The organism is Georgenia deserti, from assembly GCF_042680605.1.
GTDB classification, from domain to species: Bacteria; Actinomycetota; Actinomycetes; order Actinomycetales; family Actinomycetaceae; genus Allobogoriella; species Allobogoriella deserti.
In genome coordinates this window covers 112,663-169,860 of the sequence record NZ_JBHUEE010000008.1, presented here as the reverse complement: position 1 = coordinate 169,860, position 57,198 = coordinate 112,663, and the positions used below count along the sequence as shown (strand labels likewise).

At 71.2% G+C, this 57,198-nt stretch carries 51 protein-coding genes and 4 tRNA genes (2 of these 55 cut by a window edge); 15 read left to right on the top strand and 40 right to left on the bottom strand.

The window, feature by feature from the left end:
* The 4 genes in view from ACFSE6_RS15090 to ACFSE6_RS15075 are tightly spaced (at most 58 nt apart) and all read right to left on the bottom strand, a layout consistent with a single transcriptional unit that may run on beyond the window.
* Positions 1-635: the 5' end (the start) of a GTPase gene (locus ACFSE6_RS15090; protein ID WP_388008893.1), read on the bottom strand. The gene continues 1,039 nt to the left of window position 1, outside the view; 635 of the gene's 1,674 nt are visible here — the first part of the coding sequence; it begins with the start codon at positions 633-635; the stop codon falls past the left edge of the window.
* Positions 632-2,392, bottom strand: coding sequence for a dynamin family protein (locus ACFSE6_RS15085; protein ID WP_388008890.1), 1,761 nt, complete (start codon positions 2,390-2,392; stop codon positions 632-634). The genes ACFSE6_RS15090 and ACFSE6_RS15085 overlap by 4 nt, the downstream gene beginning before the upstream one ends.
* Positions 2,389-3,738, bottom strand: a complete 1,350-nt coding sequence (gene hisS, locus ACFSE6_RS15080; RefSeq protein WP_388008887.1) for a histidine--tRNA ligase — start codon at positions 3,736-3,738, stop codon at positions 2,389-2,391. The genes ACFSE6_RS15085 and hisS overlap by 4 nt, the downstream gene beginning before the upstream one ends.
* 58 nt (positions 3,739-3,796) lie before the next feature.
* Entirely contained in the window at positions 3,797-4,537 is a 741-nt protein-coding gene (locus ACFSE6_RS15075; protein WP_388008884.1) for an MBL fold metallo-hydrolase, read from the bottom strand.
* A gap of 218 nt (positions 4,538-4,755) precedes the next feature.
* Between ACFSE6_RS15075 and ACFSE6_RS15070 the strand changes: the two genes are divergently transcribed.
* The gene (locus ACFSE6_RS15070) at positions 4,756-6,279 is read left to right on the top strand and encodes a DUF349 domain-containing protein (RefSeq protein ID WP_388008881.1); all 1,524 of its coding nucleotides are present in this window, start codon (positions 4,756-4,758) and stop codon (positions 6,277-6,279) included.
* Positions 6,280-6,307: 28 nt separating this feature from the next.
* Here the strand turns inward: ACFSE6_RS15070 and ACFSE6_RS15065 are convergent, their stop codons facing one another.
* From ACFSE6_RS15065 to ACFSE6_RS15005, 13 genes are all read right to left on the bottom strand, one after another.
* Positions 6,308-8,635, bottom strand: coding sequence for a RelA/SpoT family protein (locus ACFSE6_RS15065; protein WP_388008878.1), 2,328 nt, complete (start codon positions 8,633-8,635; stop codon positions 6,308-6,310).
* 24 nt (positions 8,636-8,659) lie between these two features.
* Complete coding sequence (locus ACFSE6_RS15060) at positions 8,660-9,214, bottom strand: adenine phosphoribosyltransferase (RefSeq protein ID WP_388008875.1); 555 nt, start codon at positions 9,212-9,214, stop codon at positions 8,660-8,662.
* On the bottom strand, positions 9,211-10,317 hold the full coding sequence (secF, locus tag ACFSE6_RS15055) for a protein translocase subunit SecF (protein ID WP_388008872.1): 1,107 nt from the start codon (positions 10,315-10,317) through the stop codon (positions 9,211-9,213). Before secF ends, ACFSE6_RS15060 begins: the two co-directional genes overlap by 4 nt.
* Positions 10,317-12,425 (bottom strand): protein translocase subunit SecD, encoded by a 2,109-nt coding sequence (gene secD, locus ACFSE6_RS15050; protein WP_465254167.1) that lies wholly within the window; start codon positions 12,423-12,425, stop codon positions 10,317-10,319. Before secD ends, secF begins: the two co-directional genes overlap by 1 nt.
* Before the next feature lie 86 nt (positions 12,426-12,511).
* Positions 12,512-12,973: a preprotein translocase subunit YajC gene (gene yajC / locus ACFSE6_RS15045; protein WP_388008866.1), complete on the bottom strand. Its 462-nt coding sequence runs from the start codon at positions 12,971-12,973 to the stop codon at positions 12,512-12,514.
* Between the two features lie 79 nt (positions 12,974-13,052).
* On the bottom strand, positions 13,053-14,054 hold the full coding sequence (ruvB, locus tag ACFSE6_RS15040) for a Holliday junction branch migration DNA helicase RuvB (RefSeq protein ID WP_388009133.1): 1,002 nt from the start codon (positions 14,052-14,054) through the stop codon (positions 13,053-13,055).
* 13 nt (positions 14,055-14,067) lie between these two features.
* Complete coding sequence (gene ruvA, locus ACFSE6_RS15035) at positions 14,068-14,679, bottom strand: Holliday junction branch migration protein RuvA (RefSeq protein WP_388008863.1); 612 nt, start codon at positions 14,677-14,679, stop codon at positions 14,068-14,070.
* A gap of 56 nt (positions 14,680-14,735) precedes the next feature.
* Positions 14,736-15,353 carry a crossover junction endodeoxyribonuclease RuvC gene (ruvC, locus tag ACFSE6_RS15030; RefSeq protein WP_388008860.1) on the bottom strand — a complete coding sequence of 206 codons (618 nt, stop codon included), beginning with the start codon at positions 15,351-15,353 and terminating at the stop codon, positions 14,736-14,738.
* Positions 15,354-15,540: 187 nt separating this feature from the next.
* A complete protein-coding gene (locus ACFSE6_RS15025; protein WP_388008857.1) occupies positions 15,541-16,299 on the bottom strand; it encodes a YebC/PmpR family DNA-binding transcriptional regulator in 759 nt (252 codons plus the stop codon).
* Positions 16,300-16,320: 21 nt separating this feature from the next.
* The gene (pdxT, locus tag ACFSE6_RS15020; protein WP_388008854.1) at positions 16,321-16,974 is read right to left on the bottom strand and encodes a pyridoxal 5'-phosphate synthase glutaminase subunit PdxT; all 654 of its coding nucleotides are present in this window, start codon (positions 16,972-16,974) and stop codon (positions 16,321-16,323) included.
* Entirely contained in the window at positions 16,971-17,513 is a 543-nt protein-coding gene (locus ACFSE6_RS15015; protein ID WP_388008851.1) for an NUDIX hydrolase, read from the bottom strand. Before ACFSE6_RS15015 ends, pdxT begins: the two co-directional genes overlap by 4 nt.
* Positions 17,514-17,639: 126 nt before the next feature.
* The gene (locus tag ACFSE6_RS15010) at positions 17,640-18,014 is read right to left on the bottom strand and encodes a hypothetical protein (RefSeq protein ID WP_388008848.1); all 375 of its coding nucleotides are present in this window, start codon (positions 18,012-18,014) and stop codon (positions 17,640-17,642) included.
* A 61-nt stretch (positions 18,015-18,075) separates the two neighbouring features.
* Complete coding sequence (locus ACFSE6_RS15005) at positions 18,076-18,285, bottom strand: hypothetical protein (protein ID WP_388008845.1); 210 nt, start codon at positions 18,283-18,285, stop codon at positions 18,076-18,078.
* Positions 18,286-18,641: 356 nt separating this feature from the next.
* Here ACFSE6_RS15005 and ACFSE6_RS15000 point away from each other — a divergent pair, with 356 nt between their 5' ends.
* On the top strand, positions 18,642-19,226 hold the full coding sequence (locus tag ACFSE6_RS15000) for a hypothetical protein (RefSeq protein WP_388008842.1): 585 nt from the start codon (positions 18,642-18,644) through the stop codon (positions 19,224-19,226).
* A 17-nt stretch (positions 19,227-19,243) separates the two neighbouring features.
* Here ACFSE6_RS15000 and ACFSE6_RS14995 read toward each other — a convergent pair whose 3' ends face one another.
* The 11 genes from ACFSE6_RS14995 to ACFSE6_RS14945 form a co-directional block, all read right to left on the bottom strand.
* Positions 19,244-19,879, bottom strand: a complete 636-nt coding sequence (locus tag ACFSE6_RS14995) for a hypothetical protein (protein WP_388008839.1) — start codon at positions 19,877-19,879, stop codon at positions 19,244-19,246.
* Positions 19,880-19,935: 56 nt separating this feature from the next.
* Positions 19,936-20,853, bottom strand: coding sequence for a pyridoxal 5'-phosphate synthase lyase subunit PdxS (gene pdxS, locus ACFSE6_RS14990; protein WP_388008836.1), 918 nt, complete (start codon positions 20,851-20,853; stop codon positions 19,936-19,938).
* Between the two features lie 66 nt (positions 20,854-20,919).
* Positions 20,920-22,056 (bottom strand): PrsW family intramembrane metalloprotease, encoded by a 1,137-nt coding sequence (locus ACFSE6_RS14985; RefSeq protein ID WP_388008833.1) that lies wholly within the window; start codon positions 22,054-22,056, stop codon positions 20,920-20,922.
* A 50-nt stretch (positions 22,057-22,106) separates the two neighbouring features.
* A complete protein-coding gene (locus ACFSE6_RS14980) occupies positions 22,107-22,730 on the bottom strand; it encodes a hypothetical protein (RefSeq protein WP_388008830.1) in 624 nt (207 codons plus the stop codon).
* Positions 22,721-23,911 (bottom strand): glycosyltransferase family 4 protein, encoded by a 1,191-nt coding sequence (locus ACFSE6_RS14975; protein ID WP_388008827.1) that lies wholly within the window; start codon positions 23,909-23,911, stop codon positions 22,721-22,723. The genes ACFSE6_RS14980 and ACFSE6_RS14975 overlap by 10 nt, the downstream gene beginning before the upstream one ends.
* Positions 23,911-24,870, bottom strand: coding sequence for a phosphatidylinositol mannoside acyltransferase (locus ACFSE6_RS14970; RefSeq protein WP_388008824.1), 960 nt, complete (start codon positions 24,868-24,870; stop codon positions 23,911-23,913). Before ACFSE6_RS14970 ends, ACFSE6_RS14975 begins: the two co-directional genes overlap by 1 nt.
* Positions 24,867-25,493: a phosphatidylinositol phosphate synthase gene (gene pgsA / locus ACFSE6_RS14965; RefSeq protein WP_388008821.1), complete on the bottom strand. Its 627-nt coding sequence runs from the start codon at positions 25,491-25,493 to the stop codon at positions 24,867-24,869. The genes ACFSE6_RS14970 and pgsA overlap by 4 nt, the downstream gene beginning before the upstream one ends.
* Complete coding sequence (locus tag ACFSE6_RS14960; protein ID WP_388008818.1) at positions 25,493-26,086, bottom strand: HIT family protein; 594 nt, start codon at positions 26,084-26,086, stop codon at positions 25,493-25,495. The genes pgsA and ACFSE6_RS14960 overlap by 1 nt, the downstream gene beginning before the upstream one ends.
* 16 nt (positions 26,087-26,102) lie before the next feature.
* Entirely contained in the window at positions 26,103-28,130 is a 2,028-nt protein-coding gene (gene thrS, locus ACFSE6_RS14955; protein WP_388008815.1) for a threonine--tRNA ligase, read from the bottom strand.
* A gap of 98 nt (positions 28,131-28,228) precedes the next feature.
* Positions 28,229-28,300 (bottom strand) — tRNA-Val (locus tag ACFSE6_RS14950).
* 99 nt (positions 28,301-28,399) lie between these two features.
* Complete coding sequence (locus ACFSE6_RS14945) at positions 28,400-29,245, bottom strand: aminotransferase class IV (RefSeq protein WP_388008812.1); 846 nt, start codon at positions 29,243-29,245, stop codon at positions 28,400-28,402.
* A gap of 113 nt (positions 29,246-29,358) precedes the next feature.
* Here ACFSE6_RS14945 and ACFSE6_RS14940 point away from each other — a divergent pair.
* From ACFSE6_RS14940 to ACFSE6_RS14915, 6 genes are all read left to right on the top strand, one after another.
* Positions 29,359-29,431 (top strand) — tRNA-Gly (locus tag ACFSE6_RS14940).
* Positions 29,432-29,464: 33 nt separating this feature from the next.
* A tRNA-Cys gene (locus ACFSE6_RS14935) sits at positions 29,465-29,535 on the top strand.
* A gap of 16 nt (positions 29,536-29,551) precedes the next feature.
* A tRNA-Val gene (locus ACFSE6_RS14930) sits at positions 29,552-29,626 on the top strand.
* Positions 29,627-29,720: 94 nt separating this feature from the next.
* A complete protein-coding gene (glgX, locus tag ACFSE6_RS14925) occupies positions 29,721-31,856 on the top strand; it encodes a glycogen debranching protein GlgX (protein WP_388008809.1) in 2,136 nt (711 codons plus the stop codon).
* A 29-nt stretch (positions 31,857-31,885) separates the two neighbouring features.
* On the top strand, positions 31,886-34,399 hold the full coding sequence (gene treY, locus ACFSE6_RS14920; RefSeq protein WP_388008806.1) for a malto-oligosyltrehalose synthase: 2,514 nt from the start codon (positions 31,886-31,888) through the stop codon (positions 34,397-34,399).
* On the top strand, positions 34,396-36,246 hold the full coding sequence (locus tag ACFSE6_RS14915) for a malto-oligosyltrehalose trehalohydrolase (RefSeq protein ID WP_388008803.1): 1,851 nt from the start codon (positions 34,396-34,398) through the stop codon (positions 36,244-36,246). The genes treY and ACFSE6_RS14915 overlap by 4 nt, the downstream gene beginning before the upstream one ends.
* Positions 36,247-36,273: 27 nt before the next feature.
* On the opposite strand, the gene ACFSE6_RS14910 is transcribed toward ACFSE6_RS14915, so the two are convergent.
* The gene (locus ACFSE6_RS14910; protein WP_388008800.1) at positions 36,274-37,536 is read right to left on the bottom strand and encodes a carboxylate--amine ligase; all 1,263 of its coding nucleotides are present in this window, start codon (positions 37,534-37,536) and stop codon (positions 36,274-36,276) included.
* Between the two features lie 120 nt (positions 37,537-37,656).
* Between ACFSE6_RS14910 and ACFSE6_RS14905 the strand changes: the two genes are divergently transcribed.
* The 3 genes from ACFSE6_RS14905 to ACFSE6_RS14895 are packed head-to-tail and all read left to right on the top strand — an operon-like array spanning position 37,657 to position 41,665.
* Positions 37,657-38,241 carry a DUF3000 domain-containing protein gene (locus ACFSE6_RS14905; protein ID WP_388008797.1) on the top strand — a complete coding sequence of 195 codons (585 nt, stop codon included), beginning with the start codon at positions 37,657-37,659 and terminating at the stop codon, positions 38,239-38,241.
* Positions 38,242-38,279: 38 nt separating this feature from the next.
* A complete protein-coding gene (locus ACFSE6_RS14900) occupies positions 38,280-39,521 on the top strand; it encodes an HRDC domain-containing protein (protein WP_465254163.1) in 1,242 nt (413 codons plus the stop codon).
* Positions 39,522-39,553: 32 nt separating this feature from the next.
* Positions 39,554-41,665, top strand: coding sequence for a 3-hydroxyacyl-CoA dehydrogenase NAD-binding domain-containing protein (locus ACFSE6_RS14895; RefSeq protein ID WP_388008791.1), 2,112 nt, complete (start codon positions 39,554-39,556; stop codon positions 41,663-41,665).
* Positions 41,666-41,695: 30 nt separating this feature from the next.
* On the opposite strand, the gene dxs is transcribed toward ACFSE6_RS14895, so the two are convergent.
* From dxs to ACFSE6_RS14865, 6 genes are all read right to left on the bottom strand, one after another.
* Positions 41,696-43,603, bottom strand: a complete 1,908-nt coding sequence (gene dxs / locus ACFSE6_RS14890; RefSeq protein WP_388008788.1) for a 1-deoxy-D-xylulose-5-phosphate synthase — start codon at positions 43,601-43,603, stop codon at positions 41,696-41,698.
* 110 nt (positions 43,604-43,713) lie between these two features.
* A complete protein-coding gene (locus ACFSE6_RS14885) occupies positions 43,714-44,493 on the bottom strand; it encodes an NAD(P)H-dependent oxidoreductase (RefSeq protein ID WP_388008785.1) in 780 nt (259 codons plus the stop codon).
* 36 nt (positions 44,494-44,529) lie between these two features.
* Positions 44,530-45,054 (bottom strand): TetR/AcrR family transcriptional regulator, encoded by a 525-nt coding sequence (locus ACFSE6_RS14880; protein WP_388008782.1) that lies wholly within the window; start codon positions 45,052-45,054, stop codon positions 44,530-44,532.
* Positions 45,055-45,229: 175 nt separating this feature from the next.
* Positions 45,230-48,064, bottom strand: a complete 2,835-nt coding sequence (locus ACFSE6_RS14875) for an aconitate hydratase (protein ID WP_388008779.1) — start codon at positions 48,062-48,064, stop codon at positions 45,230-45,232.
* Positions 48,065-48,183: 119 nt separating this feature from the next.
* Complete coding sequence (locus tag ACFSE6_RS14870; protein WP_388008776.1) at positions 48,184-49,533, bottom strand: class I SAM-dependent RNA methyltransferase; 1,350 nt, start codon at positions 49,531-49,533, stop codon at positions 48,184-48,186.
* A complete protein-coding gene (locus ACFSE6_RS14865) occupies positions 49,530-51,530 on the bottom strand; it encodes an APC family permease (protein ID WP_388008773.1) in 2,001 nt (666 codons plus the stop codon). The genes ACFSE6_RS14870 and ACFSE6_RS14865 overlap by 4 nt, the downstream gene beginning before the upstream one ends.
* 64 nt (positions 51,531-51,594) lie before the next feature.
* On the opposite strand from ACFSE6_RS14865, the gene ACFSE6_RS14860 reads away from it, so the two are divergent.
* Together ACFSE6_RS14860 and ACFSE6_RS14855 are read left to right on the top strand one after the other, a co-directional pair.
* A complete protein-coding gene (locus tag ACFSE6_RS14860) occupies positions 51,595-52,269 on the top strand; it encodes a potassium channel family protein (RefSeq protein WP_465254162.1) in 675 nt (224 codons plus the stop codon).
* A complete protein-coding gene (locus ACFSE6_RS14855; RefSeq protein ID WP_388008770.1) occupies positions 52,269-52,985 on the top strand; it encodes a potassium channel family protein in 717 nt (238 codons plus the stop codon). Before ACFSE6_RS14860 ends, ACFSE6_RS14855 begins: the two co-directional genes overlap by 1 nt.
* On the opposite strand, the gene ACFSE6_RS14850 is transcribed toward ACFSE6_RS14855, so the two are convergent.
* From ACFSE6_RS14850 to ACFSE6_RS14840, 3 genes are read right to left on the bottom strand one after another with little or no spacing between them, the layout of a single operon-like run.
* Positions 52,903-53,625, bottom strand: coding sequence for a DUF3159 domain-containing protein (locus ACFSE6_RS14850; protein WP_388008767.1), 723 nt, complete (start codon positions 53,623-53,625; stop codon positions 52,903-52,905). The genes ACFSE6_RS14855 and ACFSE6_RS14850 overlap by 83 nt on opposite strands.
* Positions 53,626-54,000 carry an OB-fold nucleic acid binding domain-containing protein gene (locus ACFSE6_RS14845; protein WP_388008764.1) on the bottom strand — a complete coding sequence of 125 codons (375 nt, stop codon included), beginning with the start codon at positions 53,998-54,000 and terminating at the stop codon, positions 53,626-53,628.
* Positions 53,997-54,698, bottom strand: coding sequence for a DUF3710 domain-containing protein (locus ACFSE6_RS14840; protein ID WP_388008761.1), 702 nt, complete (start codon positions 54,696-54,698; stop codon positions 53,997-53,999). The genes ACFSE6_RS14845 and ACFSE6_RS14840 overlap by 4 nt, the downstream gene beginning before the upstream one ends.
* Positions 54,699-54,776: 78 nt before the next feature.
* On the opposite strand from ACFSE6_RS14840, the gene ACFSE6_RS14835 reads away from it, so the two are divergent.
* On the top strand, positions 54,777-55,289 hold the full coding sequence (locus ACFSE6_RS14835; protein WP_388008758.1) for a DUF3093 domain-containing protein: 513 nt from the start codon (positions 54,777-54,779) through the stop codon (positions 55,287-55,289).
* 10 nt (positions 55,290-55,299) lie between these two features.
* Here the strand turns inward: ACFSE6_RS14835 and ACFSE6_RS14830 are convergent, their stop codons facing one another.
* Together ACFSE6_RS14830 and ACFSE6_RS14825 are read right to left on the bottom strand one after the other, a co-directional pair.
* Positions 55,300-55,599, bottom strand: a complete 300-nt coding sequence (locus ACFSE6_RS14830; protein ID WP_388008755.1) for a DUF4193 domain-containing protein — start codon at positions 55,597-55,599, stop codon at positions 55,300-55,302.
* Positions 55,600-55,785: 186 nt separating this feature from the next.
* Positions 55,786-56,625: an inositol monophosphatase family protein gene (locus ACFSE6_RS14825; RefSeq protein WP_388008752.1), complete on the bottom strand. Its 840-nt coding sequence runs from the start codon at positions 56,623-56,625 to the stop codon at positions 55,786-55,788.
* A 185-nt stretch (positions 56,626-56,810) separates the two neighbouring features.
* On the opposite strand from ACFSE6_RS14825, the gene sepH reads away from it, so the two are divergent.
* Positions 56,811-57,198, top strand: partial view of a septation protein SepH gene (gene sepH, locus ACFSE6_RS14820; protein WP_388008749.1) — the 5' end (the start) only. Its footprint extends 776 nt past the window's final position; the window shows 388 of its 1,164 coding nt (coding positions 1-388); its start codon is at positions 56,811-56,813; the stop codon falls past the right edge of the window.

Genomic DNA, 57,198 nt, shown 5'->3' with positions numbered 1-57,198 from the left:
GCGCGTTCGTCGGCATCGAGGGTGTCGACCTGATTGAGCACCACGAGGCTCACCTCCGCGTGCGCGGTCAGGTGGGCGAGGTAGTCCCGGTGGACCACGGCGTCGGCGTACTTCTGCGGATCGAGGACCCACACGAGCACGTCGACGGCGCTGGCCATCCGGCTCGCCACGTCCCGGTGCTCCATGGCGGTCGAATCGATGTCCGGAAGGTCGAGGAGGATCAGCCCGTCGGCGGCGCGGTCCTCGGTGGTTACGGCGTCCGTCCCGTCGCCGGCCCGGGTACGGTCCGGCACGTCGAGCCAGTCGAGCAGCCGGCCGGCGTCGTCGGCGCCCCAGACCGCCGCCAGCGGACGGGTCGTCGTCGGCCGGCGTGCCGCCACCGGAGCCACCTCGCGCCCGAGCAGGGCGTTGAACAGGCTCGACTTGCCCGATCCGGTCGCACCGAGCAGCGCAGCGACGGTCCGCCCCGCGGCCAGGTTCTCCCGCTCGCCGGCCCGCTTCAGCAGCGTCCGGGCACGCTCCAGCGCCGGCGCGTCGAGGTGGCCGGCGGCGATCTCGGTGGCCGCCTCGAGGCGTCGCAGATCCTCGGGCAGCGTCGCGGCATCGTCCGCCCTCCGGCGGCGCAGCAGCCTCACAGTCCCGCCTCCGCGCGTCTGGCGGCCACCACGGCGGAGACGGCCGTCCGGATCCGTTTCGCCGCCGAGGCGTCGATGCCGGTCCCGGAGAGCGCCTGTCGGTACACATCGGCCTGGGCGGCGAGGAACGTCCCCGCCCGGGCATGGAGGTTCTCCCGTGCCGTGGCCGCCATCCGTCGTACGGCGTCGTCACCGAAGATGGCCTCGAGCAGCTTCTGAGCCACCACGGCCGTGCCGCCGGCCACGGCGATCTCCGCGCCGACCAGCCCGCCGGTGGAGGCGAAGACCACGACCATCAGCGCGATCCCGAGCCCGTTCACCCCGAACGCGAGAATCCTGGCGGTCATCCGCTTGTCGGCCCCCTCCTCGCGGACCATGGAGAGCAGGTCGTCCTGCCAGGCGCGGACCTGGGCGGCCGCCTCCCGGGCCACCTGGTCCTCTCCCGGCAGCGCGTCGCCGGCCGTCGCGAGGACCGACCGGGCGCCGGGCTCGCGGCGCCACCGGTGGTCCACCTCCGCCGCGGCCCGTTCACTCTCCGCCACGAGCAGCGTCTGCAGACCCGCCTCGATAGCCTCCTCGACGTGCTCGGCCGGTTCCGGCCGCCCGCGGAAGAAGCTGCCCACGCGGTCACGGATGCGCCCCACGTGCGCCTCGACGCTCCGGAAGAACTCACCCGTGCCGACGAACTCCTGCCAGCGTGAGAGGACCTCGCCGCGCAGCATGGTGCCGTCGGCGGTCGCCGCGATGATCCGATCGTGCGCTTCGGCGTAGGCCTGATCGACCTGGCCCGCCAGCCGCACGAACGCCTCCGCCTGGTGCTCGGCGCCGTCTGCCACCAGGGTCGTACGGCCGAGGGTGGCGTCGACGGCTCCTCCGAGCGTCTGCCGGGCGATGGCGGCCCGGGAACCGGCGTCCGCGGCGATGCCGTGCAACCAGCCGAGCAGCGAGGCCACGTCGTCGGCCGGCAGCAGGCCGTCCTCGCCGAGCTCGGTCTCGCCGACCACGAAGAGCGGCGAGCGGCTCAGCCCCTCGTCCTCGAGCCGCTCGGCCAGGTCCCCACGCACCTCCGCCGCGACACCGGACGGAACCCGGTCCAGGACCACGGCCACCACGATCTGGCGGTGCGCCGCCTCGGTGAGCAGGGCCCAGGGCACCGCGTCGCCGTACCGCGCCGCCGTCGTGACGAACACCCACAGGTCGGCCGCCGCCAGGAGTTGGTTCGCGAGTTGGCGGTTCTCGGACACGACGGAGTCGATGTCCGGCGCGTCGAGCAACGCCAATCCCGGTGGGAGCGCCGCCGAGGCCCGCAGCTCGAGTTCCCGGACGGCGACGTCGTCGCTCGCCGGGGACGTCGGCGGCGCGCCCGGCGCCACATGGACACGAGCGAGCCCCGGCAGGATCCGTTCGCCGGTGAACCACGGTTCGTCGTCGGGGTGATGGACCAGGAGCGGTCGTCGCGTGGTCGGGCGGATGGCCGAGGCGGCGGTGACGTGCTCCCGCAGCAGCGCGTTGACCAAGGTCGACTTCCCGGCCCCGGTCGAGCCTCCGACGACGCACACGAGGGGTGCCTCGAGCTGTTCGTACCGCGGGATGATGTAGTCGCCGAGCTGGTCGAGGACCTCGCGTCGGTCGGCACGGGACGGCGCCGCGTCCTCGATGTCCAGCGGCAGCCGCAGGCCCTCGAGGATCTCACGCAACTCCTCCAGGGCGGACAGCACCGCCCGAGCGGCGTCCCCCGTGCCGGCGGGCAGGCTCACGGGCCCTCGACCGCCGCGACCACCCGGGGCCACAGGTCCGGCTCCGGCGGGCGCCAGCTCTCGGCGTCGGCCGGCACCTGCTCCCCCGAGCGGATGTCGCGCACCTCGCCGTCGGCCAGGCCCTCGCCCGGGAACCACACGAACGGGATGCCGCGGCGGTCCGCGAACCGGATCTGCTTGCCGAACTTGGCCGCGTCCGGTGCGACGTCGGCCGGGATTCCGCGTGCCCGGAGCGCGCGTGCCACGCGGCTGGACGTGCTCCGGTGCTCCTCATCCCGGACCGCGACGAGGACCGCGGTCGGGACCGCTCGGGTCGGTTCGGCCATCTCGTTGCCGAGGATGCGTGAGAGCAGTCGCGTCACGCCGATCGACAGCCCCACCCCCGGGTAGCTGCGGCGGCCGTCGGAGGCGAGGGAGTCGTACCGGCCGCCGGAGCAGATGGAGCCGAGTCCCTCGTGCCCGACGAGCGTCGTCTCGTACACGCTCCCGGTGTAGTAGTCGAGGCCGCGCGCGATCTTCAGATCCGCAACCACTGTGCCGGGTGCGGCCTGGCCCGCGGTCCGCAGCAGGCGCGCGAGCTCCTCGAGCCCCTCGTCCAGCAGGTCCGAGCGTGGGCCGAGAGCGCGGACGCGTTCGGCCACGGACTCGTCGCCGCCGCTGATGCCGGCGAGTTCGAGGGCCGCCCGGGCCTGATCCTCGGTGGCGCCGGCCGAGTCCTGCAGATCCTGCGCCACCGCGCGCTCGCCGATCTTGTCGAGCTTGTCGATGCTCCGCAGTGCGGCGTCCACGTCGGAGAGGCCGATCGCCTCATAGAACCCCTGGGCGACCTTCCGGTTGTTCACGGAGATCCGCACCGGCGGGATCGGCAACGCCGCCAGCGCCTCGGCCATGACCAGCGGGAGTTCGGCCTCGTAGTGGAAGGGCAGCGTGTCGGCCCCGACGACGTCGATGTCCGCCTGGGTGAACTCGCGGAAGCGACCCTCCTGCGGCCGCTCGCCCCGCCAGACCTTCTGGATCTGGTAGCGCTTGAACGGGAACGTCAGGCGCCCGGCGTTCTCGAGGACGTAGCGCGCGAACGGCACGGTGAGATCGAAGTGCAGGCCGAGCTGGTCGTCCCCGGCGCCCGTCCCCTCGCGCTCCTCCTGGAGGCGGCGCAGGAGGTAGACCTCCTTCGAGGTCTCGCCTTTCCGCTCGAGCTGTGCGAGGGGCTCCACGGCGCGGGTCTCCACCCCGGCGAAGCCGTGCAGCTCGAAGGTGCGCCGGAGCGTGTCGAGGACATGCTGCTCGACGACGCGGCCGGCCGGCAGCCACTCGGGGAACCCGGACAGGGATGACGCACGTGCCATGGCGCCGATCTTCGCATCCTCCGCTCCCCCACGGCGATCTCGCCCAGCCGGCGGGCGGTCAGCGGCCGGAGCGGCCCATGGCCGCGCGCACGTGGGCGTTACCCGTGATCTCGTGCGCGAGCACCGTCGCCGGGCCGTGTCCCGGCAGCAGCACCGTCGACGGTGGGAGCGATGTGGCGAGGGTGCGCAACGTGGCGATCATCTCGCGCTCATCGCCGCCGGGAAGATCCGTCCGGCCGATCGACCCGGCGAAGATCACATCACCGCACAGTGCGAGCAGCAGATCCTCCTCCCCCGCGACCGACGCAGGCAACGCCCCGTCGGGGTCCTCGATCGCGCCCCGTACCAGCAGCAGCGTGCTGCCCTCGGTGTGCCCGGGCGCCGGCACGGCCCGGACGACGACGCCGGGCACCAGCTCGGCCCCCTCGCCGGCCAGGACCTCACCCGGCCAGTGCTCGACGCGCGCCGGGCGCACCCACGCCGTGCCGGCAGCCGCCGCGAACATCTCCCCGAGCGGGACGCCGAGCGCGGATGCGGGATCGTCCAGCCGGTGGGCGTCCGGGCCGCCGATGTACACCGGGGACGAGCCGGCGAGCCCGGCAGCGTCCCACACGTGATCGGCGTGCCCGTGGGTCAACGCGACGGCGCCGAGACTCAGCTCCTGCTCGGCCAGCGCGTCCCGTACCGCCGGTGCCGTCGCGGCGCCCGGGTCGATCACCAAGGCCGGGGAGCCGTGGCCGGACGCCAGGACGTAGCAGTGCTCCTCGAGCACCGGTGTGGTGAGTCGGCGCAGCAGCATGGAGGCAGGTTATCGGCCTGCGCGTGGGGCTCTGCCGAGCCGACTGCTCCCGTGCGACCTGGCCGTTCCCTACACTGAGAGCGAGGTCACGTCCGCAGGGGGACGCGCCGGCGGCCGTCCGGCGGCGCGCGAGGTGATCTCAGGTCCTCGAACCGGCGAGGCCGAAGTACCGAGAACGGTGTGGCTCAGGCCTACCCCGTCATGAAGGAGCGCGACCCGTGACCGAGCAGCCGACCCCAGACAACGCCGACGACGGGCCGCAGGAGCCCGCGCCCGCCCCCGACCCGGCGTCCGAGGCCCCGAAGCCGGCACCTGAACCGGTCCCTGAACCGGTACCGCAACCGGTCCCTGAACCGGCACCGAAGCCGGCACCGCAACCGGGCGGACGCCCCACGCCCGCATCGATCCGCCCGAAGCCCGGCCCGCCGACCGGCCGGCCGAGCCCGGCCGCAGCCGCCGCGCCACAGCCTGCTGTGGTCCCGACGGTCGACCCGCACGCCGCGGCGGAGGCGGCCCGGTGGGGGCGGGTGGACTCCGACGGCACGGTCTACGTGCGTGAGGCGGCCGGCGATCGCGTCGTCGGCCAGTACACGGGGGCGGACCCGGACGAGGCGCTCGACCTGTACGTGACTCGGTTCCTCGATCTGCAGGCCCAGGTCTCGCTGTTCGAGACGCGGCTGCCGCAGCTCTCGCCGAAGGAGATCGACCAGACCCTCGCCTCGCTCGGCGAGGCCCTGGACCAGCCCGCCGCGGTCGGCGACCTGGATGGACTGCGACGGCGCCTGGAGGTGGCCACCGAGGCCGCCGAGGAACGCCGCCGGCAGGCCGCCGCCGAGCGCGAGGCAGCCCGGGCGCGTGCCGTCGCCGAACGTGAGGCCATCGTCGAGCAGGCGGAGCAGATCGCAGAGCAGGACCCGCAGCGTACCCAGTGGAAGCAGTCCGGCCAGCGGCTGCGTGACCTGTTGGAGGAGTGGAAGCAGTCCCAGCGCAGCGGGCCGCGACTCGACCGCAGCACGGAGGAGAAGCTCTGGAAGCGGTTCTCGCACGCGCGCACGGCCTTCGATCGGCACCGCCGCCAGTTCTTCTCGGAGCTGGACACAAAGCAGAAGGCGGCCAAGGAGGTCAAGGAACGGCTCATCGCCCGTGCCGAGGAGCTCTCCTCCTCCACGGACTGGGGCCGGACCACCGCGGCCTACCGCCAGCTCATGGACGAATGGAAGGCTGCCGGCCGTGCCGCCCGTAAGGAGGACGACGCGCTGTGGGCCCGATTCCGGGCCGCCCAGCAGGTGTTCTTCGACGCCCGCAACGCCCAGAACGCCGAGATCGACGCCGAGTACCGGGAGAACCTCGCCGCCAAGGAGGAGCTGCTCACCCAGGCGGAGGGGCTGCTGCCGGTGACCGATCACCGTGCCGCCCGTGCGGCACTGCGCCCGATCCAGGACCGGTGGGAACAGATCGGACGGGTCCCGCGCGGCGACGTGCAACGGGTGGAAGGCCGGCTGCGCGCGGTCGAGCAGGCGGTCCGCGATGCCGAGCAGGCCGAGTGGAAGCAGTCCGACCCCGAGGTGCAGGCCCGTGCCGAGGGAGCAGCGGCGCAGTTGCACGAGGCGATCGCCCAGCTCGAGAGCGAGCTCGACCAGGCTCGCGCCCAGGGGGACGAGAAGCGGATCGCGGAGGCGGAGACTGCCCTCGAGGCGCGACGGACCTGGCTGGACCAGGTGCGCCGGACCGCGGGCCGCTGAGCCTGAGCGGTCGGTCGGTCGCCGAGCGTTACCGCTCGGCGGTCGGCCGCTGGGTCGCCCGGGAGCCGGTGATGCGATAGGCGTCGAACACCCCATCGATCTTGCGGACCGCCGCGAGCACGTGGCCGAGGTGGGACGGCTCCGCCATCTCGAAGACGAACTTGCTGATCGCCACCCGGTCGCGGGAGGTGCTGACCGAGGCGGACAGGATGTTCACGTGGTTCTCCGAGAGCACCCGGGTGACGTCGGAGAGCAGGGCGTTGCGGTCGAGCGCCTCGACCTGGATCTGGACGAGGAACGAGCTCTGGGCGCTCTTCGCCCAGCTCACGTCGACCATGCGCTCAGGCTGGTTGCGCAGACCCTCGAGGTTGCCGCAGTCGGCCCGGTGCACCGAGACCCCCTGGCCGCGGGTGACGAATCCGACGATCGGGTCGCCGGGCACTGGTGTGCAGCACCGCGCGAGCTTGACCCAGATGTCGGTGTCCGACATGCCCTCGACCACGACACTGTTCTCCGAGGTGCGCCGCGGGGTGCGCTGCTCCCCCGGCACGGTCGCCTCGGCGAGCGTCTCCTCGGCCCCGGACTCGCCGCCGACCGAGTCCACCAAGCGGCTGACCACGTTGCCGGCGGAGATGTGGTTCTCGCCGATGGCGGCGTAGAGGGCGTCCACGTCCGCGTAGCGCATCTCGGTGGCGAGCGCGGAGAGCGACTCGTGATTCATCAGCCGCTGGATCGGCAGGTTCTGCTTGCGCATGGCGCGGGTGAGCTGTCCCTTGCCGGCCTCGATGGCTTCCTCGCGCCGTTCCTTGGTGAACCAGGACTTGATCTTGTTCCGGGCGCGCGGCGACTTGACGAAGTTCAGCCAGTCGCGGCTCGGCCCGGCCCCCTCGGACCGGGAGGTGAAGACCTCGACCGTGTCACCGTTCTCGAGCACCGAGTCCAGCGGGACGAGCTTGCCGCCCACCCGCGCGCCGACCGTGCGGTGCCCCACCTCCGTGTGTACGGCGTAGGCGAAGTCCACCGGCGTCGCGCCGGACGGTAGTGAGATCACGTCGCCCTTCGGCGTGAAGACGTAGACCTGCGCGCCGGACATCTCGTACCGCAGGGAGTCGAGGAACTCGCTCGGGTCGGCGGTCTCACGCTGCCAGTCGACGAGCTGGCGCAGCCACCCCATCTCCTCCGTGCCCGCCGGCGGCGGCGAGCCCCGGCCACCCTTGGCGTTCGGGTTCTCCTTGTACTTCCAGTGCGCGGCGACGCCGTACTCGGCGCGGCGGTGCATGTCGTGGGTGCGGATCTGGATCTCGACCGGTTTGCCGTTCGGTCCCACCACCGTCGTGTGCAGCGACTGGTAGAGGTTGAACTTCGGCATCGCGATGTAGTCCTTGAACCGCCCCGGCAAGGGCGTCCACCGGGCGTGCATCGCCCCGAGCGCGGCGTAGCAGTCGCGGACGGAGTCCACGAGGACGCGGATCCCGACGAGGTCGAAGATGTCGTCGAAGTCGCGGCCGCGGACGATCATCTTCTGGTAGATCGAGTAGTAGTGCTTCGGCCGACCGGTCACCACACCCTTGATCTTCGCGGTGCGCAGGTCGTCCTCGATCTGGCGCGCCACCGTGGAGAGGTACTCGTCCCGTGCGGGTGCCCGTTCGGCGACAAGGTGGACGATCTCGTCGTAGACCTTGGGATAGAGCGTGGCGAAGGAGAGGTCCTCGAGCTCCCACTTGATGGTGTTCATCCCGAGCCGGTGCGCGAGCGGCGCGTAGATCTCCAGCGTCTCGCGGGCCTTGCGCTGCGCAGAGGCGGCCGAGACGTACTTCCAGGTGCGGGCGTTGTGCAACCGGTCGGCGAGCTTGATGACCAGCACCCTGATGTCCTTGGCCATCGCCACGACCATCTTGCGGACCGTCTCGGCCTGCGCGGCATCACCGTAGGTGACCTTGTCCAGCTTGGTGACGCCGTCGACGAGCAGGGCGATCTCGTCGCCGAACTCGCGCCGCAGCTCGGACAACGGATAGTCGGTGTCCTCGACCGTGTCGTGCAACAGCGCCGCAGCCAGCGTGGGGGGCGTCATGCCGAGCTCGGCGAGGATCGTCGCCACGGCGACGGGATGGGTGATGTACGGGTCGCCGCTCTTGCGCAACTGCCCCTGGTGGGCCCGCTCGGCGACGCCGTAGGCGCGCAGCAGGAGCTGGGTATCGGCCTTGGGATGGTTGGCGCGCACGGCGCGCAGCAGCGGCTCGACCGCCGGCGGGTTGGTGTGGCCCCGGGAGCCGAGCCAGACCAGGCGTGATCGCACCCGGGAGCTCGGTGCCACATCGGCCCCGCCCTGGGTGGTCGGTACTCGTTCACCCGCCATTGGCTCGATGGTACGGCGAATCGGTCAGTACACGAGTACCGAGTCGACCCGGTGTCCCTCCAACCTGCCGCGGCCGCCGAGATCGGCCAGCTCGAGCAGCATGGCCAGTCCGGTCACCTGGCCGCCGGCCCGCTGGACGAGTTCGACGGCGGCCGCGCCGGTGCCACCGGTGGCGAGCACGTCGTCGACGATGAGCACCCGCTGGCCGTCCGCGATCGTCTCTGGACGCAGTTCCATCCGTGCGTCCCCGTACTCGAGGGCGTAATCGACGCCGATCACCGGGCCCGGCAGCCGCCCCGACTTGCGGACGGTGATCATGCCGACACCGAGCGCCGCGGCCAACGGGGCCGCCAGGATGAACCCGCGCGACTCCAGCCCGGCGACGGCGTCGACGCTGCCCCGGTAGGCGTCCGCGAGGCCGTCGATCAGGGCGGTGAAGGCGGGACCGTCGGCGAGCAGCGGGGTGATGTCACGGAACAGGATGCCGGGCGAGGGAAAGTCGGGGATCTCCCGGATGTGGTTGCGCACCAGCTCGGTCAGGTCGGTGGGGAATGAGCCGGTGGGCGCGGGCGTGATCATCGACGTCCCTTCTTGCGGCGGGGCTGGGCGGCGTGCCCGAGGTGGCGCCCGGCGACGATACCGACACCGGTGAGGTCCGCGGTCGACGCGGTGACGTCGACGTCCTCCCCCGCCGCGGCATCGGCCTTCCGGCGGCGTTCACGCTTACCCAGCACGGTGGCGGTGTGCTTGGCGATCTTCTCGTTGCGCTCGCGCAGCGCCGCCTCGATGGGGGCGGCGAGGAAGATCGAGGACAACGTGGAGACGGCCATGCCGACGAAGAGGGCGAGGGAGATGTCCCGCAGGGTGCCCGCACCGAGCAGGAACGACCCGACGAAGAGGATCGACCCGACCGGGAGGAGACCGGTGACCGAGGTGTTGATGGAGCGCACCATCGTCTGGTTGATGGCGAGGTTGGCGCCCTCGCTGTAGGTACGTGCCTCCTGCGTGAACAGGTGCTGGTTGTTCTCGCGGACCTTGTCGAAGACGACCACGGTGTCGTAGAGGGAGTAGCCGAGGATCGTCAGCAGGCCGATGACGGAGGCCGGGGTGACCTCGAACCCGACGGCGGCGTAGATGCCGGCGGTGAGGACCACGTCGTGCAGCAGCGCTCCGAGGGCGCCGACCGCCATGGTCCAGGTCCGGAAGTAGATGATGAGGATGATCGAGATGAGGGCCAGGAACACGACGAGGCTGATGAGGGCCTGGACGGTGACGTCCTGACCCCACACCGGACCGATGAATGAGGAGGCCACGTCCTCGGCGGGGACGTCGTAGGCCTCCGCCAGCGATTGGCGCAGCTCGCGGGTTTCGACGTCGGAGAGCTCCTCGGTCTGCACGCGGACGGTGTCGTCCCCGACGGTCGACACGCGTGGTGGCTCGCCGCCGAGTTCGGCGACGGCGTCGTAGGCCGGCTGCTCCGCGGTGGAGGCGGCACCGGAGACGGTGAACTGTGAACCGCCCCGGAACTCGATCCCCGCGTTGATGCCACGCGTGCCGAGCACCAGGAGCGAGGCGAGCACGAGGATGGCGGCGGCGACGAACCAACGCCGGCGTTTGCCGACGATGTCGTAGGAGCGGCGGCCCGTGTAGAGCTCGTTGCCCCAGCGGCGGAAGGAGACCATCACCGCTCACCGTCCTCGTCCGATGCTTCGCCCGAAGGCTTGTCCGATTCCGCGTCCGCAGACGTACCAGGCGCTGTGTCGGAGGCTGTCGTCTCCGGCGCCGCGTCCGGCGGTTCGCCCGCCGGCCGGTCGGCGGAGTCGCCGTCGTTCGCCCGTGCGGCCTCGGCCGCACGCTTGCGTTGCCGGGCGCGACGCTCCGCGATGGTCAGCCGCCGGCCGTCCTCGTCGACCGCCGGTGGCAGTGGTTCGCGCGCCGGTCTGTCCGCCTCGTCGGGTGATGCGGCGGACGCCGGCGACGCGGCCTCCGTGGAGATCCCCTCGGCAGGCGCGGCGGCGCCAGCGCCGCCAGCCGTGGCAGCGCTGCGGGCGCCGACGAGCTCGCGTTCGGGTGCCGGTCGGCGGGCCGGCTGCGAGCGCCGGAACTGGCCCCGCCCCCGGTACGTGGCCGACGTCGCGCCGAGACTTTCCGGTTCCAGACCGGAGAGCTTGTGTCCGCCCCCGAAGAATCTCGTGCGTACCAGCAGCAGCATCACCGGATGGGTGAACCCGAGGACCACGACGAGGTCGACGATGGTCACCAGCCCGAGCGTGAAGGCGAAGCCCTGTACGCCACCGACCGCGAGCAGGTACAGCACCGCGGCAGCGGTGAAGTTGACGACGTCGGAGGCCAGAATGGTCCGGCGTGCACGTGGCCAGCCGTGGTCGACGGCGGCGGCCAGGGTGCGGCCCTCCCGAACCTCGTCGCGGATACGTTCGAAATAGACGATGAACGAGTCCGCCGTGATGCCGACAGCCACGATGAGTCCGACGACGCCGGGAAGCGAGAGCCGATAGCCCACCAGCCAGGACATGAGCGCGATCGCGCCGTAGGTGATGACACCGGCGAGAACGAGGCTCGCGACGGACAGCAGGCCCAGGCCGCGGTACTGCCAGAGCATGTAGATCACCACGAGCCCCGCGCCGATGAGCCCGGCCAGGATGCCGCGACTGAGCTGCTCGGTGCCCAGGGTCGCCGAGATCTGCTCCTGCGACTGGATCTCGAAGTCGATCGGCAGCGAGCCGAAGTTGAGCTGGTTCGCCAGAGTGGCGGAGGTCTCGGCGGTAAAGCTGTCACCGGTGATCTGGGCACGACCGTCGTAGATGGCGCTGTTCATCTGCGCGTTGGAGATGACCAGGCCGTCCAGGACGATCGCGAACTGGTTCTGCGGGGGCTGCATGTTGAGCAGCCGCTCGCTGAAGCGGCCGAACACGTCGGCGCCGGTGTCGTCGAACTGGAGGTTGACCGCCCACCGGCCGGTGGACATCCCCTGCTGATTGACCTCCTGGCCGGAACTGGCAGAGGTGAGGTGTTCCCCGGTGAGGGCGGTGGGGCCGAGGATGAACTTCTGAGAACCGTCCTGCGAGCACGCCACGATCGGCTGTCCCGGCGCGTCCTGCTCGCCGGCGCCGCGGTTCGCCGGATCCGCGCAGTCCAGGACGAAGTAGTCGTAGCTGACCTGTTCGGTGATCCAGTTCATGTCCGAGGAGTTCTGCGGCTCGGCCGCCGGCTGGTCGGACAGCTCGCCGTCACCGTCGCTGTCCGAGGCCTCGCGGGCCGCGCGCTCGATCTCCTCCTGGCTCGGCGGGGCCTGCTCGCCCGACTGGTCGCTGCCCTCACCGTCCTGGTCGCTCTGCCCCTGCTCGTCCTCACCCTGGCCGTCCTGACCCTGCTGCTGCTCCTGCTGCTCGTCCCAGGCCTGCGGGTCGATCGGGCTGGCACCGCCGGCGGTGAGCACCGGGCGGAAGGCGAGGTTGGCGGACTGGCCGACCAGGGCGATGGTCTCGTCGTCCGGAGACCCTGGGAGCCCGACGACGATGTTGTTCGAACCCTGGCTGGTGATCTCCGCCTCGGCGACTCCGGAGGCGTCCACACGCTGACGCATGATGGAGATCGCCTGACCGATGTCCTCGTCCGTGATCTCCGACCCGTCCGTGGTCCGGGGCGTGAGGATGAGCTGTGTGCCGCCCTCGAGGTCGAGCGCCAGCTTCGGCGTCAGCGAGGCCTCGTCGGTCGTCCGGGATCCGACGACGAGGGAGCCGAAGAGTGCCGCCACCACGACGACGAGCATGATCAAGGTCCGTCCGGGACGGTCCCGCTGTGGGCGTGACGCCACCTGTCCTTCTCTCCTCCGCTGCTTCGACCGTGCGCGCCGCGTCAGCCGCGCTTGTCGTCGTCGCCGGTCAGCCGGCCGTCCTCGCCGACGGTGGGACCGCCGGGGCGCGTCGTCGGGTCGGAGGTGTCCGTCACGGTCGACTCACCGGTCGTGTCGCTGACCGCGGTGTCGCCGATCGTGGTGGCGTCGGCGTCGGTGATCGTGGTGTCGGTCTCGTCCGTGCCGTCCTCGGTCTCCTCGGGCTCGCTGAACGGGGGCTCCTTGGGTTCCTTGACAGCGCTCTTGAGCCAGATGGTCTCGTCACCGGCGGGGCTCTCCAGGGTGACCACGTCACCGTCGACCTCGACGACCTTGCCGAAGAACCCGCCGATCGTCATGACCCAGGTGCCGGGCACCAAAGACTCCTCGACCCGCTCCCGCGCCGCCCGCTGCTGCTTCTTCCCGCGGTTCGTCACGAACAGCATGAGCGCGATCATGATCGCGAGGAAGATGAAGATTTCCATGGGGTGGTGCTCCGTCGTGTCGGGGATAACCCCAAGAGTCTAGGCGTTCGGGTGCGGAAGCGACGAACGAGCTCCTGGGTCAGTCGAACAGGGTCGCCTCCCCGGGGCGCGTCAGGCCGAGGTGGTCGTAGGCGGCCTGCGTGGCCATCCGGCCCCGTGGCGTCCGTACCACGAGCCCCTCCCGGACCAGGAACGGCTCCGCGACGGTCTCCACCGTCTCCGGCTCCTCGCCGACCGTCATGGCCAAGGTCGACAGGCCGACCGGGCCGCCGCCGAAGCGACGGCAGAGAGCCTCGAGCACGGCGCGGTCCAGCCGGTCGAGTCCGAGCCGGTCCACCTCGAAGACATCGAGCGCACCGTGCGCCGCTGTGAGGTCGAGCTCGCCGCTGCCGCGGACCTGGGCGAAGTCCTGGACGCGCCGCAGCAACCGGTTGGCGATTCGTGGCGTCCCCCTCGAGCGGGAGGCCAGCTCGTGGGCGGCGTCGTCATGCAACGTGACGCCGAGCAGGCCGGCGCTGCGACGGAGCACGTGCTCGAGCTCGGTGGCGCTGTAGAACTCCAGATGCCCGGTGAACCCGAATCGGTCCCGGAGCGGCGCCGGGAGCAGGCCGGCCCGGGTGGTGGCCCCGACGACGGTGAACGCCGGCAGGGTCAGCGGGATGGATGTGGCACCCGGCCCCTTGCCGACCACGACGTCGACCCGGTAGTCCTCCATCGCGAGGTAGAGCATCTCCTCCACCGGTCTGGCGAGCCGGTGGATCTCGTCGATGAACAACACGTCCTGCTCCTGCAGGGAGGACAGGATCGCCGCCAGATCGCCGGCGTGCTGGATGGCGGGTCCCGACGTCAGCCGCAGCGCTCCGTCGACCTCGGCCGCGATGATCATGGCCAGCGTGGTCTTCCCCAGCCCCGGGGGGCCGGACAGCAGGACGTGGTCCGGCGGGGTGCCGCGTGCCCGCGCAGCCTCGAGCACCAGGGACAACTGGTCACGGACTACCTCCTGACCGACGAAGTCGGCCAACCGACGCGGGCGCAGCGCCGCTTCGGCGGCGCGTTCGACGTCGTCCGCGCCGGTGTCCATCACCTGGTCGGCGTCAGCCACGTGCGGTCCCTCCCAGGTGCTGCAGGGCGGCGCGCAGCACCGCGGAGACGTCCTGCCCGTCCAGGGCACCGTCTTCGGCCATCACGGCCGCGACGGCCTCGGAAGAGACCTTCTCGCTCCAGCCGAGCTGCACCAGGGCGTCGACGACGTCCGAGGGCGGTGCCGGAGCTGCCGCCTCGACGACGGCCGGCGCCTCACCGACGCCCGGGCCGAGCTTCTCGCCGATCTCGAGGACGAGGCGCTGAGCCCCCTTCTTCCCGATGCCCGGCACACGTTGCAGAGCGCCGAGATCCTCCGCGGCGACGGCACGGCGCAGCCCGTCCGGGGTATGGACGGCGAGCATGGCCAGCGCCAGGCGCGGACCCACGCCGGAGACCGTCTGCAGCGTCTCGAACACCGTGCGTTCGTCGTCGTCGGCGAACCCGTAGAGGGTGAGGCTGTCCTCGCGAACGACGAGGGACGTCGCCAGTCGTGCCGTACTGCCGACCGTGAGTCCGGCGAGTGTGGTGGGCGTGGCGTACACCAGCATGCCGACGCCGCCCACGGTGACCACGGCGTGGTCCAGGGCGACGGCCTCGACCGCACCGGTGACTGACGCGATCATCGAGATCCTTCCGTGCTCGGGCTCCGCGCGGGCGAACGCGTGTACGACCTCCCAAGCTACCGTCTGGGGGCGACGGCGCCGGACCGGCGCGCCGACCGCTCGGCCTCGGCCCAGGCCCGCTGGGCACTGGTCAGACCCGGTCCCGCCGCGCGCGGCAGCGTGTCTGCGCCGCCGTACTGGGCGCGCACGGCGCTGCCCTCACCCCCGCCACGCCACGCGTGGCAGATGGCCAGGGCGAGTGCGTCGGCCGCATCCGCGGGCCGCGGCGCGGCCTCCAGCCGGAGGATACGGCGCACCATCTCCTGGATCTGCGCCTTCTCCGCGCGTCCGTCGCCCGTGACGGCGGCCTTGACCTCACTCGGGGTGTGCAGCGCCAGCGGCAGATGCGCGCGAGCGGCCGCCAGCATTGCCACTCCAGCCACCTGGGAGGTGCCGGTGACACTGCGCACGTTCGCCTGGGCGAAGACGCGCTCGACGGCGACGACGTCCGGCCGGAGCCGGCCCAGCCAGTCCTCCAGCGCCTCGGCGATGGTCAGCAGCCGCAGGTGTGGTGAGAGGTCGGCCGGACTGCGTACGACCCCGACCTCGACGAGATCGACGCGACGGCCGCCGGCGGTGTCGACCACGCCCAGACCGCAACGGGTCAGTCCGGGGTCCACTCCGAGAATGCGCACAGGCCCACTCTCGCACCGAGGGAACCGGCCGCCCGGAGGCGGCATCGGAGTGTCGCTCGCGCTCGTCAGTCCTCGGTGCCCGTGGTCGGACTTCCTCGCGCTCCGCTCGTTCCTCGCTCGCGCTCGTCAGTCCTCGGTGCCCGTGGTCGGACTTCCTCGCGCTCCGCTCGTTCCTCACTCGCGCTCGTCAGTCCTCGGTGGCGGCGGCCATGACCTCGTCGGGTGCGTTGACGTTCGAGTAGACGTTCTGCACGTCGTCGGCGTCCTCGAGCGCGTCGAGCAGCCGGAAGACCTTCTTGGCGCCCTCGACGTCGACCTCGACCTCCATGGACGGGACGAACTGCGCCTCGGCGGAGTCGTAGTCGAGACCGGCCTCCTGGACGGCCTTACGCACCTCGGTGACGTCGGTTGCCTCGGAGAGGATCTCGAAGGACTCCCCGAGGTCACTGACCTCCTCGGCGCCGGCATCGAGGACGGCGGCCAGGACGTCGTCCTCGCTCAGGCCGTCCGTCTTCGGCACCACCACGACACCGCGCCGGTTGAACAGGTAGGAGACCGACCCCGGATCGGCGAGGCTGCCGCCGTTGCGGGTGAACGCCACCCGCACGTCCGAGGCGGCGCGGTTCCGGTTGTCCGTGAGGCACTCGACGAGGACGGCGACGCCGCCCGGGGCGTAGCCCTCGTACATCACCGTCTCGTAGTCGGCGCCGCCGGCCTCCTCACCCGAGCCGCGCTTGACGGCCCGCTCGATGTTGTTGGCCGGCACCGAGGCCTTCTTGGCCTTCTGGATGGCGTCGTCGAGCGTCGGATTGCCGGCCGGGTCGCCGCCCCCGGTGCGTGCCGCCACCTCGATGTTCTTGATCAGCCGCGCGAAGAGCTTGCCGCGCTTGGCGTCGATGGCGGCCTTCTTGTGCTTGGTGGTGGCCCACTTGGAGTGACCGGACATGTGTGCTTGCTCTCTGGTCGGTTACGTGCGTGCGATCTCGTCCCGCGCCTCGGCGCCGGTCTGCTCGCGGATCATCCTGACGAAGAACCGGTGCACCCGTGCGTCTGCGCCGAGCTCGGGATGGAAAGCCGTCGCGAGCAGCGCGCCGTGACGAACGGCAACGATTCTACCCGGGTGGCGGCCGCCGACGGTGGTGGCCAACACCTCGACGCCCGCGCCGACCTCCTCGGCCCACGGCGCCCGGATGAACACAGCATGGATCGCCTCGTCACGCGCGGGGTCGTCCGCAAGGGCCGGGGCGCGCATCTCCTGCTCGAAAGAGTCCACCTGACGGCCGAAGGCGTTGCGTCGGACAGTCATGTCGATGCCGCCGAGCGTGCGCTGGTCCGGCGGCGCGTCCACCACCCGGTCGGCGAGCAGGATCATCCCGGCGCAGGACCCGAAAGTGGGCATGCCACCGGCGATGCGCTCGCGCAGCGGGGTGGCCAGCTCGAACGCGGTGAGCAACTTGTCCATGGTGGTCGACTCGCCGCCGGGCAGCACCAGACCGTCCACCGCCTCGAGCTCGGGGCGGCGCCGGATGGGCACGGCCCGGGCGCCGGCCGCGGTGAGGGAGGCGAGGTGCTCGCGCACATCACCCTGGAGCGCCAGGACGCCGACGGTCGGTGCGGTCACCGGTCCACCTCGTCCAGGTGCTCGACGGAGCCGTCCCAACCTCCGGCCACGCGCCGGACCAGCCTCGGCAGCGTGGTCGGATAGACGACCGTACCTGCCGCGACGGCGTCCTCCAGTTCGTCCAGCTCCCACCAGCGCAACTCGTCGATGACCTCTCGCTCGAGCATCGTCCACCCGGCATCGCTGACGGCTCGGGCCGAATCGACCCGGGCGAGGAAGAACTCCTCGTCCTGGCGGCAGGTCACGCGGACGAAGTCGAAGACGGCCGACCGGGTCAGGACAGGGCCGACGAGATCGCGGGGGTGGACCTCGAGGCCGGTCTCCTCGCGGACCTCCCGCACCGCGCCGTCGTGCGGGCTCTCACCCGCGTCGAGGCCGCCGCCGACGGTGAACCACCAGCTGCGCGTGGTCTCGCCGGCGTCGTGGCCACGGACCAGTAGCACCCGGTCCGCGGCATCGAGGAGGATGACTCGCGCCGCCCGCCGGTAGGGCAGACCGTCCGGGCCGCGCACCCAGTCCGGGCCCAGCTCGGCGGTCACCGACCGCCCTCGGCGCTCGACCCTTCCCGGGCGGCGCGAACCGGGGCGCCGACTGCCTGGCCGCTGCGTGCGTCCTCAGAAGTCACCCGGGCGAGTCTACGGTGCCGAGGAGGACGCCGTTCGCGCTCAGCTCTCCGCTGCGGGCGGGCACAGCGCGCCGGTGAGCTCGATCTCCTTGTCGTAGTCCGCGTCCGCCGGTGGTTCGGCGAGCTTCGTGATCGCGATCGTCCGGTTCTCCTGCGTCTGGTCGCCCGCCCGGCGCACCATGACGTACACGCTGTCCGCGTGCTCACCGACCGCGCGGACGCCGGACCGGTCGCTCGGGTGAATGGTGGTCCACTCCGGGTCGACGTCGGCGTCCTCGGCGAAGCGCACGACGTCGACTTCGACCGGGGCGTCGCACCGGCTGACCGCGCCGATGGCGATCGTGCCCTGGCAACCCGACAGCGCCAGGGCACCAACTGTCAGCGCGGAGACCAGCACGGGGGCGCGCGCACCCATGTGATCCCCCTCGAGCCCGGAGCGTTGACCGGCACCATAGCCGAGCGGCGGCCACGACGGCTCACGTCAGTGCTCGCACGACCAGGAACAGGACGCCGTAGAAGGCGTAGGTCGCCACCACGCCGATCAAGGGCCAGTAGAAGCTCCAGCGGCCGCGACGGTGACGCCATCCGGCGACGACGACCGAGGCGCCGATCAACACGACGGGGGCGGCAAGCACGAGCGGGGCGACGAACCAGTCGTTGCTGTAGTCGCGTGGCGCGGACTGCACACAACTGATCGAGAGGCGATCGGGGACAGCGCCGCTCGCCAAGCCGTCCACCCAACGCAGATCGCGGCGAGTGCCGCGAGCAGGACGAGATCGATCCACCCCTTGCGTGCCGGAGGCTGGCGGTGCCGCCGCGCACCGGACCGGTCCGCGTCCACATCGACGAACGTAGTCCGTATCGACAGCCGACGTCCGATTTCAGTCCCTGGTTCGCGCGTCGACCTCTATCGTCAAAGCATGACGCATGATGCATGACGCATGACGCATGACGCGGCTGCCGCCGCGTGCCGGCCACAGGCGTGGGGCTTCAGGCCCGAGAACGACGGCGCGGACAGGCATGCCCCCAGGGAGGACATCTGATGCTGCGACGCACGGTGTTGGCGGCCACCATCGCGGTCGGTGCGGCTGCTGCGGCCGGCTGCGACGCGATCACCGTCCGCCGGGACGATGAAGCACGCGAGCTACCCGATGCCGCGGTGAACGTCGACGGTACCGAGGTATGGGACCTTCGGCGGCGGCCGACAGCAGGCGAGGTAGGCCTCGGTGCCGACGGCGAGACCGCCGTCTACGAGACCCGGCCCGCCCGGCCGGCCATGCTCCGGCTGCCCGCCGGGACGGACGTGCGAGCACCGGTCCGGTACATCGCCTTCAGTGCGATCACGAGTGAGGACGGCGGGCCGGACAGCCTCGTCGTGAAGACCGCGACGATGTCACTGGACGAGACCGCCGGGCGCTACCGCGCGGTACTGGAACAACTCGGCCTCCCCGCCGCGGCTGCGGCAGGCTTCCACGAGGCGGCTCGCGCCGCCCGGGGCACGCAGGATGTCGAGACCGACCGGCTGTCTGCACGCCTCGGTGACCTCGACATCGGTGTGGTCGCCGACTACAGCCCACGTGCTGAGACGGGAACGGTGAGAATCGGTGGTCGGTGGACCGGCGAGTAGTCGGTCCACCTCCGTCTTCAGCGTCCCGGCGCCGGGCGTGGCGGCTCCTGCGCGCTGCGACGCACGGCATCCTCGATCAGCCGCCGGTGACGCTCGGCGGATCGATAGCTCAGCCACCATGACGCCGTGGCCGGCACTGGGTCGTCGCTTCGTCCCTTCGTGAACGGACGCTCGAGATCGTGCCAGGTGAGAGCGCCCGTGTTGAGCCGGTGGGCACGCTCCGGATGGAGGCCGACAAATCGCACGGTTCTCCCGGTGAGGAACGTGACGCGAAACCTCCTCTCGTTCCCGGCCCGGACGGCCTCGGCCATTCCGCCGTCGTGGACCCGACGCCCTCCGGTCTCGAAGCTCGCCGGGTCGATGGTGTGGTGCGGGATGACGTAGGTGCGCAGGATCGGGATCGAACGCAGCACCATGCCGTGCTCGTACAACCGATGCTCGAGGAAGAACCATTCCGCGCCGCCGAGCGCCATCGGCACGGCGATCAGCAGGAAGATCACGACCCCGACCGCCGGACCGGGCGGGCCGAACCCGGCGACGAGGCCGAACGGGAGGCCGAAACCGACCGGTACCGCCCACCCGAGCACGCGGCCCGCCGGACGGTGCACCTCGAGGAGGTCACCGAGCTCAGCCTGGTACGGGTGCGCTGCCATACCTCACGGAGTCTCGCACGTCCCGCGCTCGGCGGTGTAGCCGACGCCCGGCCGGCTCACCAGCCTCGCTCGGCGAGCCGGTGCGGCACCGGTTCGTCCTCGACGTTGAGGCCGACCATCGCCTCACCGAGCCCGCGCGAGACGTCGGCGAGCACGTCGGGGTCGTCGTAGAACGTGGTGGCCTTGACGATGGCCGCCGCGCGGCGGGCCGGGTCACCCGACTTGAAGATGCCGGACCCGACGAACACGCCCTCGGCCCCGAGCTGCATCATCATGGCGGCGTCGGCGGGGCTAGCGATGCCGCCCGCGGTGAACAGCACGACGGGAAGCTTGCCGGCCTCGGCGACCTCGCGCACGAGTTCGTAGGGGGCCTGCAGCTCCTTGGCCGCGAGGTAGAGCTCGTCCTCTGGCATGCTCTGCAGCCGGCGGATCTCCCGGCGGATCTTGCGCATGTGGGTGGTCGCGTTCGACACGTCACCGGTGCCGGCCTCCCCCTTGGAGCGGATCATCGCCGCCCCTTCGGTGACCCGCCGCAGCGCCTCGCCGAGATTGGTGGCACCGCACACGAACGGGACCGTGAAGGCCCACTTGTCGATGTGGTGCTCGTAGTCGGCCGGGGTGAGCACCTCGGACTCGTCGACGTAGTCGACCCCGAGCGCCTGGAGCACCTGTGCCTCGACGAAGTGCCCGATCCGGGCCTTGGCCATGACCGGGATGGAGACGGCGTCGATGATGCCCGCGATCATGTCGGGGTCGGACATGCGGGAGACGCCACCCTGGGCGCGGATGTCGGCCGGGACGCGTTCGAGGGCCATGACGGCGACGGCTCCGGCGTCCTCGGCGATCTTGGCCTGCTCGGGCGTGACGACGTCCATGATGACGCCGCCCTTGAGCATTTCGGCCATACCCCGCTTGACCAGGGCGGTGCCCTGCTGCGGCGCAGATGAACTGGTGACGGACTCGTTCTCGGACACTATGACCTCACGTCTGGGGAGGATCCCAGTCTAGGTGGGTGCGGGGCCTGCTCGGCGCGGGCGCTGTCAGCCCGCGAAGCCCGCACGGGCCTGGGTAACGGTGTTCAGCAGCTGGTGCTCGTCGCGGCGCACACCCATGTCGTACCGCCCCGAGAGTGCGCGCTGTCGCGTGTAGGCGAGCGTGGTGGCCGCCTTCTGGAAGTCCTTCATGGCGCGCTTCGGGCCCTCCCCGCGGGAGGCGGCCCAGCGGCGCGCGACGCGCCGGCCCTTCAGCGAGGTGAGCATCTGGATCTCGTGCGGGGCGAACCAGCCGGCCTGCGCGTACTCGCTGAGCCGGTGGTAGATCGTTGCCTTCTCGTCGTTGCGCAGCCACACCACCAGGACGATTCCGGCGACGAACAGCGGCACCTGGAACACGAAGTACAAGATCAGGTAGACCGCTCCGAGCGAGGCGGAGGCGTTCCACACCGCGTGCAGCAGCGCAGCGCCGGCCAGTCCGAGCGGGAACATCCACAGCCACGCGAGGCGGTTGGTCGCACGGGAGGCGTAACCCAGCGCGATGCCGGTGAGCGAGGTGAAGACCACGTGTGCGAACGGCGACATGACGCCACGCATGATGAAGGTCATCCCGAGCTCGGCAGCGCTCTCGGTCCGCGCGAAGTAGAGGATGTTCTCGGTGAAGGCGAAGCCCGCGGCGACGACAGCTGCGTAGACGATGCCGTCGACCGGTCCGTCGAAGTACTTGCGCCGCAGCAGGAAGATCGCGAGGACGCCCACGCCCTTGAGGACCTCCTCGACCACCGGCGCACTCACGACGGAACTGAGGATGTCGGCCCGCAGCGGGTCTCCGCTCTGGGCGTAGACGAGGCTCGCGTAGGCCGTGTTGAGCACCATGGCGCCGGCGGTGGAGACTCCGGCACCCCAGGCGAGCGCGGCGACGAGCAGCCAGCGTGGCTCGGGCTCCCAGCGGTCGACCCACATGATCGCCGCGATCACGCCGGCCAACGGCACCATTGCGACGACGCCGGAGACGACGGTGGCGCCGGCACCCATCTGACCGGCGACGTATGCGACGAGGAAGACGGCCCCGACCAGGCCGAGTGCGATCAGGAGGATCTCGACGATCAAGGTCGCCACGGGACGGGGGCGGGCCTGCGGCCACAGCGGCCCGGCGGGCGGCGCCGGGTGGGCGGGGGTCGACATGGCCCACAGCGTAGAGGGTCCCGGACGGGGTACGGACCACCCGCGGACGGTCAGTCGCTCGGGAGCGTGTCGTCCATGTCGAACGGCTCGGGCATCGGGGCGCGGCCGGCGAGGCGGAAGTACCGGACGACGGGGTCCGCCCGGAGCCGTCGCACCTGTTCGACGTGGGAGTTGTGGAATCGGCGGGCGAGTTGGAGGCGGTACCAGGACTGCTCGAGCCGGTCGAGCATGTCGCCGGTGCGCGGGTCCTCGGCCAGCCCCTGGCGCGAGGCGCCATCTCCGAGCACGGTGCGCAGGGTACGGCTCAGTTCGCTCTCGATCAGCGCCCTGTCCGACCTCTCCTCCGGCGGGGTGGCTGCGGAGACGTCCGGGGCGGCGAGGAGGTGGTCGGGTGTGCTGCCTGCCAGGCCATCGGGCACCACCTCGCTGCCGGCGGCGTCGGTGGCCCGCAGCACCACGTCTGTGACGAGGAGGGTCTCGGCCGGGTCCAATGCTCCGGAGGTGGCGAGCTCGTGTGCCGCGGCGGCTCGTTGTGCCAGCTGGGTCTCGAGGGTCTGGCGTGACCGCAGCACAGTGCGGTGCAGTGTGTCGAGTCGGACCGCGCGGCGCCAGAGCAGCACGACGGCGACGGCCACGAGGACGAGGCCGACGAGCACCCACTCGGTCAGGCCCACGGTCGCTCCCCGGCGGCGGCGCGGAGGCGTCCGTAGACCGTGCGTGATCGCGGGTCCTCGCGCACTGGGGTGCGCGCGGTGGTCACCACCATGTCGTAGACGTCGAGGATCCGGGTCGTCACCGCGGACCAGTCGTAGCGCCGGACGACCTCCTGGCCCCGGCTGCGGACCGGCCGGGCCCGTTCCGGGTCGGTGAGGACGTCCACCAGCGTTCTGGCCAGGCTGGCGGCGTCCCCCCGCCGGAACAGGCGTCCGGCCGTACCGCCGTCCAGGACCGCCTGGAACGCTGGCAGATCCGCGGCGACGACGAGAGCCCCGGCGGACATCGCCTCCACGAGCACGATCCCGAAGCTCTCCCCGCCGGTCTGGGGCGCGACGTAGACGTCGGCCGAGCGGAACAGCCGCGCCTTCTCCTCGTCACTGATTCCCCCGAGGAACCGCACCGCCTCGCCGTGCCGGGCGAGCAACGTCCGCTCCTCGGCCGCCTCACCGCGCCCGGCGATGAGGAACCGGGCGCCGGGGACCGCGCGCAGGACATCGTCGACAGCCTCCGCCAGGATCGGCAGTCCCTTGCGAGGCTCGTCCAACCGGCCGAGGAATGCGACGGTGGGGCGCCCCGGCTCCCCGGTCCAGCGCGGGTCCGGCTCCGCCGTAGCGAACCGGTCGACGTAGACCCCGTTGGGAACGACGACGGCGTCACCGCCGAGATGCTGGACCAGGGTGCGGCGCGCCTCGGCGGAGACGGCGATACGCCCGGTGATCTTCTCCAGCATCGGGACCACGACGGGGCTGATCGCGCGCAATGCGCGAGAACGTTCCATCGATGTGTGGAACGTGCCGACCACCGGACCGTCCGCCACCCACAACGCCAGCATGCTCAGCGACGGGATGAACGGCTCGTGCAGGTGCAGGAGGTCGAAGCCGCCCTGGTCGACCCAGCGCCGGACCCGGCCGCCGACCACCGGACCGAAGTTCAGGCGGGCCACGGAGCCGTTGTACGGGATCGGGACCGAACGGCCGGACGGCACCACGTAGTCCGGGACTGGCGTGCCGTCCTCAGCAGGTGCCAGCACGCTCACCTCGTGACCGCGGCGGATCAGTTCCTCCGCCAGGTCCCGGACGTGCAACTGGACTCCGCCGAACGCGTCGAAGGAGTAGGGGCAGACCAGCCCGATCCGCATCAGGTCTCCGTCCGGCGTGCGGACGCCGACGCCGGACGCAGCCGGTCCGGGTCGAGGTCGTCCAGGAAGACCTTCTGCAGCATGTGCCAGTGCGTGGGGTGGCGACGGATCCGCTCGGCGACGTCGTCCACCCACGCCTGGGTGAGTGCGGCGACGTCGCCCTCGGCCGAGCCGTCGTGCCGGGCAGGGAGGAACTCGATGACGATGCCCCACGGTGACCCGGCCGCACGCCGCCGGGCACCGGTGAGGAGCTCGTGGCGGATCATGACCGGGAACAGCGGGATCCGCGCACCGAGCGCCAGCGCGGCCGGACCGGCGGCGACCCGGGCACGCTGACCGAGCAGGTCGACCTCCACGCCGGTGCTGGTCAGGTCACGGTCGGCGAGCAGCGGAATGATGCTGGCCTCGCCCTGCCGCGCGTGCCGCATGAGTTGCCGGAAGACTCCGCCACCCTTGGTCAGCGGGATGATCGTCATCCCGAGATCGGTGCGGAAGTCCAGGAAGTCCCGGAAGATCTCCTCCGGTTCGAGGACTTCGGCCACGGTGAGCACCGGAGCGAGCTCTCGGGTGGCGAAAGCTCCTGCGAGGTCCCAGTTTCCGTTGTGCCCCAGAGCCGCCACGACGCTCCGGCCCGAGGCGAGCGCCTCGCGCACCGGGCGGTCACCCACCAGGCGCACGCGTGCGGCGATCTGCTCGCGGGTGAGCCCGGGCAGTTGGAACATTTCGCAGTAGTACCGCAGGTAGGTGCGCATGCCCTCGCGGGACAGGCGTCGCAGTCCGGCGCGGTCGAGCTCGGGCCGTACCCGGGAGAGATTGGCTTCGAGCTGGGTCACCCCGCCGTAGCGCAACAGCCAGGCCCCGTCGGCCACGGATGCGAAGATGCCGCGCGCCACCGGGTCGGGGATCCGTTCCACGACACGCCGCGCCAGCGAGAAGACGCGGACCAGGTCGACCATCATGCTCCCGTCCTACCGTGCGACTGCCGATGCACCGCCGAGACGCGCTGGATGACCGTCCACGCGCTGGCGAGTGCGAGCAGGACCAGGGCGACGGTGAGGATCACGACCGGCAGGCCGAGTCCCACGAGCAGCACCGCCACCAGGATGACCACCAGCCGGTCGGCCCGTTCGGCGAGTCCGCCGTCCGCGGTCATCCCCAGCGAGGCGGCCCGCGCCTTCGCGTACGGCACGATGCTGCCGAGGACGAGGCAGCTCAGCGCCAGCGCGGCAGTGACGTCTCCGGCCGCGCCGTCGACGTGCCGCAGGGCCCAGATTCCCACTCCCGCGAAGATCGCAGCGTCGGCGAAGCGGTCCATCGTCGAGTCGAGGAAGGCTCCCCAGTCCGACTCGCGCCCGGTCAGCCGCGCCATCTGGCCGTCGAGGTTGTCCAGGACGACGAGCGCGCCGAGTGTGAGCGCGCCGGCGAGGAGGTGGCCGGTCGGCAGGAGGGACAGCGCGGCCGCGACGGTCAGCGCCGTGCCGGCCACGGTCACCGCGTCCGGGCTGATACCGAGCCGGACGAGCAGTCGCGCCGCCGGGCCGAAGAGGACGGTGGCCAGGCGCCGGCCGTTGCTCGAGAGCACTAGCCGTCAGCCCCGTCGTCCAGGATGCCTGCCGTGCCTGTCCAGGCCTCGGCGAGCAGCCGCCGGGTCTCCCCCAGCACCTGCGGGAGGGCTTTCGTGCGGGCGACGATGGCGAGGAAGTTCGCGTCCCCGCCCCACCGGGGCACGACGTGCTGGTGCAGGTGCGCCGCGATCCCCGCGCCCGCGACGGCACCGACGTTCATCCCGAGGTTGAACCCGTGCGGAGCCGAGACGGCACGCACGACCTGCAAACTGCGCGTGGTGAGCCGGGAGATCTCCTCGTGTTCGCTGTCGTCCAGCTCGGTGGGGTCCGAGACGTGCCGGTAGGGGCAGATGAGCAGATGCCCCGGGTTGTACGGGTAGAGGTTGAGGACCACGTAGGCGGCCTCGCCGCGGTGGACGATCAGGGCCTCCTCGTCCGGACGCCCCGGCGCACGGCAGAACGGGCACCCCTGACCAGGGGCGTCGTCGGTCGGCTTGCCCTCCCCGTCGATGTACGCCATCCGGTGCGGGGTCCACAGCCGTCCGAACGCGTCCGGGACGCCGGGATGGTCGGCCCCGGGCTCCGGTTGGGGCAACCCGGGCGCCGTCATGCCGGCCCTCGCCGGATCACGTGTTCTCCTTGTCGGCGATCACACGGACGATGTCCTCGACGGCCTCGTCCACGGGCACCTGGTTGCGCTGGGAGCCGTCCCGGTACCGGAACGAGACGGCACCGGCCTCGGCGTCCTCCCCACCGGCGATGAGGACGAACGGAACCTTCTCCTTGGCCGCGTTGCGGATCTTCTTGCCGAACCGGTCGTCGGAGTCGTCCAACTCCACCCGGACGCCGCGGGCCCGCAGCCGGTCCAGCACGCCGCGCAGATAGTCGTCGAAGACATCCGCGACCGGCACGCCGAGCACCTGCACCGGAGCGAGCCAGGCCGGGAAGGCGCCGGCGTAGTGCTCGAGCAGCACACCGAAGAACCGTTCGATGGAGCCGAAGAGGGCACGGTGGATCATCACCGGCCGTTGCCGGCTTCCGTCGGCAGCGGTGTACTCGAGCTCGAACAGCTCCGGCTCGAAGAAGTCGAGCTGGATGGTGGACAGCTGCCAGGTGCGGCCGATCGCGTCGCGGGCCTGCACGGAGATCTTCGGGCCGTAGAACGCGGCGCCGCCCGGGTCGTCGACGAGCTCCAGACCGGAGTCGTACGCCACCTCGGCGAGTGTCCGGGTGGCCTCGTCCCAGGTCTGCTCGTCGCCGACCGACTTCTCCGGATCCCGGGTGGACAGCTCGAGGTAGAAGTCGTCGAGACCGTAGTCGCGCAGCAGGTCCAGCACGAAGGTCAGCAGCGAGGAGAGCTCGTCCTTCATCTGCTCACGGGTGCAGTAGATGTGCGCGTCGTCCTGGGTGAAACCGCGGGCGCGGGTCAGCCCGTGGACGACGCCGGACTTCTCGTAGCGGTAGACCGCACCGAACTCGAACAGCCGGAGCGGGAGTTCGCGGTAGGACCTGCCCCGTGAGGAGTACACCAGGTTGTGCATGGGGCAGTTCATCGGCTTGAGGTAGTAGTCCTGCCCCGGCTTGGTGACGTTGCCCTCGGCGTCACGGAGCTCGTCCAGGTGCATCGGCGGGTACATCCCGTCCGCGTACCACTCCAGGTGCTTGGAGGTCTCGAACAGTTTCGCCTTGGTGATGTGCGGGGTGGTGACGAAGGAGTACCCGGCCTCGACGTGCCGACGGCGGGAGTAGTCCTCCATCTCCATCCGGATCATCGCGCCCTTGGGATGGAACACCGGCAGGCCGGAGCCGATCTCGTCGGGGAAGGAGAACAGGTCGAGCTCGGCGCCGAGGCGGCGGTGGTCGCGGCGTTCGGCCTCCGCCAGTCGCTCCAGGTAGGACTTGAGCTGGTCCTTGGTGGGCCACGCGGTCCCGTAGATCCGTTGCAGCTGGGGGTTCTTCTCGCTGCCGCGCCAGTACGCGCCGGCCGCACGCATGAGCGAGAACCCGTTGCCGATCAGCTTGGTCGAGGGCAGGTGGGGGCCGCGGCACAGGTCCTTCCAGGCGACCTCTCCCCCGCGCCGGACGTTGTCGTAGATCGTCAGCTCGCTGCCGCCGACCTCGACGGAAGCCCCTTCAGTGTCCGCGTCGGCGTCCGAGTCGCCCCCCGAGCCCTTGAGCCCGATGAGCTCGAGCTTGTACGGCTCGCCCGCGAGTTCGGCGCGCGCCTCCTCCTCGCTGACCACCCGGCGCCGGAAGGTCTGCCCTTCCTTGACGATGCGCGCCATCGCCTTCTCGAGGGCTTTGAGGTCCTCCGGGGTGAACGGGGCGTCGACGTCGAAGTCGTAATAGAAGCCGTCGGTGACCGGAGGGCCGATGCCGAGTTTGGCCTCCGGGCGGACCTGCTGGACCGCCTGGGCCAGCACATGCGCAGCGGAGTGGCGAAGGATGGACAGTCCTTCCGGTGAGTCGATGCTCACGCCGGTGACGCGCGCACCGGCCGGCAGGGTCGCCAGGTCGCTGTCCAGATCCCGCAGCTCGCCGTCCACCTCGAGGGCGACGACGTCCTTGTGCCCGGCGAAGAGCTCCGTGCCCGTCGTCCCACCTGCCACCTGTCGCTCGACGCCGTCGATGGTCAGGAAATGGTCGATGGTCACCGGTGCTCCTTGTGGGTCGGACAGGACCTGTCGATCGTACCGAGGCCCGGGGACGACTCAGGCCCCCGGCCGCTGAGGCGGCGGGGGCCTGACGTGTGTGGGCGATACTGGGTTCGAACCAGTGACCTCCTCGGTGTGAACGAGGCGCTCTACCGCTGAGCCAATCGCCCGGGCGACGGAACGGGCCGTGCGCGGAAGATGATGCTACTAGGCCACCGGACGGATCGTGAAACCGGGCCCACGCCCGGCGGTGAGAGACCGGACACATCTCACGGGTCGGGGGTCTCGAGATGGCGCCGCGTGTAGATCTCGGCGACCGCCTCGGACAGTGGCCCGGGCGCGAGCTCGCGCCCGTCGACCCCGACGATCGGGACGACGCCGCGCGTGGACGAGGTCAGGGCCGCATGCCGGGCGTCCTTGAGTGCTCCCAGTGGCAGCGTCTGCTCGCGCACGTCGATCCCCGCCTCGCTGGCCCACTCCATGACGAGGGCACGAGTGACACCGGCGAGGCAACCCGACTCCAGCGGCGGGGTCAGCAACATGCCGTCCGCCTCGACGAACACGTTGGTCCCGGTGCCCTCGCACAGTTCACCTCGCGTGTTGCCGAAGACGGCCTCGTCCGCGCCCTGCTCGCGGGCGTGGGCGAGCGCGCGGACGTTCTCGGCGTACGACGTCGTCTTCAACCCGGCGATCGCCGATCGTTCGTTCCGCACCCACGGGACGACGGCGACCCGTACCGGCCGGGGCGGACTGACCGCCGATGCCGCGACGAGGAGAGTTCCGGGGCCCCAGGCACGCTCGGACCCCAGCGGGCCGGGACCGGCGCTCCACAGGATGCGCACCCGGCCGAGACCCTCCCCCCAGGCACCGGCGACAGTCTCGACCGCACGACGGACCTCGTCGCGGTCCGGCAGGGGAAGTCCGAGGCCGGTCGCGGACCGCTCCAGGCGGTCCAGGTGCCTGGTCAGGGCGAACGGCCGGCCGTCGAGAAGCTCGCAGGCCTCGAAGACGCCGTCGCCGACCGTGAGGCCGTGGTCGTCGGCCCGGACGAGCGGCTCGGTGTGCTCACGCAAGCGACCGTCGAACCACACCACCACCCGCCGGTCCTCAGCCATGCTTCGAACTGTGTCATCCATCACCGGCACACCGCCAGATCTGGTTTGGAATCTGCCCCGGCGGTGGTCTAAAGTTCTGGAACGTCCGTTGGGGAGTCGCCCGGCCGGACAATGCGGATGTGGCTCAGTTGGTAGAGCATCACCTTGCCAAGGTGAGGGTCGCGGGTTCGAGTCCCGTCATCCGCTCGGAGGCACCCCACCACCCGGTGGGTTTCCCAGGGTGGCGTGGCCGAGAGGCGAGGCAGCGGCCTGCAAAGCCGTATACACGGGTTCGAATCCCGTCGCCACCTCTCGATAAGCGCATAGGGGCGATTGGCGCAGCGGTAGCGCGCTTCCCTGACACGGAAGAGGTCACTGGTTCGAACCCAGTATCGCCCACCATCGGCCCGGATCCGGATACGGATCCGGGCCTTTGTCGTCGCCGGGCACGCGGGCACACCGGGTGCGAAGGCCGCAGGCATGCGAACCTACTCCCATGCAGATCTGGCCCGGCCGTCAGTACCCCCTCGGCGCCACCTTCGATGGCTCCGGCACGAACTTCGCGCTCTACTCCTCCGTCGCCGAACGGGTCGAGTTGTGCCTCCTGCCCGATGAGCCGGACGAGGAGGAGCAGTGCGTCGACCTCACGGAGGTCGACGGGCATGTCTGGCACGGATACCTGCCCTCGGTCCGGCCCGGCCAGCGCTACGGGTACCGGGTCCACGGCCCCTACGACCCTGCCTCCGGTCACCGGTGCGACCCGTCCAAACTGCTTCTCGATCCGTACGCCAAGGCGGTGGACGGGCAGATCGACGGGCACCCGTCGCTGTACTCCTACACCTTCGACGATCCGGATAAGCGCAACACCGAGGACTCGGCGGCCCACACCATGGTCTCCGTGGTCATCAACCCCTTCTTCGACTGGGGCTACGACCGCCCGCCGCGGCACGAGTACCACGAGTCGATCATCTACGAGGCGCACGTCAAGGGGCTGACCCAGCTTGCCCCGGAACTGCCCGAGGAACTGCGCGGCACCTACGCCGGCGTCGGGCACCCCGCCATCGTCGAGCACCTGACCACCCTGGGCGTGACCGCGATCGAGCTCATGCCCGTGCACCAGTTCGTCAACGACCCGCACCTGCAGGAGAAGGGACTGAGCAACTACTGGGGGTACAACACCATCGGCTTCTTCGCGCCGCACAACGGATACGCCGCCTTCGGCGCCCGGGGCGAGCAGGTCGAGGAGTTCAAGACGATGGTCAAGTCCCTGCACGAGGCTGGGATCGAGGTGATCCTCGACGTCGTCTACAACCACACCGCCGAAGGCAACCACCTCGGGCCGACCCTGTCCTTCCGCGGGATCGACAACGCGTCCTACTACCGGCTCGTGGACGGGGACGAGGCGCACTACTTCGACACCACCGGCACCGGGAACTCGCTGCTCATGCGGTCCCCGCATACCCTCCAGCTGATCACCGACTCGCTGCGGTACTGGATCCAGGAGATGCACGTCGACGGCTTCCGCTTCGACCTGGCCTCGACCCTGGCACGCGAACTCCACGAGGTCGACCGTCTCTCCGCGTTCTTCGACATCATCCAGCAGGACCCGGTGATCAACCAGGTCAAGCTCATCGCCGAGCCGTGGGACGTGGGCGAAGGCGGGTATCAGGTCGGCGGGTTCCCCCCGCTGTGGACCGAATGGAACGGCAAGTATCGCGACACTGTGCGCGACTTCTGGCGCGGCGAGCCCTCCACGCTCGGCGAGCTGGCCAGCCGGCTCGCCGGCTCGGCGGACCTGTACGAGCACAGCGGGCGCCGACCGGTCTCCTCGATCAACTTCGTCACCGCCCACGACGGCTTCACCCTGCGCGACCTCGTGTCCTACAACGAGAAGCACAACGAGGCCAACGGCGAGGACGGAAACGACGGCGAGTCGCACAACCGGTCGTGGAACTGCGGTGCGGAGGGCGAGACGGACGATCCTGAGGTGCGCGCCCTGCGCGCCCGTCAGCAACGCAACTTCCTCACCACCCTGCTGCTGAGCCAGGGCGTGCCGATGATCTGCCACGGTGACGAGATGGGCCGGACCCAGCAGGGCAACAACAACACCTACTGCCAGGACAACGAGCTCTCCTGGGTGGACTGGCAGCTCGACGACGAACGCGAGGACCTGCTCACGTTCACCCGCCGGCTCATCGCGCTGCGCAAGGAACAGCCGGTGCTGCGCCGACGCCGGTTCTTCGCCGGCGCCCCCGAGCACGGCGGAGAGTCCGAGATCGGCGACATCGAGTGGTTCACCCCGGATGCCGGCCGGATGGACGAGGAGGACTGGGACACCTGGTACGCGCGTTCGATCATGATGTTCCTCAACGGCGAGGCGATCCCGGAACCCGGCGAACGGGGTGAACGCATCGTCGGGGACTCGGTCCTCGCGCTCCTGAACGCCGACGCCGAGCCGCTCGACTTCACCCTGCCCGGTGCGGACTACGGCACCGCGTGGCACGTCGCGCTCGACACCGCGGACGAGGATCCGGACGAGGCCGACGAGCGTGAACTGTCCTCGGGTGCGAGTGTGAAGGTGACGGGCCGATCCGTCGTCGTCCTGACCCGGCCACCTCAGGACGGCGAGTAGGGGCCGGCGTTCGGCGAGCGAGGAGGACCATGACCGAGACGACAGCCGCGGCCGGTGCCGCCACCGCTCACCGCCCGCGGCCCGGCCGGCGGGTTCCGGTCAGCACCTACCGGCTCCAGCTCGGACCGGAGTTCACCTTCGCCGACGCCGAGGCGCTCGTTCCCTACCTCGCGAGCCTCGGGATCACCGACCTCTACCTCTCCCCCGTCCTCCAGGCGGCGCCGGGCTCGACGCACGGCTACGACGTCGTCGACCACACCCGGATCAGCGACGTGCTGGGCGGCCGGGAGGGGCTGGAGTCGCTCGCGGCCGCGGCCCACGGACATGATCTCGGCCTGGTCGTCGACGTCGTGCCGAACCACATGGCGGTTCCCACGCCCGCCTGGCACAACCGGGCGCTGTGGTCCGTCCTCGCCGAAGGCCCCGACTCGCCCTACGCGCACTGGTTCGACGTCGATCTGAGTGACGAAGACGGTCTGCTCATGCCCGTCCTCGGCTCGCGCATCGGGGACGCGCTCGCCGCCGGCGAGCTGCACCTGGACCGGGCGGAGATTCCCGACAGCGGGGACGGAGTCCCGCAGCCCGTCCTGCGTTACTACGACCACACCTTCCCTGTCCGACGGGGTACCGAGAACCTCCCGCTGGCCGAACTCATCGAACGTCAGCACTATCGGCTGTCGTACTGGCGGGTGGCGGACGAGGAGCTCAACTACCGCCGCTTTTTCGACGTCGGCACCCTGGCGGCCGTCCGAGTCGAGGATCCAGCGGTCTTCGACGCCACCCACGCGCTGCTGCTCGACCTGTTCCGTGCCGGAGTGATCGACGCGTTCCGGATCGACCACCCCGACGGCCTGGCGGACCCCCGGGGCTACCTACGCCGCCTGCACGAGGCCACCGGCGGGGCGTGGATCGCCGCCGAGAAGATCCTGGAGGGCGACGAGGAACTCCCCGAGGACTGGCCGGTCGCCGGGACCACCGGCTACGACGCCGCCTGGCGGTTTCATGCCCTGCACGTCGACCCCGCGGGAGCCGTACCGCTCGCCTCCGTGATGCAGGAGCTCGCCGGAGACACACCGGACCTGGCCGGCGTCATCGAGGAGTCCAAACGTCAGATCGTCTCCACCTCGCTCGTGGCGGAGATCCACCGCCTGACGGACCTGCTCACCCAGATCTGCCACACCGACATCCGGTTGCGGGACCACACGTTCTCCGCGCTGCGCGACTGCGTGGTCGAGCTCGTCGTCGCCTTCCCCCGCTACCGGGCGTACATCGTCCCCGGTGAAGACCCACCGGGTCACGAGGAGCGCGTCGTCCGTGAGGCGGCCGACCGCGCCCGCGAACGGCTCGATCCGGAGCGGCACGACACTCTGGACCTCGTCGTCGACCTGCTCCTGGGGCGCGAGGCCGGCAGTGCCGGCCGCACCGACGAGGCACCCCGCCGGGAGCTGGTGATCCGCTTCCAGCAGGTCTGCGGTGCCGTGACCGCCAAGGGAGTCGAGGACACGGCGTTCTACCGGTGGACTCACCTGGTGAGCCTGTGCGAGGTGGGCGGCGACCCCTCGCGGTTCGGTGCCGACCCGGACGAGCTGCACGCCTGGGCGGCCCGGACGCAGGCCATGTGGCCGGTCACGATGACCGCCGGAAGCACCCACGACACCAAACGTGGGGAGGACGTGCGGGCGCGCATCGGCGTGCTGGCCACCTACGCGCAGGAATGGGCCGAAACCTTGCAGGAGCTGCGCCGCAGCACGTCCGAGCTGCGGCCCGCCGACCTGGACGGGCGCACCGAGAACTTGCTGTGGCAGACCCTGGCCGGCACGTGGACCGCCGACGGGCCGATCGAGGCCGAGCGGCTCACCGAGTACCTGCTCAAGGCGAGCCGGGAACAGAAGACCTGGACCACGTGGACCGCGCAGGACACGGCCCGGGAGAGAGCCTTGACCGAATTTGGGACCGCGCTCGTCACCCATCCGGAGGTGTCGGCCACTTTCGCGACCTGGGTCGAGCTCACCGCGGCCGCCGTCCGACGCACCATTCTGGGGACCAAGCTGGTGCAACTGACCGCGCCCGGAGTGGCGGACGTCTATCAGGGCAGCGAGATCACGCGAACCAGCCTGGTCGATCCGGACAACCGCCGCCCGGTGGACTTTACGGCACTGGCCGACCGACTGGCCGAACTCGATGCGGGCCGCGGCCCGGCGGACGTGGATGAGGAGAAGCTCCGACTCACGGCGGCGGCACTGCGGCTCCGACGCCGGCACTCGGAGGCGTTCGTCGGACCGGAGGCGAATTATCGGCCGCTGCCGACCACGACTGGCCACGCCGTCGCATTCGCCCGGGCCGACGCCACCGGGCCCCTCGCCGTGACCGTCTGCGCCCGGTTGGCCGACGTGGCGGCCCATCGGGGCATGGCCGAGGCCACCGTCGTGCTGCCCGACGGCTCCTGGCGCGACCTGCTGTCCGCGCATACCTGGCCGGGCGGCGACGTCCGGCTCGGCGACCTGCTCGCCGAGGCCCCGGTCGCACTCCTGGAGCGGGCGTGAGCGGGCACGTGAGCGTGTGGGCACCGCGCGCCTCGACAGTCGACCTTGTCCTGCCCGAGGACGGCGAACGTGAGGCGATGCTCGCCCAGGACGGAGGCTGGTGGCGCTCGCGCCGGACCCTGGAGACCGGCACCGACTACGCCTTCTCCCTGGACGGCGGTGAGCCACGCCCGGACCCCCGCTCGCCGTGGCAGCCGCACGGCGTGCACGGGCCGTCCCGGCTCTGCGACCCGGATGTGTACCAATGGGGTGACGACGAGTGGCCGGGGCGGTCCGTCCTCGGAGCGGTGATCTACGAACTGCACGTCGGCACCTTCACCCCGGAAGGCACGCTCGACGCCGCCGTCGACCGACTTGATCACCTGGCCGCCCTCGGTGTCGACATCGTCGAACTCATGCCGGTGGCGGCATTCCCGGGGGCACGCGGGTGGGGTTACGACGGCGTGGGGCTGTACGCGGTGCACGAGCCCTACGGCGGCCCGGCCGCGTTGCAGCGTTTCGTCGACGCCGCTCACGGCCGCGGACTCGGCGTCTGCCTGGACGTCGTCTACAACCATCTCGGTCCGGACGGCAACTACCTGGCTGAGTTCGGCCCGTACTTCACCGACCGGCATGAGACGCCCTGGGGTGCCGCGATCAACCTCGACGGCGACGAGCGTGAGCGAGGGACGAGCGGAGGGCGAGGAGCCGGAGAATCGGACGCCGACGGCGACGAGCGTGAGCGAGGGACGAGCGGAGGGCGAGGAGCCGGAGAATCGGACGCCGACGGCGACGAGCGTGAGGTGCGCCGGTTCCTCGTCGACAACGCGGTGCGGTGGCTGCGCGACTTCCACATCGACGCCCTCCGGCTCGACGCCGTGCACGCCCTGGTGGATGATTCGCCCCGGCACCTGCTCGCCGAGCTCTCCGACACGGTCGCAGCCCTCGAGGCGGAGGTGGGCCGGCCACTCTCGCTCATCGCCGAGTCGGATCTCAACGACCCGGCGATGGTCACTCCGACCGCAGCGGGCGGGAAGGGTATGACGGCGCAGTGGGCGGACGACGTGCACCACGCCCTGCACGCCCTGCTCACCGGTGAACGGCACGGCTACTACGTCGACTTCGGCGACCTGGACACCGCCGCCAAGGCCTTCACCGACGTCTTCGTCCACGACGGCAGCTACTCGACCTTCCGGGGGCGCCCGTGGGGCGCCCCCGTCCCGCCGGAGACGGACCGGCGCCGGTTCGTCGTCTTCGCACAGAACCACGACCAGGTCGGGAATCGCGCGCTCGGCGACCGGCCCAGCCGGGTCCTGTCCCCCGGCCTGCTGGCGGTCAGTGCCGCCGCGGTACTGCTCGGAACGGGCACTCCGATGCTGTTCATGGGCGAGGAGTGGGGCGCGACCACACCTTTCCTGTACTTCACGGACCACACGGACGAGCTCGGCCGCCTGGTCCGGGAGGGGCGCCGGGAGGAGTTCGAGACCCACGGGTGGGCCGAGCTGTACGGCCAGGAGGACCTCGAGGTGCCCGACCCGCAGGCGCTCGAGACGTTCGAGGCGTCCCGGTTGGACTGGGCCGAGGCGAACCGGCCGCCGCACGAGGAGCTGTTGCGGTTCACCCAGGACCTGATCCGGCTGCGCCGTGCCGAACCGGACCTGACCGGGGGCGACGTCCCGCAGGTGCGCACCGGCGAGGACTGCCTGACGATCCGGCGAGGCAGGATCACGATCGTGCTCGCACTCCGGGCCTGCGAGGTACCGGTCGGCGGTGACCTCCTGCTCGGTTGGGACGCGACCGCGAGTGAGCGGGCCACGCGACTGAGCGACGCCGGTGTCGCGGTGCTGCGGACGAGCGCCCAGCCGTAGTCGCCTCGAGCGCCGCTCTGACAGGCGCTACCGGCCGTACGACCCAGGCTGCTTCCGCCCGGGGTGGTGACGCGCGAACTTGCGGACCTGGTTGAGTTGGGCGGCTGCGATCGCCGCCCACCGGCGCGGATCCCGCTCGGCCCGGTAGAGAAGGGGATTGGTGGCGGCTCCGGAGCGGGCGAGACGGCGGACCAGGGCCGCGTCGTCGTCGTCCACGTAGCGGCGCACCAGGCCGAGCGGCACGACGTGGAAGAGGTGCTCGTTCGTCCCGACAACGCCGCCTGCGGCTCCCGTACGGTGGACGAACGCGTCGACGTACATTCGCGCGACGTCGTACCCGGATGCCGTCACCGCATAACCGGAACGGCCGACCCGGGGATTGACCTCGAGGAAGCGGTGGACGCCGTCACGCGGGTCACGTTTGACGTCGACGTTGGCGAAACCGCGCCATCCCACATGTTCGAGCACCCGCCGCGCCTGTTCGACGACCACGTCGTCGACACCCGTCACCTGGGCGACCGAGTTACCGAGCGCGCCGGGCGTGTGCTCCTCGAGCAGGACCCGCCCGAACTGGGCGAACCGCCACGAGCCGTCCGCCCCGAAGAACAGGTTCACCGCCGCCATCGTCGCGTCCCCGCCGGGGACCTCCTCCTGGACCAGCAGATCCCCGGTGAAGCCGCCGCCGTCGATCCGCGCCAGCACCTGTGCCAGTTCTGCCCGGTCGGCGGCGCGGTCGACCTTGCGCTGTCCGGGAAAGGTCACCTTGTGATACGCCGTCGTGGAGGCGGCTTTGACCACCACGGGAAAGCGCAGTGAGGCTGCCGCGTCAGGGCCGTCGGCGGCGCGGATCACCGCGGTGGCCGGCACCGGCACGTCGAGCTCGCGGCACAGGCTGGTGAACGCGCCCTTGTCGCTCACCCGGGCCATCGCCTCGGTGTGCGCATATGGCACGACGACCTCGCCCGGCAGGCCGGTCAGCTCCTCGCGGCGTGCGACGAGGGCGTCGACGTACCAGTCGGCGCTGGCGAGCAGCAGGTGCGGCACGTCCGGGGCCTCGGCGACGACGTCCGCGATCGCCCGGACCATCCGGTCCGGGTCGGTCAGTCCCGGAACCACGCGGAGGTCGACCGCCACGGACCGGGCCACTTGCCAGGTCGAGACGCCGGCGAGCACCACCGAGGCGGCGCCGAACGTCTCGTGGAACGTCCGCGCCGTGGCGTAGGCGCCGATGTCGGCGCCGAGGACGACGGGCCGCACGGCCGGACGCGGCCGAGGGGCGGGCACGGACATACCTCTCTGCCTCCTTCCTCGTGCTGTGGCGGTCCGGACGGGCCTGCGCGAGCATATCGACGTCGGACACTCGGCGTGGCCTTCGCCCCGCCGAGCTGCGCGCTGCCTAGTCTGGGCTCCGTGACACCTGACGAGGCGGTGGCACCGCCGGAATTCCAGGCCGCGCTGACGAGTCTGCGGGGTCATCGGTTGCGCCCGGAGCTGCGCCTGGAGGAGGTTCCGCCGCCCACCCGGATCGCGCCGTACGCGCTCGCCCTCACCGGTGAAGTCAATGCCGAGCCGCGGTCGATGGACCCGGACGCCCTGCTCGGTCACGGGCGGTTCGTCGTGCTGCACGACCCCGCCGGTCAGGAGGCGTGGCACGGCACCTTCCGCGTGATCGTGCTGGCGAAGGCCGCGCTCGAGGACGAGGTCGGGCAGGACCCGCTGCTCGGTGAGGTCGGGTGGTCCTGGCTCACCGATTCCCTCGCCGAGTCGGGCGCGGGCTACCACCATCTGTCCGGGACGGTGACCCGAGTGCTCTCCGAGACCTTCGGCGGCCTGGAGCTGCGCTCTGGTGAGGTCGAGATCGAGGTGCGGGCGTCCTGGACGCCCACCACGACCGACCTCGGTCCGCACCTGCGCGCCTGGGCGGACCTGACCTGTACCGCCGCCGGACTCGAGCCGCTCCCGGAGAACGTGGCCTCCCTGCACCGGCGCCGGTGAGCTCGTTCGGCTCTCCTCGCGCCGCCCCGTCGTCTACCGTGGCCTCCGTGCCTGCCACGACCAGTGAGGAGACGGCCGCCGAGGTCACCGACGAGCCGGTGCCGTTGACCGAACCCGTCGACGGGGTTCCTGCGGTCACCGACACGCCCGCCGCGCTCGAGCGCGCGGTGGCCGCGCTAGCGGCCGGGACCGGGCCGGTGGCCGTCGACGCCGAACGCGCCTCAGGCTTCCGGTACGGCCAGCGCGCCTACCTCGTCCAGCTGCGGCGCGCCGGCGCCGGGACCGTCCTGTTGGACCCGGTGGCCCTGCCGGAGCTCGACGACCTGGCTGCCGTCCTCAGCGGGTGCGAGTGGGTGCTGCACGCCGCCGACCAGGACCTGCCGTGCCTGGCCGACCTCGGGCTGAGACCACCGCGCCTGTTCGACACGGAGCTCGCCTCCAGGCTCCTCGGCCGCGCCAAGGTGGGGCTCGCGTCTGTCGTGGCCGAGAATCTGGGATTCGCGTTGGCCAAGGAGCACTCGGCCGCCGACTGGTCCACCCGGCCACTGCCCGAGTCCTGGTTGCGCTACGCGGCTCTCGACGTCGAACTGCTTGTTGAACTGCGCGACGTCCTCACCCGCGACCTGGAGGCGGCCGGCAAACTCGAGTGGGCACTCGAGGAGTTCGAGAACGTCCGCACCGCTCCCCCTGCGCCGCCACGGCCGGATCCGTGGCGGCGTACCGCAGGTCTCCAGGCGGTCAAGGATCCCCGCGGGCTGGCCGTGGCACGTTCGCTGTGGGAGGCACGCGAGGAGCTCGCTCAGCGCCTCGACCGCGCCCCGGGGCGGGTGCTGTCGGCGAACGCGATCGTGGCCGCCGCACTCGCCAAGCCCACCAGCATCACGGCCCTCGGCCGGCTGAAGGAGTTCTCCGGGAAACGGGTACGCCGCGACTACTGGTTCGAGGCCGTGGCGCGTGCGATGGCGTTGCCCGACGCCGAGCTCCCTCCACGCCGTGCGCCGCAGCAGCCCGGGAACCTGCCGACCCCCCGCTCCTGGCCGGAGAAGAACCCTCCGGCAGCCGAGCGGCTCGACAAGGTGCGCGCGACCGTCCGGGCACATGCGGACGAGCTCGCACTCCCGCAGGAGAACCTGCTCGCCCCGGCCCTCCAACGCCGACTGGCCTGGGAGGTCGGGCACCGCCCCACCCTCGGGGACGTGGCTGACCGGCTCACCGCCCTCGGTGCGCGCCCGTGGCAGGTCGACCAACTCGCTGGCCGCCTCGCGAAGGCACTGGCATGAGTGCGGCGTCCCGAGTCAGTGACGGCCGTGGCGTGGCTGCGGAACGTGTGACGACCGTCGTGGCCTCGGACACCGAGGTTGCCGGCGTCGGTACGGTCGCGATCCTGCGCTTCGCCCCGGCCGAGGATCCGGATGCCGACCGCCCCTGCACCCTGGGCATCGAAGGGCTGGCCCGCGTCGAGTCCGCGGTGACGACCGCCGCCGAACGTGCCGAGGCCGGTGAGATCGCCGCCGTCCTCCTGACGGGAACGGGGCGGACGTTCCTCGCCGGAGCCGACCTCCACCTCATCCGCACGGTGACGGACCGCGCGCTCGCCGAGCAGGTCGCCCGGGCCGGCCATCGGGTCGTCGCCCACATCGCCGACCTCGGCGTGCCCACGATCGCCTACCTCAACGGCACCACGCTCGGCGGCGGCCTCGAGATCGCGCTCGCGTGCGACTTCCGGATCGCCGATCCGGGCGTCCGGGCCGTGGGGCTGCCGGAGACGCACCTTGGACTGCTCCCCGGCTGGGGCGGATGCACACTGCTGCCCCGGCTCATCGGCCCGGACGCGGCGTTGCGCCTCATCATCGACAACCCCGCCCGGAACAACCGCACCCTGGGCGCCGAGGCCGCCCACGAGCTCGGGCTGGTCGACGCCGTCCTCCCCTCCGGTGACCCCGGAGATCCCGACGGACCGCTGGGACCGGCGCTGGCGTGGATCCGTACGGCGCTCACCGGCCAGGCACCCGCGCGCATCCATGCGGCGCCGGAGTCCGCGTGGCAGGAGGCGCTCCAGGCCCGTCGCGCGGCGGTCGAGGCGCGCGCCGCCGGTGGTGCGCCCGCGCCCCGGCGGGCACTGGCCACCGTGGGGGCGGCGCGTACGCTGTCCCGGGACGAGGCATTCGCCCGCGAGGACGAGGCGCTCGTGGACCTCGTCATGACGGACGAGTTGCGCGCCGGCCTGTACGGCTTCGACCTGCTCACCCGCCGTGCGAAGCATCCGTCCGGACGGCCGTCGCACGCCGGACGGGAGATCTCCGCGGTCGGCATCGCCGGTGCCGGCCTGATGGCCGGGCAGCTCGCGATGCTGTTCGCCCACCGGCTCGGCGTGCCGGTGACGATGCGCGACCTCGACGCCGAGCGCGCCGACCGAGGACTGGCCGCGGTGCACGCCGAGGTCGACCGCCAGGTCGAGCGGGGCCGGCTCGCTCCCGCCGACGGGGCCCAGCTCAAGGCGCGGCTACGCGCGACCACGGACGTGCGGGACCTGTCGGGCTCGGACCTCGTGGTCGAGGCCGTGTTCGAGGAGCTCGACGTCAAGCGGGAGGTGTTCGCTGAACTGGAGGAGGTCGTGGCCCCCCACGCGGTCCTCGCCACGAACACCTCGGCCCTGTCGGTCGGTGCCATGGCCGAGGCGCTACGCCACCCCGAGCGCGTCGTCGGCCTGCATTTCTTCAACCCGGTGGCGGCCATGCCGTTGGTGGAGGTGGTCCGCGCCGAGTCCGCGGACACCACGGCCTACGCCACCGCGTTCGCCGTGGCGCAGGCGTGCCGCAAGACGGCGGTCGCGGTCGCCGACGCGCCGGGGTTCGTGGTGAACCGACTGCTGCTCCGGCTGCTCGGTGAGGTCCTCGGCGCTCTCGAGGAGGGCACGTCGATCGTCGACGCGGACGCCGCGCTGGGTCCGATGGGCCTGCCGATGGGCCCGTTCCAGCTTCTTGACCTCGTCGGTCCGGCCGTGGCCCACCACGTGCTGCAGGCCCTGCGGAGAGGCCTCGGCGAGCGATATCCGGATTCGCCCGGGCTCGCGGAGGTGGTACGCACCGGTCGCCGTTTCGTCCGTGCCGAGGACCGGCCGCAGGCTACCTCGCCGGTCGACCCCTCGATCGCTGAGGTGTTCGGCTCCCGGACGGTGGCCGAACCGATGGGACCGGACGAGCTCCTCCGGCGGGTCCGCGAGGCGTTGGCCGACGAGACCGCGCGTCTGCTCGACGAGCAGGTGGTTGCCGACGCCGGCGACGTCGACCTGGCGATGATCCTCGGTGCGGGGTGGCCGCTGCACAACGGCGGCCTCACCCCGTACCTGGACCGGACCGGCGCCTCCGTGGCGGTGACGGGCGAACGCTTCCACGCCCCGGGAGTGGCAGACCTGCCGCGGTGACCGCCGCCCGGGGCTCCGCGGTCGACGGGCTCAGGCCTCCGGCTGCCGCTCCGGCACCGGGGCGCCGTCATCCAGGGCGGAGACGGCGGCGGCGCTCTCGCGGGCGATGTCCTGGCCGCGCAGCGCGAACGCCTCGACGAGCTGCGCACGGCTGGCGTGGTCGAGGAAGGCGTGCGGGATACCGTGGCAGCGGACCGGGACCTGGACGCCGGCCCGGCCGAGGGCGTCGCGCAGAGCCGACCCGATCCCGCCGCTGGCCAGTCCGTCCTCGACTGTGACGACGAGGTCGTGCTGCTCCGCGAGCCGGACGAGCTCGTCTGGGACGGGCAGCACCCAGCGCGGGTCGACGACGGTGGATCCGATGCCCTGGGCGTCCAGACCCTGCCCGACCTCGACCGCCGTGTGCGCCATGGCGCCGACGCCGACCACGAGGACGCGTGGGACGCCGCCGCGCCGGGCGAGGATGTCGATGCCGCCCTGCTGGGCAAGGGCGGGCAGGTCGTCGGGCAGCGCGCCCTTGGGGTAGCGCACCACGGTCGGGCCGTCCTCGACGGCCACCGCCTCGTTGAGCTCGGCGCGCAGTGTCTGCTCGTCCCGGGGGGCGGCCAGCCGCAGTCCGGGGACGATGCGCAGCAGGGCCATGTCCCACATGCCGTTGTGCGAGGCGCCGTCGTCGCCGGTCAGGCCGGCGCGGTCGAGGACGAACGTCACGCCGGCGCGGTGCAGCGCCACATCCATGAGGAGCTGGTCGAACGCGCGGTTGAGGAAGGTCGAGTACAGCGCGATCACCGGGTGCAGGCCGGCGTAGGCCATTCCGGCGGCGGAGGTGACGGCGTGCTGTTCGGCGATCCCGACGTCGATGACCCGGTCCGGAAACTCCTCGGCGAAGGGGGCGAGGCCGACCGGGGCGAGCATCGCGGCGGTCAGTCCGACGACGTCGCTGCGCCGTCGTCCGATCTCGACGATCTCCTCCGCGAAGACGGCGGTCCACCCGAACCGGGAGGGCGCCACCGGCAGGCCGGTCTCGGGGTGGATGGCGCCGACGCTGTGGAAGCGGTCGACGATGTCCTCCTCGGCGGGGGTGTATCCGCGCCCCTTCTCGGTGATCGCGTGCACGATGACCGGTCCGCCGAAGCCCTTGGCACGAGCCAGTGCGGTCTCGGTCGCCTCGAGATCGTGCCCGTCGACCGGCCCGATGTACTTGATGCCGAGGTCCTCGAACATTCCCTGCGGTGCGACGACGTCCTTGATGCCCTTTTTCATGCCGTGCAGCGCCTCGAACGCGAGGCGTCCGGGCGGACCGGAGCGCTGGAGCGTGCGCCTGCCCCAGTCGAGCATCCGTTCGTAACCCTGCAGCGTCCGCAGGGCGTCGAGGTGCCGGGCGAGCCCGCCGATGGTCGGTGCGTAGGAGCGTCCGTTGTCGTTGACGACGATGACGAGCGAGCGGTCCTGTCCCTCGGCGATGTTGTTCAGCGCCTCCCACGCCATACCTCCGGTCAGGGCACCGTCGCCGACGACGGCGACCACCGACCGGTCGATCCCGCGCAGCTGGTTGGCGCGGGCGATCCCGTCGGCCCAGCTCAGCGACGTGGAGGCGTGCGAGTTCTCCACGATGTCGTGGTCGGACTCGGCACGAGAGGGATACCCGGACAACCCGCCGCGTTTGCGTAGCTCGGAGAAGTCGCGCCGGCCGGTGAGCAGCTTGTGCACGTACGACTGGTGACCGGTGTCGAACACGATGCGGTCGGCGGGCGACTCGAAGACGCGGTGCAGGGCGATCGTCAGTTCGACAACCCCGAGGTTGGGTCCGAGATGCCCGCCGGTGCGGGAGACCGAGCTGACCAGGAACTCGCGGATCTCCTTGGCGAGCACGTCGAGCTCGTGCGGATCCATCCGGATCAGGTCAGCCGGGTGGCGGACTCGCTCCAGGTAGGTCATCTGGTCCCTCGTGGTCGGGGTGGCCGTCCGGCCGTGCGGACCCCCAGGATACGCGCCGGGACGGCGTCCGGCCTGTGCACTGAGGGTGCCGGTCGCGATGGTGGCCCTCCTCACGTGGCACTCGTCGGTGCTCCGGCACGAGGCGTTCGGGCCGATGTGAGATCACCGCCGTGCGCCCTCGAGCGCTCCCTGGAACACTGGCCGTGCCGAGATGACGTCTGCCCCTGCCGCTCGTGTCGGGCGGCCAGGTGGTCGGCCTTCGCCGTTCGCGGCATCCGGTCGGTCGCGAGGAACGCCTCGGCGATGTCATGGGCTCGAGCCAACCCGGCCTCGCGCTGGGGCGCGTTGTGATCGCCTTCGACGTCGTAGATGAGGTGGCTCTCGACGTCGTCGATACCGCAGTAGGCGAAGATGCCGACGTCGATCTGGGTCCGCATCGCCTCGTCGTAGCCGTACTTGTCGTAGGTCCGCTGTTTGGATCCGCCGATGCCGATGAGCACGGTGGGGATGCTGGGCAGCAGCGCGTTGAGCGGCTCCTTGCCCCGGTCGTCGACTCCACTGCCGTACTGGTACGCCCAGCCGCCGGTGAAGACACGCTCGAGCCACCCCTTCATCATCGCGGGCATCCCCCACCAGTAGACGGGGTACACGAAGGCGAGTCTGTCCGCAGCCTCGACCCGGCGGTGCATCTCGGTGATCCCGTCCGGGATCGGGCCACCCCAGAAGTGCGCGTGATCAGCTTCGGTGAATCGCGGGTCGAAACCTTCCCGGTGCAGGTCGAGGACGTCGATCGTGTGTCCGGCCCGCCGGAATGGTTCGTGGAACGCGTCCATCACCGCGGCCGGATAGCGGTCGGTCAACGGGTGGGAGAAAACGGTCAGCAGGTGCATACAGCGGAACTCCGTTCCGAGAGGTCGAGGACTGGGTCAGGCGGGCGTGCGGACAAGGGTCCTCGCGATGTGCCGGGCGGCGTCGACCGCCCGCTGCCCGCGGTAGGAGGCCGCGGAGGTCGCTCCCTCGAAGACCACGAGCAGTTGCTCGGCGCGAACCGCATCTGCACTGCCCGTTTCGTGCTGGACGATCCGGGACATCGCGCGGTGCAACAGTTCCCGGTACTGCCGGACCGCGTGCTCCACCTCCGGGACGCGACGTCCGTCCTCTCCGAGCGCACGCAGGAACAGGCACCCACGGGCGCCCTCGGAGCGGATCCATACCGTCAGTGCATCGAAGAGCTCGTCGACGGTCGAGACGTCGAATACGCGGCCGAAGCGTTCACGGCGAGCGTCCAGGACCGCGGCGATGAGTCCGGTCTTGCTTCCCAGGTGCTTGTACAAGGTGCGGGAGGACACCCCGGCTGCCTCGGTGAGCCGGTCCACGCCGATGCCGGCGAACCCGTGCTCGTCGAAGACCGGTTCGGCGCTGGTGATGATGCGTTCGCGGGTCGTCGTCACTCGACCAATGTAGCACGATCGTTTTACATGCGCCGCCGATCGCGACCCGAACGGAGGAACTGACGACAAGCGCCCCGCCAGGCCGAAGCCTGACGGGGCGCCTGTGTGAAGCGGTCGAGGCGGTGAGGCTGCCTCGTGTCAGCGAACGGGCCGTCTCGTGCTCGAGCCGGACCGCTCAGGACGCGGCAAGCTGGCGCAGCACGTACTGCAGGATGCCTCCGTTGCGGAAGTAGTCCGCCTCACCGGGCGTGTCGATCCGCACGACCGCGTCGAAGTCGACGGTGCTGCCGTCGTCCTTGGTAGCGGTGACCTTGACCGTGGCGGGTGTCCGCCCCTCGTTCAGGGCCGTGATCCCCTCGATGGCGAACGTCTCGCTGCCGTCCAGGCCGAGCGAGTCGTAGGACTCCCCCTCGGGGAACTGCAACGGCAGCACGCCCATGCCGATGAGGTTCGAGCGGTGGATGCGCTCGAAGCTCTCGGCGATGACGGCGCGCACCCCGAGCAGGGCGGTGCCCTTCGCGGCCCAGTCGCGGGAGGAGCCGGAGCCGTACTCCTTGCCACCGAGGATCACCAGCGGGATGCCGGCGTCCTGATAGGCCATCGCCGCGTCGAAGATCGTGTCCTGCTCACCGGTGAGGAAATTCTTGGTGAAGCCACCCTCGACCCCGTCGAGCAGGAGGTTCTTCAGCCGGATGTTGGCGAACGTGCCGCGGATCATCACCTCGTGGTTACCGCGGCGCGACCCGTAGCTGTTGAAGTCCTTGCGTGCCACGCCGTGCTCGGCGAGGTACTTGCCCGCCGGCGAGTCAGGCTTGATCGAGCCGGCCGGCGAGATGTGGTCGGTGGTGACCGAGTCCCCGAGCTTGGCCAGGACACGTGCGCCGGAGACGTCCTCGACCGGAGCCGGCTCGGCCTGCATCCCCTCGAAGTACGGGGGGCGGCGCACGTAGGTCGACTCGGCGTCCCACGCGAAGGTCTCGCCCTCCGGCGTCGACAGCTCCCGCCACCGATCGTCACCGGTGAAGACGTCGGAGTAGTCCTTGGTGAACATCTCCGAGTCGATGGAGTTCGCGATCGTCGCGTCCACGTCGGCCGGCGTGGGCCAGATGTCCTTGAGGTAGACCGGCTCGCCCTCGCTGTCCGTGCCGAGCGGCTCGGACTCGAAGTCGAAGTCCATCGTGCCGGCGAGCCCGTAGGCGATGACCAGGGGCGGGGACGCGAGGTAGTTCATCTTCACGTCCGGGTTGATCCGGCCCTCGAAGTTGCGGTTGCCGGAGAGCACCGAGGCCACGGCGAGGTCGTTCTCGTTCACCGCGTCGGAGATCTCCTCCGGCAGCGGCCCGGAGTTGCCGATGCACGTCGTGCAGCCGTAACCGACGAGGTGGTAGCCGAGCTTCTCGAGGTAGGGCCACAGTCCGGCCTTGTCGTAGTAGTTCGTCACCACCTTGGACCCGGGCGCCATCGACGTCTTGACCCAGGGCTTGACCTCGAGCCCCTTCTCGACTGCGTTCTTGGCCAGCAGGCCGGCGGCGAGCATCACCGACGGGTTGGAGGTGTTGGTGCACGACGTGATGGAGGAGATGACGACGGCGCCGTGGTCCAACTCCGTCTGCCGGCCGTCCTCGAGCGTGACCGGGACGCGCTTGTGGGCGCGTCCTGTCGCGTGCTGGACCGGGGCGGCCGGGGTGCCGTCATGGTCACCGTTGGTGGCGCCGGTGGCGACCGGGTCCGAGGCCGGGAATGTCTCCTCGACGGCCTCGTCCAGGCTCGTCTCCTCGATCTGCTCGTGCTCGCCGACGTAGTTGGGCAGGACGTCCGCGAAGGCGGCCTTGGCGTCGGTGACCGCGATGCGGTCCTGCGGACGCTTCGGACCGGCGATGGAGGGGACCACGGTGGAGAGGTCCAGCTCCAGGTACTCGCTGTAGACCGGCTCCGTGTACCCGGCGGCCGACGGGTCGTGCCACAGGCCCTGCTCCTTGGCGTAGGCCTCGACCAGGGCGACCTGGTCCTCGCTCCGGCCGGTGAGTCGCAGGTAGTCCACGGTGACCTGGTCGATCGGGAAGATCGCGACCGTGGAACCGAATTCGGGGCTCATGTTGCCGATCGTCGCCCGATTGGCCAGCGGCACCTGAGCCACGCCGTCGCCGTAGAACTCGACGAACTTGCCGACCACCCCGTGCTGGCGCAGCATCTCGGTGATCGTCAGCACGACGTCGGTCGCGGTGGCGCCGGACGGGATCGAGCCGGAGAGCTTGAAGCCGACGACCTTGGGAATCAGCATCGAGACGGGCTGGCCGAGCATCGCCGCCTCGGCCTCGATGCCGCCGACGCCCCAACCCAGGACCCCCAGGCCGTTGACCATCGGGGTGTGGGAGTCGGTGCCGACGCAGGTGTCCGGGTACGCCCGGGTGACCGCGCTGCCGCCCTCGTCGGTCACCTCCCGGGTCATGACACCCCGGGCGAGGTACTCGAGGTTGACCTGGTGGACGATGCCGGTGCCGGGCGGGACCACCTTGAAGTCGTCGAAGGCGGTCTGGCCCCAGCGTAGGAACTGGTAGCGCTCCTTGTTCCGGCCGTACTCGAACTCGACGTTCCGTTCGAAGGCGTCGGCACGGCCGAAGACGTCGATGACGACGGAGTGGTCGATGACGAGCTCCGCCGGGGCGAGCGGGTTGACCTTCTTCGGGTCGCCCCCGAGCTCGGCGACGGCTTCACGCATGGTCGCCAGGTCGACGACGCAGGGCACGCCGGTGAAGTCCTGCATGACCACACGCGCCGGGGTGAACTGGATCTCCGTGCTCGGATCCGCCTGCGGGTCCCACTCGGCCAGCGCGCGCACGTGCTCTGCGGTGACGTCCTTGCCGTCCTCGGTCCGCAGCAGGTTCTCGGCGAGGATCTTCAGGCTGTACGGCAGCCGCTCGAGGCCGTCCACGGCGCCGAGGCGGAAGATCTCGTAGGACGCGGCGCCGACGTCGAGCGTTCCCCTGGACTTGAAACTGTCGATACTCACATGGACTCCTCGGTTCGTGCTCACGTCATCCGGCCGGCCCTCGGCGTGCGGTGCGGGGCAACGGCCTCCGCCGCCCATCGTCCCACGCAGACTCGACACCAGCAGGCGCGACGAGAAAATTATCTCGACGTCAAGATAGTTCGCGACGCGGCGTCATGTCCAACGGGCACGAGTGCGGCCACCGCCTCGATGTGGTGCGTGTGCGGAAACAGGTCGAGTGGGCGCAGGGACTCGAGCACGTACCCGTGCTCACGGGCTGCCGCGAGATCCCGGGCCAAGGCTGCGGGATCGCACGCCACCAGCACCACGCGCCCCGGACGCAGGTCACACATGGCGGTGACGACGTCCGCGCCGGCCCCGGCCCGTGGCGGATCGAGCACGACGACGTCGGGACCGGCCGACCCGGTACGGGCCCCGGCGACCGTCTCCCCGACCTCGCGCACGGCCGCCGGATCGACCCGGCCGTGGCGCAGCAGCGCCGTCGGGTGATCGTGCAGGTTGCGGCGGGCGTCGCGGACCGCGGCCGCGTCGCCCTCGAGGCTCACGACCGTGCCGGCGTGGCCCACCGCGCGCACGAGGGGCAGCGTCAGGAGTCCCGACCCGGAGTAGAGCTCGACGACCCGGGCGCCGTCGAGGTCGCCGGCGGCCGCCAGGACGAGGTCGACGAGAACGTGCGGCGCGTCGCGGTGCACCTGCCAGAACCCGGACCCGGAGACCCGGTAGGTGAGCCGACCGACCGCCGAGTCGACGATCTCGCGCACGTTCCGCCGGGGCAGCGCGGAACGGCTGCGCTTCCTTGCCGGGGGCTCGCCGTCGACCAGGACGAGCGGCTCTCCCGCGCTGGGCGCGATCGCCTCGACGCGCGCTCCCGGCCGCCACCTATGCCGCCAGGGCGAGCGCTCCCCCAGCAGCCCGAGATCGTCGATGGCTTCGTGCGCGAGCGGCATGTGCTCGATCGGCAGGACCTCGTGGGACCGCTGCCGGTACATACCGGCCCGGCCGTCCTCGGTGACGGTCAGGTCGATCCTCGTCCGCGTCCGGAGTCCGCCGCGTGCCTCGTCCTGCCCTACGGGCTCGACCGGTGGGACGGCGTCGTCCTCGCCGGCCAGGGCCGCGACGTCGTCGGCGATCGCCTCACCTCCGATCCGCCGCAGCGTGTCGGCGAGCACGCGCCGTTTCCACTCCCGCTGGGCCGGCAACGCCAGGTGTGCCAGCTCTCCCCCGCCGACACCACCGGGGCCCGACTCCGGCCACACGGACGGCACACGGTCCGGCGAAGGGCTCAGCACCTCCACCGCATCGGCGCGCCAGAAAGTGGCCCGGCGCTCGGTGACGGCCAGCCGGACGCGTTCACCGGGCGCGGCGTGCCGGACGAAGACGACGCGCCCGTCCAGACGGGCGACGCAGTGCCCGCCGTGCGCGGGTGGACCGACCTCGACGACGGGGTGGGCGGGGTCGTCCGGACTCATCGATCACTCTCGTTCTCGTCCCGGGGCGGCCCGGCCGGGGAGCCGACGTCGTCGACGTGGTCGAGCTGGTACGGGACGGAGGCGAGCACAACGCCCGGGGTGAAGAGCAGCCGGCCCTTCAGTCGCAGCGCGCTCTGGTTGTGCAGTAGCTGCTCCCACCAGCGGCTGACGACGTACTCGGGAAGGAAGACGACGACGAGGTCTCTGGGCGAGGCGCGGCGGACCGAGCGCACGTAGTCCACCACCGGCCGGGTCACTTCGCGGAACGGCGAGTCCAGCACCGTCAGCGGGACCGGGATCTCGGCCTCCTCCCACGCGCGGCGCAGCCGGTCGGTGTCCTCGGGGTCGACGTCGACGGTGACGGCCTCCAGGGTGGAGGGCCGGGTTGCGCGAGCGTACGCGAGCGCCCGCATGGACGGCTGGTGCAGCCGCGAGAGCAGGACGATCCCGTGGACCCGTGCGGGCAGGGCCTTGGCCGCGTGCAGGTCCGGCACCACCAGCTCACGCGAGACGCGGTCGTAGTGGCGCCGCACGCTGGTCATCGCTAGGTAGAGCAGCGCGAGCAGCCCGAGGGTGATCCACGCGCCGTGCGTGAACTTCGTGACCAGGACGATGATCAGCACGGACGCGGTGAGCGCGCAGCCGAAGGCGTTGAGCAACCGGGAGCGGCGCATCGTGGCCCGAGTGCCGGGGCGGGACTCCACGCGCAACCTGCTCGTCCAGTGGCGGACCATGCCGAGCTGGCTGAGCGTGAAGGAGGTGAACACGCCCACGATGTAGAGCTGGATGAGCAGCGTCACCTGGGCGTCGAAGACGAACACCAGGAACCCGGCGGCGAGGGCGAGGGCGATGATGCCGTTGGAGTAGGCGAGCCGGTCCCCCCTGGTGTGGAGCTGGCGCGGCAGGAACCCGTCCCGCGCGAGGACGGAGCCGAGACTCGGGAACCCGTTGAAGGCGGTGTTCGCGGCCAGCACGAGAACGATCCCGGTCGCCACCGTGACGAGGACGAAGAGGACGGGCGCACCGTCGAAGACCGTGGCGGCGATCTGGCCGACCACCGGGTCCTGCCGGTACGCCTCCCCCACCGGTTCGCCGTCACGCAGGAGCTGTGTGGCCGGGTCCTGGACGAAGCGCACGTCCGTGGCGCGAGCCAGGTGCAGCATCGACAGCAGCATCGCGGAGCCGATGAGACCCAGGAGCAGCAGCGTGGCCGCCGCGTTCTTCGACCGGGGCTTCTTGAAGGCCGGGACGCCGTTGTTGATGGCCTCGACGCCCGTCAGTGCCGCCGAACCGGAGGAGAACGCGCGCAGGACCAGGAACACACCGGCCGCACCCACGAGTCCTTGCTCGAAACCCGGCACGGGGGCGACCTCGAGGCTCGCCGAGGGCGCCGGCTCCAGGGTTCCGTTGGCCTCCCGCACGAACCCGACAAAGGCCAGGAGCCCGATCGCGCCCATGAACAGATAGCCCGGCACCGCGAGCGTCCGGCCCGATTCACGCACGCCGCGGAGGTTGATGAGGGCGAGGAACGCGACGATGCCGACGGCGATACCGGTGATGTGCGGCGCCGTCGCCGGGACCGTCGCCGCGAGATACTGCACCGCCGAGGAAATCGAGACCGCCACGGTGAGCGCGTAGTCCACCAGCAGGGCGCTGGCCACGGTCAACCCGGCACGAGGCCCGAGGTTCTCGGTCGCCACCTCGTAGTCGCCGCCGCCGGAGGGGTAGGCGCGCACGGTCTGCCGGTACGAGGCGACCACGGTCATCATGACGACGGCCACCGCGACGCCAACCCACGGTGAGACGGTGAGCGCCGCGAGGCCGGCGAGCGAGAGGGTCAGCAGGATTTCGTCGGGGGCGTAGGCCACCGAGGACCAGGCGTCCGCGGAGAAGACGGGGAGGGCGAATCGCTTGGGGAGCGTCGCCGTCGCCAGCCGGTCGGTCCGCATGGGCCGACCGACCAGGACGCGCTTGAAGCCTTCGGCGAAACCTGGCACGGGAGTTCATGCTAGGCCCAGACGGATCCTGCTGCGGCCGGGCAGACGCGGTAGCGTCCTCGACGTGCATTTCGTGATCATGGGCTGCGGGCGTGTCGGCGCGAGCCTGGCCGAGCAACTCGAGGACAGCGGGCACTCGGTGGCTGTCGTGGACCAGAACCCGGACGCCTTCCGGCGACTGCCCGCGGACTTCGGCGGGCGGCGCGTCACCGCCCTCGGTTTCGACCGGGACGCGTTGACCCAGGCCGGGATCGAGGAGGCGCACGCGTTCGCCGCCGTGTCCAACGGTGACAACTCCAACATCATCGCGGCCAGGGTGGCCCGCGAGGTCTTCGGGGTCGGCAACGTGGTGGCGCGCATCTATGACCCGCGTCGAGCAGAGGTGTACTCCCGGCTCGGCATCCCGACCGTCGCGACGGTGCGATGGACCGCCGACCAGGTGCTGCGACGGATGATGCCGATGGGCGCCTTCAGTGAGTACCAGGATCCATCCTCCGCCGTCTCGCTCGTGCGCTGCGACGTCAACCCCGGCTGGGTCGGCGAGGAGATCGAGCGGATCGAGTCCGCCGCCCGGGCGCGTGTCGCGTACCTCACCCGGCATGGCAAGGGTCGGGTGCCCGAACGCCGGGCCGTCGTCCAGGAGAACGACACCGTGCACCTCATGGTGCCGACGGACCGGATCGGGGCGGTTCAGCGGATCCTGGAACGCGCCCCCGGACCAGAGGCCGAGGAGGACTGATGCGGGTCGTGATCGCCGGAGCGGGGTCGGTGGGCCGCTCCATCGCGCGGGAGTTGCTCGTGCACGGGCACGAGGTCACCCTCATGGACCGCAACCCCACGGCCATGCGTGTCGCCTCCGTCGCGGAGGCCGACTGGCTGCTGGCCGACGCGTGTGAGCCGAGTGCCCTGGCGGAGGTCGGCGCCGAGGACTGTGACGTGATGGTGGCCGCCACCGGAGACGACAAGGTCAATCTCGTCGTCTCCCTGTTGGCGAAGACCGAGTTCGGCGTCCCGCGGACGGTGGCCCGGATCAACAATCCCAAGAACGAGTGGATGTTCGACGATGCGTGGGGGGTGGACGTGCCGGTCTCCACCCCGCGGATCATGACCGCACTGGTGGAGGAGGCCGTTGCGGTCGGTGACCTGGTGCGCATCTTCCGGTTCCACCAGTCCGGCGCGAGCATGCACGAGGTCACGTTGCCTTCCACGTCCCCTGTGGTGGGCAAGCGGGTCGGCGAGCTACGGTGGCCCCCGGACGCGGTGCTGGCGGCGATCATCCGCGAGGACCGACCCATCGCGCCGAGCCCGGACGACACCCTGGAAGCAGGCGACGAGCTCCTCCTGGTGCTCTCCGCGGTCGCCGAGGACGAGCTCAGCGGCCTTCAGCAGATGCTTTCTCCCGCACCAGAGCCCACGTCAGCCACAGGGTCAGAGCCCACAGCGGAAGCCCCATGACGAGCCGGGCGGTGCCGAGCCAGGCCACCTCGGCCTGAAGGTACAACGGCACCTGCACCGCGAGACGGAGCAGGAACATGCCCACCCAGAGCCAGGTCGCGGCGGCGTACCGCCGCCGGCGGGCGGCCTGCGCCGGGTCCGAGCGCCAGGAGAAGTCCTGTCCGCGCAGCAGTGCGACGACCACGCCGACCACCGGCCAGCGCAGCAGGGCGGACAGCGCGACGCCGACGGCGTAGGCGGCGTTCGTCCACAGCCCGAGAACGAAGTAGTCCTGAGCCTCGCCGGTGCGCCAGGCCCAGATCACGCCGATCGCGACGCCGAACAGTCCCCCGGCGGCCTGGGTGATCGGCGTGCGCGCGATGAGCCGGGCGACCATCGCCACGACGGCCACGGCCAGCGAGGCGATAAGGGGTGGGCCGATCTCCCGCGTCGCGATGAAGACGACGACGAAGACCAGGCCAGGGGCGACCGACTCGACGAGTCCGCGGATCCCGCCGACGGCGTCGAGCACGGAGAAGTTCTCCCCGGCCAGATGGCGGAAGGCCGATCCGCGCGCGGCGCCGGCGACGGCGCGCCCGAGTTCGGCATCGTCGGTGGAACGCTGGTCGGCGGCCGGCCGCTCGTTCTCCTGCTCGTTCATTCAGCGCTCCTCGGCCGAGCCACGCGGCAGGAGGCGGTAGTTCGGGTTGAACATCGCAGGCCGGCCGTTCTCGTCGCAGATCATGCCTTCGGCGACCAGCCGGCGGCCGGGTGCCACCCCCCGGACCTCTCGCCGGCCCAGGAAGATCAGGTCGATCGTGCCGGTGCCGTCGGTCAGGCGAGCGGTGACCGCGGGCGTGCGGTCCTTCGGGCGGTACGTCAAGGCGGCCACCTTCCCCGCCACGGTGGCCCGACGCCGCGGGACGAGATCGCGGACCGGGCAGCAACCGGGCCGGTGGCTGATGCGGCGCTCCTCGTCCGCCTCGAGTTCGGTACGGGAGGCGGTGAGCCGGCGGACGCGGTCGACGAGGGTCATCGGATCTCGGTGATCTCCGGGCCACGCCGCATGACGGCGTCGGCGTCCAACGGCCCGCTGTGCGGTGTCTCCCCGCCGGTGGACTCGCCGGCCTTGCCCGGCGGACGCAGCACGAGCACGTCGCGTGGGGCGTGCGGTTCGCTGCCGCGGACCACCACGACGTCGGCGAGTACGTCCTCCAGCTCACGGGCGGCGTCGGCGTCGACGGCGGCGCGCCCGGTCACCACGCCGCGGACGAACCATCGTGCGCCGTCCACCCCGATGAAGCGGGCCGGACGGTGGCCGGTGCCGCCGTCCGGCGTCTTGACCGGCAGGCGAGCCAGTAACTCGGTGCCGAAGCGCCCCTCGACCTCCTCGGTGGTCCCGCCTTGCTTGTTCACCGACTCCGCGATCTCACTGCGCAGGTCCTCCCAGATCCCCGAGGAGCGCGGCGCGGCGAAGGCCTGGAGTTGGAGAGCGGATCCGGCCCGCGCGAGCGTGACGGCGACGGCGTTCCTCGTCTTCTTCTCGACCTCGAGGCGCACCTGCATCTCCGGGCGCGCCGGGATCCGCAGTGCCCCGAGGTCCAGTCGTGAGCCGAGCTGCGGCAGGTCCGCGACGTTGTGCGGTCCGGGGCCACTGGGAGCCGCCGGCGCCGGCTCCGCGGCGGGGGCGTCGACGGTGTCGCGGTCGCGCTTGCGGCGCGAGAACCAGCTCATGAACCTCGGGACTCCTCACTCGTGCGGGCCGGGGGCGACTCGGCGGCCTCGACTGTACCCGCGTGGCACAGTGGTCGCGTGACCACGGCACGATCGCGCCCGCCCGCCGACTACCGCGAACGCCTCTCGCCGCCCCCGAGTGTGTATCTGCTTGCGGTGATCGCCGGCGGGTTGGCGGCCCTTGCGGGCTCGTTCTGGGGGCCGGCGGTCGCCGTCGCTGCCGGGGTGGCGGTGGCGGGCGGCCTCGCCGCCGTGGTGCTGGCGACGTCGCCGGTGATCGAGGTGGGGGCGGGCGGCGACCCCTCCGACGGCGCCTCTGGTGAGGCGAGGCGCCTGCGGGCCGGCGGTGCGGTCATCCCGCTCGCCGCACTGGGCGCCGCGGAGGAGGTCGACGCCGAGGGGATCCGGCGCCTGCTCGGCGTCGAGGCCGATGCGCGGGCGTACGTGTGTCACCGGTCCTGGGTCCGCACCGCGGTCCGGTTCGAGGTCACGGACGCCCGGGACGCGACGCCCTACTGGCTGATATGCACACGCCGGCCCGCGCAGCTCCTGGCTGCGGCGGGCCGGCGTGTGGACTCGTCCGGGGCGTGAACGGTCGGCCTCAGGCGGCGCACTCCGAGCAGACGAGCTGGCCGCCGTCCTCGTAGGCGAGCTGGCTGCGGTGGTGCACCAGGAAGCACTTGGCGCAGGTGAACTCGTCGGCCTGGCGCGGCAGGACCCGCACCGAGAGCTCCTCGCCGGACAGGTCCGCGCCCGGCAGCTCGAAGCCTTCGGCGACCTCGGCCTCGTCCTCGTCCACCGTCGGCGAGCTCTTCTCCGACCGGCGGGCCTTCAGTTCTTCGATGGAGTCCTCGGAGAGGTCCTCTTCGTTCTTGCGCGGTGCGTCGTAGTCGGTCGCCATCTCGGCGTCACGCTCCGGTTCTTCTACTCGTCATGGTGGTGGGGCGACATCCCCGGGGGCAGGTACCCGGGGAAACGTCCGCGAGCCGCATTTGTTCCCGCGGACACCGGATTGTGCACCACCGGGCGCACTGGTGCGAACGGGTTTGTCCGCAGGGTCGATCTCGGTGACTGACCTCACACGTCCTCAGACCGATTCGGCGTCACAGGTACGCAGCAGATCGGCGAGTTCCCGGACCAGGCCGGCAGGGCCGGCCAGCGTCATCTCGCGCCGTGGACGTCCGCCGTCGAGATCCTCGACGACGCCCCCGGCCTCGGTGATGACGAGACTGCCGGCAGCCATGTCCCACGGGTTGAGGCCGTTCTCGAAGAACGCGTCGAGGCGGCCGTCGGCGACCAGGCACAGGTCGATGGCGGCCGACCCGATGCGTCGGATGTCCCGCACGCTCGGCAGCATGCGGGCGACGACCTGCCCCTGACGGCCGCGTTTGGCGGCGTCGTAGCCGAACCCGGTGCCGATGAGGCTCTCGGCGAGCGGGGGCTCCGGCCGTGGACCGAGCCGCGTGCCGTCGCGCCAGGCGCCCTCACCCCGAGCCGCGGTCCAGGTGGTGCCGTCGGCCACCGCATGCACGCAGCCGGCGAGCTGGTTCCACGCGGCCGGATCGGGATCCCCGGCGACGACCGCCACCGACACGGCGTAGGACGGGATGCCGTAGAGATAGTTCACGGTGCCGTCGATCGGATCCAGGACCCAGGTCAGACCGGACGTGCCGGTCGAGGTCCCGGCCTCCTCCCCAAGCACGGCGTCGTCCGGGCGGGCTCGGGCGATCATCTCCCGCAGCAGTGCCTCGGACTCGGTGTCCACGGCCGTGACGACATCGACGGCAGAGGACTTGGTCGCGGCGACGCCGCCGTGGTCGCCCGCGCGGTTGCGCACGTGTTCCCCGGCCGTGCGGGCGAACTCCTCGCACAACCTCGCCAGGACGCGCGGATGCTCGGGCGGGTCGGACGGGAGCGGGTCGTGCACGGGCGGCCTCCTGGCTCGGCGGGGACGACGCCGCGGCGCGGCGCCGAGTGCCACTGTGCGGAATCCGGCGCCGGTTGTCGACCCGGTACGTGTCCCGCCGTCCGGCGCGCGAACACACCGGCGCCAATCCCGGGACCTGACGCCGTGAGGTGGCAGGCTCTGAGATGACCCTTCGAGGAGGTTTCATGGTTGAGCTCGAACTGCTCGGGCTGCACGGTGACGGCGAGCACCTCACGCTCACCGACCAGGAGGGTCGCCGCTACCGTCTGGCGATCGATGACGCGCTGCGGGCTGCCGTCCGCCGGGATAGGCCACGACTGGAGGCCGAGCAGGGGGACACTGTGCTGCGCCCCAAGGAGATCCAGGCGTACCTGCGCGCCGGCGCGTCCGTCGCCGAGGTGGCCGAGCGCTCGGGCCTTCCTGAGGACCACGTGCGGCGCTACCACGGGCCCGTGGTCGCTGAACGTGACTGGGTGGTCCAGCAGGCGCAGAACCAACGGGTGGGGCGGGAGACCGACGCTCCGCGGCTCGGCGATCTGGTGCTGGACCGCCTGGCCGCGCGTGGTGTCGACG

Bases quoted from the DNA above. Each gene is read 5' to 3' on its own strand.
- hisS (WP_388008887.1), bottom strand. From the start codon at position 3,738: ATGGCACGTGCGTCATCCCTGTCCGGGTTCCCCGAGTGGCTGCCGGCC.
- ACFSE6_RS15075 (WP_388008884.1), bottom strand. From the start codon at position 4,537: ATGCTGCTGCGCCGACTCACCACACCGGTGCTCGAGGAGCACTGCTAC.
- ACFSE6_RS15065 (WP_388008878.1), bottom strand. From the start codon at position 8,635: ATGGCGGGTGAACGAGTACCGACCACCCAGGGCGGGGCCGATGTGGCA.
- ACFSE6_RS15060 (WP_388008875.1), bottom strand. From the start codon at position 9,214: ATGATCACGCCCGCGCCCACCGGCTCATTCCCCACCGACCTGACCGAG.
- secF (WP_388008872.1), bottom strand. From the start codon at position 10,317: ATGGTCTCCTTCCGCCGCTGGGGCAACGAGCTCTACACGGGCCGCCGC.
- secD (WP_465254167.1), bottom strand. From the start codon at position 12,425: ATGCTCGTCGTCGTGGTGGCGGCACTCTTCGGCTCCCTCGTCGTCGGA.
- yajC (WP_388008866.1), bottom strand. From the start codon at position 12,973: ATGGAAATCTTCATCTTCCTCGCGATCATGATCGCGCTCATGCTGTTC.
- ruvB (WP_388009133.1), bottom strand. From the start codon at position 14,054: ATGGACACCGGCGCGGACGACGTCGAACGCGCCGCCGAAGCGGCGCTG.
- ruvA (WP_388008863.1), bottom strand. From the start codon at position 14,679: ATGATCGCGTCAGTCACCGGTGCGGTCGAGGCCGTCGCCCTGGACCAC.
- ACFSE6_RS15025 (WP_388008857.1), bottom strand. From the start codon at position 16,299: ATGTCCGGTCACTCCAAGTGGGCCACCACCAAGCACAAGAAGGCCGCC.
- ACFSE6_RS15010 (WP_388008848.1), bottom strand. From the start codon at position 18,014: ATGGGTGCGCGCGCCCCCGTGCTGGTCTCCGCGCTGACAGTTGGTGCC.
- ACFSE6_RS15000 (WP_388008842.1), top strand. From the start codon at position 18,642: ATGCTGCGACGCACGGTGTTGGCGGCCACCATCGCGGTCGGTGCGGCT.
- ACFSE6_RS14995 (WP_388008839.1), bottom strand. From the start codon at position 19,879: ATGGCAGCGCACCCGTACCAGGCTGAGCTCGGTGACCTCCTCGAGGTG.
- ACFSE6_RS14985 (WP_388008833.1), bottom strand. From the start codon at position 22,056: ATGTCGACCCCCGCCCACCCGGCGCCGCCCGCCGGGCCGCTGTGGCCG.
- ACFSE6_RS14975 (WP_388008827.1), bottom strand. From the start codon at position 23,911: ATGCGGATCGGGCTGGTCTGCCCCTACTCCTTCGACGCGTTCGGCGGA.
- ACFSE6_RS14970 (WP_388008824.1), bottom strand. From the start codon at position 24,870: ATGATGGTCGACCTGGTCCGCGTCTTCTCGCTGGCGCGGCGTGTCGTG.
- ACFSE6_RS14960 (WP_388008818.1), bottom strand. From the start codon at position 26,086: ATGACGGCGCCCGGGTTGCCCCAACCGGAGCCCGGGGCCGACCATCCC.
- ACFSE6_RS14945 (WP_388008812.1), bottom strand. From the start codon at position 29,245: ATGGCTGAGGACCGGCGGGTGGTGGTGTGGTTCGACGGTCGCTTGCGT.
- glgX (WP_388008809.1), top strand. From the start codon at position 29,721: ATGCAGATCTGGCCCGGCCGTCAGTACCCCCTCGGCGCCACCTTCGAT.
- treY (WP_388008806.1), top strand. From the start codon at position 31,886: ATGACCGAGACGACAGCCGCGGCCGGTGCCGCCACCGCTCACCGCCCG.
- ACFSE6_RS14910 (WP_388008800.1), bottom strand. From the start codon at position 37,536: ATGTCCGTGCCCGCCCCTCGGCCGCGTCCGGCCGTGCGGCCCGTCGTC.
- dxs (WP_388008788.1), bottom strand. From the start codon at position 43,603: ATGACCTACCTGGAGCGAGTCCGCCACCCGGCTGACCTGATCCGGATG.
- ACFSE6_RS14885 (WP_388008785.1), bottom strand. From the start codon at position 44,493: ATGCACCTGCTGACCGTTTTCTCCCACCCGTTGACCGACCGCTATCCG.
- ACFSE6_RS14870 (WP_388008776.1), bottom strand. From the start codon at position 49,533: ATGAGTCCGGACGACCCCGCCCACCCCGTCGTCGAGGTCGGTCCACCC.
- ACFSE6_RS14855 (WP_388008770.1), top strand. From the start codon at position 52,269: ATGCGGGTCGTGATCGCCGGAGCGGGGTCGGTGGGCCGCTCCATCGCG.
- ACFSE6_RS14850 (WP_388008767.1), bottom strand. From the start codon at position 53,625: ATGAACGAGCAGGAGAACGAGCGGCCGGCCGCCGACCAGCGTTCCACC.
- ACFSE6_RS14845 (WP_388008764.1), bottom strand. From the start codon at position 54,000: ATGACCCTCGTCGACCGCGTCCGCCGGCTCACCGCCTCCCGTACCGAA.
- ACFSE6_RS14840 (WP_388008761.1), bottom strand. From the start codon at position 54,698: ATGAGCTGGTTCTCGCGCCGCAAGCGCGACCGCGACACCGTCGACGCC.
- ACFSE6_RS14830 (WP_388008755.1), bottom strand. From the start codon at position 55,599: ATGGCGACCGACTACGACGCACCGCGCAAGAACGAAGAGGACCTCTCC.